Source organism: Streptomyces sp. NPDC050264, assembly GCF_040655895.1.
Classification (GTDB): Bacteria; Actinomycetota; Actinomycetes; order Streptomycetales; family Streptomycetaceae; genus Streptomyces.
Window position 1 is genome coordinate 1 of the sequence record NZ_JBFAKV010000007.1, and the last position, 56698, is coordinate 56698.

Sequence of the window (56698 nt, forward strand, 5' to 3'; positions counted from 1 at the left end):
GCGAGGCGCGCGTGGTCCTTCAGGGCCGCCTTCGCCAGCACGTCGGCGGCGGGTCACCGAGCGGACGCGACCGCGGCTTTCCGTGGTTCAGCTGTCCAGGCCGATGGAGAACGCCGCCTCCAGGTCGTGCTGGGAGTACGTGCGGAACGCCACATGCGTGTCCGTCCCCTCGACCCCCTGGATCTTGCTGATCCGGCCGGGGATGACGTCCGCCAGGTCGTCGTGCCGGGCCACCCTGACCATGGCGATCAAGTCGTACGTGCCGGTGACGGAGAAGACCTCGCTGACGCTCTCCAGGGCCGCGATCGACTCGGCGATCTCGGGGATCCGGTCCACGCTGGTCTTGATGAGCACGATCGCGGTGATCACGGCTGGCTGTCTCCCTCGGTGGCCGTGGCTGGGGCTGCTCTCACCTTAGCCCGGCCTCTGTACCTCACCCACGCGTAGAGGAAGCCGAGCGAGAAGCCGACCAGGTGGGCGAGGTACGCGACGCCGGGCCCCTGGCTGTCCTGCCCCGCCGCCACCCACTGCAGCGCCACCCAGAACGGCAGCACCACCCACGCGGGGAAGCGCAGCGGCAGGAAGAGGAGGAAGGGGAGCAGGCTCGTCACGCGTGCGTCGGGGAACAGGTACAGGAACGCGCCGAGCAGCGCCGAGATCGCCCCCGATGCGCCGACCAGCGTCTGCTCGGAGCCGGCGTGCGCGATGGCGTAGCCGAGGAGTGCCAGGTAGCCGCTGACCAGGTAGAAGAGCGCGTACTGCAGGGGGCCCATGCGTTCTTCGACCATCGCCCCGAAGACGTAGAGGAAGAGCATGTTGCCCAGCAGGTGCACCCAGCTGCCGTGCACGAACAGAGCTGTGGCCGGGGTGAGTGCGGCGCGGGGTGATCCGGTGAAGAGTTCGGCGGGGAGCACGCCCCACCGCTCGAAGTAGGCGGTCTGCGCGGAAAGAAGGTGGTCACCGGTGCCGTACGACGGGTTGAACCCGGAGCAGGGGGAAAGGACGAAGACCACGCAGCAGACGGCGATGATTCCGTACGTGACCGGTGCGGGATGCCCTCTGAGGAATGAGGTCACTTTGCCGATCGCGTCGCGTCCGTTGCCGATCATGGGAGAGAGCATGACGCAAGGCGGGGAGCGGGCGGTGGACGGCAGGCCGTAGGGTTACGGGCAATAAAGCACGCACCACGTATCACGGAAAGCGCACGTGCCGAGGGCCGTGCTCGAAGGAAGAGGCGACAGTCCGATGACGGTTCCCCTGCCGACCGCCGCCACCCGCTGGCGCTGCACGCTCTGCGGCAATCTCACGCGGTTCGACGTGACCCGCTCCTCGAAGGTCGTCGAGTACCTCCACCTCGACCTGGCCGGTGAGCCGAAGGTCGAGGAACGCGACGTGGTCAGTGAGACCATCGAGTCGGTGCGCTGCCGTTGGTGCAACGCGGTGGATCAGGTGGAACTCGTGGACAGGCCGGGCGCCGACTCCTGAGGGAGCGGCCCCCCAGTGACTTTGAGGTGACGGATGGTGGAGAGCACTGGCGGGGAGGCCGGGGACGGCGGCGCCGCCGAGGTGCTCGACCGGCCGTTGCCCGAAGGCGTACGGCGGCGGGTCGTGCAGATCGTCTCGGACGGCTTCGGCGGTCTGACGGTCGGTGAGCTGCCGCCCCAGTTGCGGCAGTATGCGCGGTTCACCCCGACTCGGCGGGTGAAGTTCGCGGGCAACGCCATGGCCGCCGCCGTGGAGAGCGAGACGTTGTTCCGGCAGCGGATCGCGGAGCGGTTCCGGGACGCGCAGCCCGAACTCTGCGGCGCGCTCGACGCCGGTTCGCCGCCGCCCGCAGCCGACCCGCTGGACGTCGCCGCGGCCGCGTACGTGCTGCGGCCCGTGGGCTGGGTGAAGCTGGTCGCCGCCGCCGGCGAGGAGGCCCAGCGGGCCGACGCCGAGCGGGTCGACGAGGAGACCCGGGCCGAACTGCAGTCGCTGCGCGACCGGCTGGCCGAGGCGCAGGCCCACACCAAGGCCGAGACGGAACGATTGCGCGCCGAGCTCGACGCCGCCAGGCGCGAGACCGACGCCGTGCACCGCAAGCTGCGGGCCGCACTCAGCGATGTGAAGCGCGGCGAGGCGGCCGTGCGCAAGGCGCAGAACGAGGCCGAGACGGTCCGGGCCGAGGGGCAGGCCCAGGTGTCCGCCGCGGAGAGCGAGGCGCGCCGGGTCAAGGCGCGGCTCGGCGAGGCCGAGGCGGCCCTCGAAGCGTCGCGCAGGGCGGCCCGCGAAGGACGCAGCGTCGAGGACATGCGCGTACGCCTGCTGCTCGACACCGTCCTGGACGCCGCCCAGGGGCTGCGCAGGGAGCTGGCGCTGCCGCCCGTGTCCGCGCGGCCCGCGGACTCCGTGGACGCCGTGGAGCCGGGCAGGATGACGCCCAAGGACATCGCGGCGCGCGCCCTGCACGAGCACGACCCCGCCATCCTCGACCAGTTGCTCGCGCTGCCCCAGGCTCATCTCGTGGTCGACGGCTACAACGTGACGAAGACCGGCTATCCGACGATGCCGCTGGAGAAGCAGCGGCTCCGGCTGCTCGGCTCCCTCTCGCAGCTCGCCGCGCAGACCGGGGCCGAGGTGACCTGTGTCTTCGACGGGGCCGAGCTGGCCGCGCCCGTGCTGCTCGCGCCGCCGCGCGGGGTGCGGGTGCTGTTCTCCAAGGCGGGCGTCACCGCCGACGAGCTGATCCGTCAACTGGTGCGCGCGGAGCCGTCGGGCCGGCCCGTGATCGTGGTGTCGACGGACCGCGAGGTGGCCGACGGCATCGCGAAGGCGGGCGCGCGTCCGGTCGCGTCCGTCATGCTCCTGAAGCGGCTTTCGCGCGGTTGATGCCATCTGATACCCACTGCGTTGCATACGCCACATGGGTAACGTCCGTTCCGTATGCCCGAATTGGCGAAACCTTCACGCAACGTAGTGTCGAACGGGCATCACTGCACGTGAGTTGAGTGCAAAGAATGCAGTCGGTGACTGAGATTTTTCTCGTCAGGATTTGAACTGATCACAAGAAGGTCACTAGGGTCAGGCCTCGAACCTCCGCTCGGGTGATCACTCTCATGAGGTGAGTGACGGTGGAGGGACACCGCCCACCGGGTGTTCGTGGGCGGCTGGAGGAAGAAGGAGCTCGCCTTCGTGGCGTCCCACCGTCGACCCAAGCAGCCGAGCCGCACCCGTGTGACCGTGCTCACCGCGACCGCCGCCGCTGCCGTGGCTCTCACTTCGCAGGCGGCCAACGCCGCGCCGAAGCCCGACAAGAGCGAGGTCAAGGCCAAGGTCGACAAGCTCTACGAAGAGGCGGAGAAGGCCACCGACCTCTACAACGGGGCCAAGGAGAAGCAGCAGAAGCTCGAGAAGGAGATCGGCGAGCTCCAGGACAAGGTCGCCCGCGGCCAGGAGGACCTGAACGAGCTGCGCACGGGCCTCGGTTCGCTCGCCAGCCAGCAGTACCGCTCCGGCGGTATCGACCCCTCCGTCCAGCTCTTCCTCTCCGCGGACCCGGACGACTACCTCGACAAGGCGTCCACGCTCGACTCGCTCAGCGCCCAGCAGCTCGAGTCGCTCAAGAAGGTCCAGGACAAGCAGCGCACGCTCGCCCAGGAGCGGGCCGAGGCCTCCGAGAAGCTCAAGGACCTCGCCGACACCCGCACCGAACTCGGCAAGAAGAAGAAGGAAGTCCAGAGCAAGCTCGGCTCCGCGCAGAAGCTGCTCAACTCCCTGACCGCCGCCGAGCGGCAGAAGATGGCCGACGCCGAGGCCCGCGCCAGCCGCGGCTCCGCCGGCCGCGTCGACCTCGGCAGCGAGGTGCCCGCCTCCCAGCGCGGCGGAGCCGCCCTGAGCGCCGCAGCCACCCAGATCGGCAAGGCCTACGTCTCCGGCGGCACGGGCCCCAACTCCTACGACTGCTCGGGCCTCACGCAGTGGGCGTACGCGCAGGCCGGTGTCTCCCTGACCCGGACGACGTACACGCAGCAGAACGACGGCGTCAAGATAGGCATGAGCCAGCTCAAGCCCGGTGACCTCGTCTTCTTCAACAGCCTCGCGCACGTGGGTCTCTACGCGGGCAACGGCCAGGTGCTGCACGCCCCGCACCCCGGCGCCGTCGTCCGCTACGAGTCGATGAGCACGATCGGGTCGTTCCAGTTCGGCGTCCGCATCTGATCCTCGTACCAAAGGCTCAACACGCTCCAGAAACGCGCCCTTTCGAGCGAATTCCGGAGCCCTCTGCTGACCCCACGCCCCGCCCATGACCTGCGTCATAGGCGGGGCGTCGCGTTGCGTGCCCCCCGAACGGTCGTTGGCCAGGCGGTAGTCGCGCGACTACTGTCGGCGCGCATTCCCCGATCATGGGGAGCGCCAGCGCAATCGCCAGCGGAAGGGAGAGCGGCTACTCGTGGGGTCTCATCGCCGCACTGTGCACTCCGGTCTCTCGGGTCTCGACCGGAGCACGCGCGTAACCGTCCTGACCGTGGCCGCCGCTTCGGCGGCAGCCACCCTCGGCGCCGCTCAGGCGGGCGCCGCGCCGCAGGACAGGCCGGCCGACACCAAGGCCGAGGTGGACCGCCTGTACGACCAGGCGGAGACCGCCACCGAGGCCTTCAACAAGGCCGACGAGCGGGCCGACAAGCTCCGCGCCGAACTCACCTCCTCCCAGGACCAGGTGGCCCGGGGGCAGGAGCGGATCAACAAGATGCGCCACGCCCTCGGCATGGTGGCCGGGGCCCAGTACCGCTCCGGCGGCATGGACCCCTCGCTCGCCCTGATGTTCTCCTCCGACCCGGACGCCTATCTCGACCGGGCCAGCACCCTCAACCGGATCAGCGCCCGCCAGGCCGGCGACCTGGCCGAACTGCAGGGCGCCCAGCGGGAGCTGGCCCAGCGGCGCGCCGAGGCGCAGCGCCGGCTCGCGGAGCTGGACAAGAGCCGCAAGGCCGTCGCCCGGCACAAGCGCAGTGTCGAGTCGAAGCTGGCCAAGGCGCGGCGGCTGCTCAACTCGATGCCGGACACCGACCGCGCCGCGTACGAGCGGGCCTCGCGCGGCGGTGAGCGCCCCGACCTGGCGGGCGCGGGCCCCGCGTCCTCGGCCCGGGCGGCCGCCGCGCTCGCCGCGGCCCAGTCGGCGCTCGGCAAGCCGTACGTCTGGGGCGCCAACGGGCCCACCGCGTTCGACTGTTCGGGCCTCATGCAGTGGTCGTACGGGCAGGCCGGGGTCGGCCTGCCGCGCACCTCGCAGGCCCAGCGGTACGCGGGGCAGCAGGTCCCGCTCTCCCAGGCGCGCCCCGGCGACCTGGTCGCGTACGGGTCCGACGCCCACCACATCGGCATCTACGCGGGCAACGGCCAGGTCATCCACGCGCCCTACCCCGGCGCCCCGGTGCGCTACGACCCGGTCGGCATGATGCCGGTCTCCTCGGTGACCCGGGTCTGAGGCCCACCTGCCCGCGCGGGACGCCGTACGATCTGGATGATGGCTGGTCGACGGGGTGCGGTGCGCAGGGCGGGGTGCTTCGTGGCGCTCGGCGCCCTGCTCGCCGGGGTGTCCGGGTGCGTGTCGGACACCGCGCCGACGGACTCCCGTTCGGCCGCCGTGCAGCGCGTCCTGGACCGCCGCGCGGCCGCCGTCCTGGACGGGGACTCCACCGCGTACCGGGCGACCGGTGGCGCCGACCCCTATCTGCTGCTCGATCTCGCCGCGGTCCCGCTCGACTCCTGGGCGTACAAGCTGACGAGCCTGGACGGTTCCGGGTCCCGGGTCAGTGCCGCGGCCGAGCTGCGCTACCGCGTCGACGGGTACGACAAGGCGCCCGTCGTCGCCGAGCGGACGCTGACGCTGCAGCGCACGGGTGAGCGCTGGCGCGTCGTCGAGGACGCGCCCGCTGAGAAGTCCGGGCAGCAGCTGTGGGAGCAGGGCAAGGTCACCGCGGTGAAGGGCGCGCACAGCCTCGTGCTCGGCGTCGGGCAGCAGCCGTCCGTGCTGCGGTCGTACGCCGCTCTCGCCGACGAGGCGGTGCCCGCGGTGACGGACGCCTGGGGAGACGGCTGGGCGCGCAAGGTCGTCGTCGTGGTCCCCAAGTCCCTCGAGGGGATGGGCAAATTGCTGGGGGCGCCCGCCTCCGGCTACCAGGGCATCGCGGCCGTCACGACGGGCGAGGCGGGCGGCTCGGGCACCGCGCCCGCGGACCGGGTGATCATCAACCCCGAGGCGTACGGCGTGCTCGGCGCCTTCGGCAAGCAGGTCGTCCTCACCCACGAGACCGCGCACGTCGCCACCCGCACCGTGACCTCGGCGGCGACCCCGCTGTGGCTGTCGGAGGGGTACGCGGACTGGACGGGCTACCGGAGCACGGACCGCGCCCCCGAGCAGGCCGCCCCCGAGCTGCAGCGTGCCGTGCAGGAGGGCACCGCCCCCACCACGCTGCCCGAGGACGCCGACTTCGGATTCACCGGCGACTCGAGCAAGCTGGCGCGGGCGTACGAGAGCGGCTGGCTGGCCTGCCGGATGATCGCCGACCGCTGGGGCGAGGCGGAACTCAACGCGTTCTACACCGCCGTCGGCGGCCACAAACAGCGGGCCGGAGCCGTGGAAGGCGCCCTGCGGAGCGTCCTCGGCATCGACGAGAACGACTTCGTGGCGCGCTGGCGGGAGTACGTCCGGTCCGAACTGGGCTGAGCCGCCGTCAGGAGGACCTGGTCGCGTCGCTGAGGCCCGCGGGGGCGGGCTGAGCGGGGACCGGGGTGTGCGTGGCGCGGCGCGGCTCGGTCACCGTCGCGCGCCACAGCCGGCCACAGGCGCTCAGGGTGGCGGCGACGAGCAGCCCGTTGCGGACCAGGAGGAGGGTGAGGCCGAGGGAGTCGCTGGCCACCACGTGCGAGAACCAGAGAGGGAACTCCAGGAACGTCACGAACGTCGCGGCGAGCACCAGCCACACCGGAAGCGTCATCCGGCTGTCGCGGAACAACAGACACACGGCCGCCAGACCGACCAGCCACAGCATGTACTGCGGACTGATCACCCGGCTCGTCGTCGTGAACAGCAGCACCGCCGTCAGCGCCGCGTCGGCGAGCGTGCCCGACTGCCAGGCGCGCGCCCGCAGCCGCCACAGCACCAGCCAGCCGAAGGCGAGCGCGGTCAGCCCCTGCGCGAGGACGCTGACCACATCCACGTACGGGCCGAGGAACTCGACCGAGCCGTAGTTCAGTTGGACCGTGCCCGACCAGCCGAACCGGCGCGCCACGTGGAAGACCAGAGCGCCCAGCGACTCGACCTCCGTGCCCCGGTCCCGCTGGAACGTCAGGAAGGCGAACGCGCCCGGCATCGCTACGGCGAAGGTGACCGCGAGCCCGCCCGCCGTCAGCGCCGCGGCACCCCACGACTCGCGGGTGTCGCGGCCGCGCCGGAAGCCGACCAGCAGCAGCGCCGGCCACACCTTGAGCATCGCGCCCAGCGCGGCCATGACACCCGCGGCCTTCGGATGCCGGGCCGCCGCGAGCAGCGCCGCCACCGCGACGGCCGTGACCATCACGTCGTAGCGCGCGTACACCGTCTGCCCGAGCAGCGGCAGCCCCGCCACCCACACCCACACTCCGCGCCGCGAATGACCCCGCCGGTCGGCGACGTACAGGAGCATCAGGAAGACGACCGCGTCCGCCAGGAACGCCATCAGGAAGAACGCCGACGTATAGGGGAGGAACGGGAGCAGCGCGGGGGAGAGGATCGCCACCGCGGCGGCCGGCGGGTACTGCCACGTGACGTCGTCCAGCGGGAACGTTCCGGTGCGCAGAACGTCGAACCAGCCCTGGTAGATCACGGAGACGTCGCTGGTGACGTCGGGGCCCGGCACGACGAGCACCTTGAAGACACACAGCAGCAACAACGTCCTGGTCAGGGCCCAGCCGACAAGGACCGCTGCGGGATTTCGCGTCTTCATTCGAACCATCATGCCGGGAGGAAGTGTGTGGTGGCCATGGACCGAGGCGGCGTGGCGCGTTCCGTGGGGTGGGTTCGGTACTGTCAGCGGCGATGCACAAGACAAACAAGACGCTGGTCGTGACCAACGACTTCCCGCCCCGGCCCGGCGGCATCCAGGCCTTCCTGCACAACATGGCGCTGCGCCTGGACCCTGAGCGGCTCGTCGTCTACGCGTCCACGTGGAAGCGCGGCCGGGAAGGCGCCGAGGCGACCGCCGCCTTTGACGCGGAACAGCCGTTCACCGTCGTACGCGACCGTACGACGATGCTCCTGCCGACCCCGGGCGTGACCCGGCGCGCGGTGGGCCTCTTGCAGGAGCACGGCTGTACGTCGGTCTGGTTCGGGGCGGCCGCACCGCTCGGCCTGATGGCGCCGGCGCTGCGCAGGGCGGGCGCGCGGCGAATCGTCGCGACGACCCACGGGCACGAGGCCGGCTGGGCCCAACTCCCCGCCTCCCGGAGCCTGTTGCGCCGGATCGGCGAGTCGACGGACACGATCACGTACTTGGGCGAGTACACGCGCTCACGGATCGCGGCGGCGCTGACGCCCGCGGCGGCCGGCCGGATGGTCCAACTCCCGCCCGGGGTCGACGAGAAGACGTTCCACCCGGGTTCCGGCGGCGACCTGGTGCGGGCCCGCCTCGGCCTCTCGCAGCGCCCCGTAGTCGTGTGCGTCTCGCGTCTCGTCCCGCGCAAGGGCCAGGACACGCTGATCCTCTCGATGCCGCGGATCCTGGCGGCCGTACCGGACGCGGTGCTGTTGATCGTGGGCGGCGGCCCGTACGAGAAGGACCTCCGCAAGCTGGCCGAGGAGACCGGGGTCGCGGACTCCGTGCGCTTCACGGGCGCCGTGCCGTGGGCGGAACTGCCCGCGCACTACGGGGCCGGTGACGTGTTCGCCATGCCGTGCCGGACGCGCCGCGGCGGCCTGGACGTCGAGGGCCTCGGCATCGTCTATCTGGAGGCTTCCGCCACGGGGCTGCCGGTGGTGGCCGGTGACTCCGGCGGCGCGCCGGACGCGGTCCTCGACGGGGAGACCGGCTGGGTCGTCCGTGGCGGCGTCCCCGAGGAGGCCGCGGATCGCATCGTGGCGCTTCTGGGCGACCCGGAGCTGCGTCGCCGGATGGGGGAGCGGGGGCGTTCTTGGGTGGAGGAGCGGTGGCGGTGGGATCTGCTGGCGGAGAGGTTGCGGGGGTTGTTGTAGCGCGTGGGCGTCGCCGGGTGCGGCTCTCGTCGTGGCTGGTCGCGCAGTTCCCCGCGCCCCTGAGGTGCGCACTTCGTGCGCCACCTCATAGGCGCGTGGAGCCCCCCTGGAGCTGCGGCGAAGCCGCATGCTCCAGGGGGAACTGCGCGAGAAGCCCCGCCGGGCCGCAGCCGCGCGACCAGGGGTTCACCCACGGCGAGTGGGCTCACCCGCGCACGCCCCGTCACCACAGGTCCAGCGGCGCGGAAGCGGCCTCAGCCCCGGTAGATCGCTTCGACCTCGTCCGCGTAATCCTTGGCCACGACATTCCGCTTCAGCTTCAGCGAGGGCGTCAGGTGGCCCGAGTCCTCCGTGAACTGGGCGCCCAGGATGCGGAACTTGCGGACCGACTCCGCCTTGGAGACCGCCGCGTTGCCGTCGTCCACGGCCGTCTGGATCGCGGCGAGCAGGTCCACGTCGTCGCGCAGGGACGCCACCGTGGAATCCGCCGGCTTGTCGTGGTCGGCGGCCCACTTGCCGAGGAACTCCTCGTCGATGGTGACGAGCGCCCCGACGAACGGCCTGCCGTCGCCGACGACCATGCACTCCGCGACGAGGGCATGCGCGCGGATGCGGTCCTCGATGACGGCGGGAGCGACGTTCTTGCCGCCCGCCGTGACGATGATCTCCTTCTTGCGGCCGGTGATGCGCAGGTAGCCGTCCTCGTCGAGCGTGCCGATGTCGCCGGTGTGGAACCAGCCGTCGGCGAGGGCCTCTTCGGTCGCGCCCTCGTTGTTCCAGTACCCGGTGAACAGGTGCTCGCCGTGGAGGAGGACCTCGCCGTCGTCGGCGATACGGACCACCGAGCCCGGCAGCGGCTGGCCGACCGTGCCGATCTTCTGCCGGTCCCACGGGTTGAAGGCGGTGGCGGCGCAGGACTCGGTCAGGCCGTACCCCTCCAGGACCGTGAAGCCGATGCCGCGGAAGAAGTGCCCGAGGCGCTCGCCCAGCGGGGCGCCGCCCGAGATCGCGTACTCCCCGCGGCCGCCGAGCACCGCGCGCAGTTTGCTGTAGACCAGCTTGTCGAACGTCTTGTACTTGAGCTTCAGCGCGAGCGACGGGCCCTTCGGGGTGTCGAGCGCGCGGCTGTACTCGATCGCCGTGTCGGCGGCCTTGTCGAAGATCTTGCCCTTGCCGTCGGCCTGCGCCTTGGCCCGCGCCGAGTTGTAGACCTTCTCGAAGACGCGCGGCACGCCCAGGATCAACGTCGGCCGGAACGCGGCGAGTTCATCGGTGAGGTGCTTGATGTCGGGCGCGTGGCCCAGCTTGATCGGGGCCATCAGCGAGGCCACCTCGACGAGCCGGCCGAAGACGTGCGCGACCGGGAGGAAGAGGAGCACCGAGCACTCGCCCGTGCGGAACAGGGGCTTCAGGCGCTCCACCACGTTGCCGCACTCCGCGAAGAAACTGCGGTGCGTCAGCACACAGCCCTTGGGGCGGCCGGTGGTGCCGGAGGTGTAGACGATCGTCGCCGGGTCGTCGGCCCTGGCCACGCCGCTGCGCTCGTCCACCGTCTCGTCGGGGACCTCGGCGCCGGTGCGGTTCAGCTCCTCGACGCCGCCCGCCTCGATCTGCCAGACGTGCCGCAGCGCCGGCAGCCGGTCGCGCACGGAGGCGACGGAGGCGGCGTGGACGTCCGACTCGACGAGGATCCCGACGGCCCCGGAGTCGCTGAGGATCCACTGGACCTGCTCGGCCGAGCTCGTCTCGTAGACCGGGACGGTGATCGCGCCGGCGCTCCAGATCGCGAAGTCGAGGAGTGTCCACTCGTACCGTGTGCGGGACATGAGGGCGACCCGGTCGCCCGGTCGCACGTCGGAGGCGATGAGGCCCTTGGCGGCGGCCCGTACCTCGGCGAGGAACTGGACGGACGTGACGTCCGTCCAGGTGCCGCCGACCTTGCGGCCGATGACGGCGACGTCCGGATGCTGCGCGGCGTTTCTGCGGACGATGTCGGTCAGGTTGCCGTCCGCAGGGACCTCGTACAAAGCCGGAAGGCTGAACTCGCGCAAGACTGCTGCTCCTCATAAGGCGCCGGCGCCACGACTCTGTGTGCTGCGTCGGTGCGGTCCAAGATCGGGCAGGTGCTCAGGACCTCGTCGATCGATCCGTTGATCGAAATGATGGAACCGAGCACGACTGGACTGCCCGGACGTTACCCACCAGTACTGCTTTTTCGGTAGGGGGTCCAGACCAGATGTTCGCTGCGTCACACGTCAGGGCGGTGCTTTGCGCACAGTAGTCCACCCGCTTCCCGTCTAGGAAGTAACCGCAGGTCCGGTGGCCTCTACCCACCTTCCGTCCATCGTCCTAGGGTGATCGCATGCGCGTACATGTAGTCAGCGATGTGCACGGAAACTCCACCGACCTCGCACGGGCCGGTGACGGTGCCGACGCCCTCGTCTGTCTCGGTGACCTGGTCCTCTTTCTCGACTACGCCGACCACTCGCGCGGCATTTTTCCCGATCTGTTCGGAGTGGAGAACGCCGACCGCCTCGTCGAACTGCGCACCGCCCGCCGTTTCGACGAGGCGCGGGCGCTGGGGACGAAGCTATGGGCGGGCATCGACCGACGGCCCGCCATCGAAAAGGCGGTGCGCAAGCAGTACGCGGAGCTGTTCGCGGCCTTCCCCTCTCCTACGTACGCCACCTACGGCAACGTCGACATGCCGCAGTTGTGGAGTGAGTACGCGGGCCCCGGCACCACCGTGCTCGACGGGGAGCGGGTCGAGATCGGCGGCCGGACCTTCGGCTTCGTCGGGGGCGGCCTGCGCACCCCGATGCGCACCCCGTACGAGATCGACGACGAGGAGTACGCCGCCAAGATCGAGGCCGTCGGCGAGGTCGACGTGTTGTGCACCCACATTCCGCCGGAGGTCCCGGAGCTGGTGTACGACACGGTGGCGCGGCGCTTCGAGCGCGGCAGCCGGGCGGTCCTGGAGGCCATCCGCCGCACCCGGCCCCGCTATTCGCTCTTCGGCCACGTCCACCAGCCGCTCGCCCGGCGCATGCGGATCGGCTCCACGGAGTGCGTGAATGTCGGCCACTTCGCCAGCGCGGGCCGGCCCTGGGCCCTGGAGTGGTGACGGCGGGGCCGCCCATGCGCGATAGCCTGCACGCGAGACACACGCATGCACGCCGGACCGCATCTGGAGGAGCCACCGCGATGGCGGAACACACCAGCTCGAGCATCACGATCGAGGCGGCACCGGCCGATGTCATGGGGGTGATCGCCGACTTCGCCCGCTATCCGGACTGGACGGGCGAGGTGAAGGAGTCCGAGGTCCTCGCGACGGACGACGCCGGCCGCGCCGAGCAGGTCCGCCTCGTCATGGACGCCGGCGCGATCAAGGACGACCAGACCCTCAAGTACACCTGGGCGGGGGCCAACGAGGTGTCCTGGACCCTCGTCAAGTCCCAGATGCTGCGCTCGCTCGACGGGTCGTACGTGCTGAGGCCGGCGGGCGCCGGGACCGAGGTCACGTACTCGCTGACCGTCGACGTGAAGATCCCGATGCTCGGAATGATCAAGCGCAAGGCCGAGAAGGTCATCATCGACCGGGCGCTGGCCGGCCTGAAGAAGCGCGTGGAGTCCGGTAAGTAATTCGTCCGGCGCCGAGGAGCGGGGTCCGGGGCGCGGCCCCGTGACCTCGGCACAGTAGCCTCGGGATCCATGCGCACCCTTCTCGTCACCGGCCCCGGTGGCGCCGGCCGGACCACCATCGCCGCCGCCACCGCTCTGCGGGCCGCGGCGGACGGCCTGCGCACGCGGCTGATCACCGGCGCCCCGGCGGGCGCGGTGGATGATCTTCCCGGGGTCGACGTCACCCGGCTCGCCCCGGCCGACGGGTTCCGGGACGATCTGCTCGCTCTGCAGGACCGGGCCGGTTCCGCGCTCGACCTGCTCGGCGCCGCCCGGCTCGACGCCGACGAGCTCACCCCGCTGCCCGGCAGCGACGAACTCGCCCTGCTGCGCGCCCTGCGGGACAGCCCCGAAGGCCCCCACGACCTGGTCGTCGTCGATCTGCCGCCCGCCCCGCACGCCGTCGCCGTCCTCGCCCTGCCCGAACAGCTGCGCCGCTACCTGCGCCGCCTGCTGCCCGCCGAACGCCAGGCGGCCCGCGCCCTGCGGCCCGTCCTCGGCCGACTCGCGGGCGTGCCGATGCCCGCCGAGTGGCTGTACGAGAGCGCGGCCCGCTGGGACGCCGAACTCGCCGCCACCCAGGCCGTGATCGACGCCGACACCACCCTCGTACGCCTCGTCGCCGAACCCACCCCGGCCGCCGCCGAGACCCTGCGCACCACCGGTACCGGGCTCGCCCTGCACGGCCTGCGCACCGAGGCGCTGATCGCCAACCGGATGTATCCCGACGGGTCCACCGACCCGTGGCTGGCCGACGCCGCGGCCCGGCAGCGCAAGGTCGTCGCCCAGTGGCAGGACACGTACGAGATACGCCACATCGGCCGTGACCCGCGCGGCACCGATCTCGCCGCCCTCGACGTGCCGCTGCCCGGTGCCCCCGCGCCCCGCACCCCCTGGCCCGTCGAGGACCACCTCGCCGACGACGGTGTGCTGGTCTGGCGGATCCCGCTGCCCGGCGCCGTGCGCGAGGAGCTCACGCTGATCCGGCGGGGCGACGAGATCGTCATCGGCGCGGGAACGTTCCGCCGCATCGTCCCGCTGCCCTCCGCGCCCCGCCGCTGCACCGTCGCCGGAGCCGGGCTCGCCGACGGCGAACTGCGCGTGCGGTTCGCGCCCGATCCGGATCTGTGGCCGCAGACCCGGTGAAGGGCCCGCACCCGTTCGGGTAACGTCGAAGAAGTCAGCGCTTCAGCATCTTTTCAGCTCTCCGCAGGAGTCAGCCGCCATGAGCGACGCCACAGAGCAGCCCGCACCCCAGGTCGACGCCGACGCCTGGGAGCAGGCCTGCGCCGAGGATCTCGCGGCGGAGAAGGCCCGCCGCCGGGCCGAGTACGGGCCACCGCCCGGCTCGGCCGCCGAGGAACTGCGCAAGCTCGTCGACGCCGTCGCCGACAAGCTGTCCGGGCTGTCCGGATCGCAGGCCCCGTTCCTGGGGGCCGTCGCGCAGGGCACCGCCGAGCAGGTCGCCAAGCAGGTCGTCCGCCAGGCCAGGTCCGTCGTCGAGCCGGTCATCGAGCGCAACTCCGACGTCTTCGACCACCTCGCCGCCGCGGGCTCCGAACTGCTCGCCGCCTACCGGTCCGCCGTCGAGACCCAGGAGCGCCGCTGGACCCAGCGCTCCCACGAGCCCAAGCCCCCCATGGCCCCCACGGACCCCAAGGCCCCCACGGACGAAGGCCCCGACGGGGAACACATCGACCTGGACTGAAGCCCGCTCGGGTACGGTGGGCGCTAGCGGGGCTCGACCGAACTGAGGGATTCATGGGACTCACCATCGGCGTCGATATCGGCGGCACGAAGATCGCGGCCGGCGTGGTGGACGAGGAGGGCAACATCCTCTCCACGTTCAAGGTGCCGACGCCTTCCACGTCTGACGGGATCGTGGACGCGATCGCCTCGGCCGTGGAAGGTGCCAGGGCCGGGCACGAGATCGTGGGCGTGGGCATCGGCGCCGCCGGCTACGTCAACCGGCAGCGGTCCACGGTGTACTTCGCGCCGAACATCGACTGGCGTCAGGAACCGCTGAAGGAGAAGGTCGAGCAGCGCGTCGGCCTGCCCGTGGTCGTGGAGAACGACGCGAACGCGGCAGCCTGGGGCGAGTACAAGTTCGGGGCCGGCAAGGGCCACCGCAACGTCATCTGCATCACGCTCGGCACCGGCCTCGGCGGCGGCATCATCATCGGCAACAAACTGCGCCGGGGTCACTTCGGCGTGGCCGCCGAGTTCGGCCACATCCGCATGGTGCCGGACGGCCTGCTGTGCGGCTGCGGCTCCCAGGGCTGCTGGGAGCAGTACGCCTCCGGGCGCGCCCTGGTCCGCTACGCCAAGCAGCGGGCGAACGCGACGCCGGAGAACGCCGAGTACCTGCTGTCACTCGGCGACGGCTCCCCGGAGGGCATCGAGGGCAAGCACATCTCGATGGCCGCCCGTCAGGGCGACCTCGTCGCGGTGGACTCCTACCGCGAGCTGGCCCGCTGGGCCGGCGCGGGCCTGGCCGACCTCGCCTCGCTCTTCGACCCCTCGGCGTTCATCGTCGGCGGCGGTCTGTCGGACGAGGGCGAGCTGGTCCTCGACCCGATCCGCAAGTCGTACAAGCGCTGGCTCGTCGGCGGGAACTGGCGGCCGGTGGCCGACGTCATCGCGGCCCAGCTCGGCAACAAGGCGGGCATGGTCGGCGCGGCCGACCTGGCACGTGAGCCCGACCCGGTGATGTGAGACCGGTGCGCAGAAGGTGCCCGTCGTTCCCCCCGGGAGCGGCGGGCACCGGCGTATCTTGATCGTCATGGACTCCGGCTCCCTCCCCAACTCCCTTACCGCGGAAGACGGTTCGGCCGTCATCCGCGTCCTGAGCTACAACATCCGCTCGATGCGCGACAGCCCGGTCGCCCTCGCCCGCGTCATGAAGGCCTGCGCCCCCGACCTGGTCCTGATCCAGGAGGCGCCGCGCTTCTTCCGCTGGCGCAAGAAGCTCGCCCGGCTCGCCCGCGCCGCCGACCTGGTCATCCTCTCCGGCGGCGGCAGCGCGGCGGGCCCGGCCCTGCTGTGCTCGCTGCGGGCCACGGTGGAGCGGACGGAGGACGTGCTGCTGCCGCTCACGCCCGGGCTGCACCGGCGCGGCCTCGCCACCGCCGTCGTACGGTTCGGGGGAGCGCGGCTCGGCGTCGTCAGCTGCCACTTGAGCCTGCAGAAGGACGAGCGGTACGCGCAGGGCGGGATGCTGCTCGACCGGATCGAGGAGTTGGGCGTCGAGCACGCCGTCGTCGGCGGCGACCTCAACGAGCGCCCCGACGGACGCACGTTCCGCCGACTGGCCACCACCCTGAACGACGCCTGGGCGGCCCGCCCCTGGGGCAGCGAATACACCTCGACCCCGGCCGATCCCCATCAGCGCATCGACGCGATCCTCGCCACCAAGGGCATCGAGATCCTCGGCTGCGGCGTCCCGCCGGACCTGCCCGCGGACGACCTGAGGGCGGCCACGGACCATCTGCCGGTCCTGGCCGCCCTCAGAATTCCTGCCATGTAGAGGTCAGACCACGGCGCCGCGCCCCGGGTCGTCGTCCTCGTCCTCGCCCGACTGCATCCGCGCCACCAGTGTGGCGAAGCCGCCCAGGAAGCCGCCGACGCAGACCGTCGTCAGCCACCACGTCATCGACCAGCCGAGCAGCACGGAGACGAGCAGCAGCACCGGGCCGCCGATCACGGCCAGCCACGCGAACCTGGCCGTCACGTCCGTCTCCGGCAGCGGCGGCGGCTCGGGCGGCACGAAGTGGCCCTCGTCGTCCTCGTCGAAGTCGCTCTCGGCCGGCTCCGGCACCGTGTGGTCACGGGGGCCCGGGGCGGCGGCGACGCCCGGGGCGAAGGAGACCGACGAGCCGAGCGGCCCCTTGGCGTCCTTCTTCGGCCGCTCGCCCGGCTCGTCGGGCTCGGCCGGCTTGTCGGGGTCCCGCGACGGCGTCGTATTGGTCTCCGGGTCCAGGAGCGCCAGATCCTCCACCGACTTGAACGGCTTCGCGCCCGGCGGGTCCGGCGGCTCCTCCCCGTACCCGGCGACGATCTGCGCCCACACGGCGTCCTCGTCGACCGGGAACGCCGCGCCCGGCTCCTCCGCCTCCCGCGGCGGCTGCCCGGCGCCGGCACCCGCGCCGGTCCCGGTCACCTCGGGCTCGCGGCCCTCGCCGCCGTCCGGGCTGTCGGGGCTCTCGGGCTCCCGCCGATCCTGCTCAGCCACCGCTGGCCGTCCCTTCCGCGCCCGCACCGGGGCTGGTCACACCCTCGCCGGGGGTCTTGCCGACACTGGGAGCGAGCCGGTCGATGAACGCATGGCTCTCCTCGAAGATCCGGCCCGCGTCATGGTCCAACGTCGCGACGTGGTAGCTCTGTTCCAGCAGGATCTCCGTGACGTCCGTGGAGGAGATCCGGCTCAGCACGCGGGCCGAGTCGGCGGGCGGCACCACATGGTCCTGGGTGCTGTGCAGCACCATCACCGGCTGGGTCACCTGCGGCAGTTCACGGTCCACGAGCCGGAAGAACGCGCGCAGTTGGTGCGCGGAGTGCAGCGGCACCCGGCCGTAGCCGATCTCCTCCGAGCCCTCCTTGGCGATGTCGCTGGCGATGCCCTTGACCGTAGGGACGAAGTGCCGCGCCACCGGAAGGGCGTGCGCGGCCAGGCCGTGCACCTTGTTCCCCGGGTTGACCAGGACGAGGCCCGCCACCTGGTCGCCGTGCCGGGCCGCGAGGCGCAGGGCGAGCGCGCCGCCCATCGACAGGCCGGCGACGAACACCTGCGAGCAGCGCTCCGTGAGGTCGCGCAGGGCGCGGTCCACCTCGGCGTACCAGTCCTGCCAGCCGGTGACCGCCATGTCCTCCCAACGGGTGCCGTGCCCGGGCAGCAGCGGGAGGGAGACGGTCAGTCCGCGCCCGGCCAGATACTCCGCCCAGGGCCGCATCGACTGCGGCGATCCGGTGAAGCCGTGACAGAGGAGGACGCCGACCTCGCCGCCTTCGTGGCGGTACGGCTCGGCTCCAGGAAGGACCGGCACCTTCGGTCTCCAGTTCGTGAAAGGGGCTACTGGACGGGGAAGCAGCGGGGAGCAGCGGGACGTGAACTTCACCGTACGCGACCGGACTGACACCGACCAGGGTCGTCGGGCCCCTGAGCGGCCCCGCGGGTTAAGGTCTGATCCGGACTAAGGAAGGCAGTGGGTTGATCTACGGCGCAATGAAGGTGGCCATCGGGGGGCCGCTGAAGCTCGGCTTCAGGCCGTGGGTGGAGGGCATGGAGAACATCCCCGCCGAAGGGGCCGCGATCCTGGCCAGCAACCACCTCTCCTTCTCCGACTCGTTCTTCCTGCCCGCTGTCCTCGACCGCAAGGTCACCTTCATCGCGAAGGCCGAGTACTTCACCACGCCCGGGGTGAAGGGCAAGTTGACGGCCGCCTTCTTCAAGGGCGTCGGCCAGCTGCCCGTGGACCGCTCCGGTTCACGTGGCGCGGGCGAGGCCGCCATCAAGAGCGGCATCGATGTCCTGGAGCGCGGCGAGCTGTTCGGCATCTACCCCGAGGGCACGCGGTCCCCGGACGGGCGGCTGTACCGCGGCAAGCCCGGCGGCCTGGCCCGCGTGGCACTGGCCACCGGCGCGCCCGTCATCCCGGTCGCCATGATCGACACGGAGAAGATCCAGCCGCCGGGCAAGGTGATGCCGAAGTTCATGCGCCCCGGCATCCGCATCGGCAAGCCGCTGGACTTCAGCCGCTACCAGGGCATGGAGAACGACCGGTTCGTGCTGCGGGCGGTGACCGACGAGGTCATGTACGAAATCATGAAGCTTTCCGGCCAGGAGTACGTCGACGTGTACGCGACGGCCGCCAAGCGGCAGATCGCTGACGCGGCAAAGGCCGAAAAGGCGGCGAAGGCCGCCAAGGCAGAGCTGGAGAAGGCCGAGAAGGCCGAGAGAGAAGCACAGTAGGAGCGGGGCGGCGCCTAGCCGTACCGCCCCGAGGCACCGGGGGAACGGGGGCGGGGGACATGGGGAGCACGGCCGGACGCGAGCGGGTCGTACGGATGTCGGTCGAGCAGCCGCTGTGGCGTGCCCTGAGGGGCTACCGCCTGCTCACCATGGTCTACGCGATCGGGCTCTTCGCCTCCGCGTACGAGGTGTACGAGCGTCCCTGGGTCGCCGTCGCCTACTTCGCCGTCATGGCCGTGTGGACCGTGGCGACCCTGCCGCAGGTGTCGGGCGCCCGGCGCTGCACGAAGCGGTTCCTCACCGCCGACCTGGCGATCGCGGTCGCCGGCATCCTGCTGTCGCCGGTCGCGGGCCACGAGCGCGCGGTCACCGGCGGTTCCACGCTGCCGTCGATATGGACGGCGGGCGCGGTCCTCGCCTGGGCGCTCAAGGGCGGCTGGCGCTGGGCGGCCTCCGCGTCCCTGCTCGTCGGCGCCGCCAACGTGATCCAGCGCGGCGGCCTGAGCCGCAGCACCCTGCACAACGTGCTGCTGGTCTGCATCGCCTCCATCGCCATCGGCTACGTCGTCGAGGTGGCCCGCGCCTCCGAGCGCACCCTCGCCCGCGCCCTGGAGATCGAGGCCGCCACCCGGGAGCGGGAACGCCTGGCCCGCGACATCCACGACAACGTCCTCCAGGTCCTCGCCATGGTGCAGCGGCGCGGCAACGCCCTGGGCGGTGAGGCCGCCGAGATCGGCCGGATGGCGGGCGAGCAGGAGGTCGCGCTGCGCACCCTGGTCGCCGGGGGCCTGATGCCGGCGTCCCGCGCCTCGGAGGACGCCGCACAGGGCGCCGTCGTCCGCGCCGTCGACGAACCGGACCGCGCCGGGTTCGCGGACGATGCCGGCGCGGACGACGCGGAACCCCGCGATCTGCGGCCCCTGCTCGCCGGGCACGCGAGCGCGCGGGTCACCTTCGCCGAGCCGGGCGCCCCCGTCCTGATGCCGCCCGCGGCCGCCCGCGAACTGGCCGCCGCCGTCAGCGCCGCCCTGGACAACGTCCGGCGCCACGCGGGGGAGGACGCGCACGCCTGGATTTTGGTCGAGGACGATCCGGACGCGGTGATCGTGACCGTACGGGACGACGGGCCCGGCATCCCGGAGGGCCGGCTCGCCCAGGCCGAGGGCGAGGGCAGGCTCGGCGTGGCCCTGTCCATCCGGGGCCGGCTGCGCGACATCGGCGGCACCGCCGAACTGGTCTCGGTACCCGGCCAGGGCGCCGAGGTCGAGCTGAACGTACCCAAGAAGAAGTGACCGCACGAAGAAGTGACTGCAAGAAATGCACGTCATGGGGGAAGGCAGGACCGGAGCGATGAGCGAACAGCAGACCGACGGCGGACGGGCCGCGATCAAGGTCATGGTGGTCGACGATCACCCGATGTGGCGCGACGCCGTCGCCCGCGACCTGGCCGCGGCCGGTTTCGAGGTCGTCGCCACGGCGGGCGACGGCGAGCAGGCGGTGCGCCGCGCCCGCGCCACGGGCCCCGAGGTCCTCGTCCTCGACCTGAACCTGCCGGCCAAGCCCGGTGTCCAGGTCTGCAAGGAACTCGTCGGCGCCGACCCGGCGTTGCGGGTCCTGGTCCTCTCGGCCAGCGGCGAGCACGCCGACGTGCTGGAGGCGGTCAAGTCCGGCGCCACCGGCTATCTGCTGAAGTCCGCGTCCACCGAGGAACTGGTCGACGCGGTGCGCCGCACGGCCGTCGGCGACCCGGTGTTCACGCCGGGCCTCGCCGGGCTCGTCCTCGGTGAGTACCGGCGCCTCGCCTCCGAGCCCGCCCCGGCGGCCGACACCGACGGGCCGAAGGCGCCCCAGCTCACCGACCGGGAGACCGAGGTGCTGCGACTTGTCGCCAAGGGACTGAGCTACAAGCAGATCGCCGAGCGTCTGGTCATCTCGCACCGCACGGTGCAGAACCATGTGCAGAACACCCTCGGAAAGCTCCAGCTCCACAACCGTGTGGAGCTCGTGCGGTACGCGATCGAGCGCGGCCTCGACGACGCCTGACGCCGCGAGGCGGAGGGGCGCGCGTCGGACAACTTGCGCCTCCCGCCCAGGAATTGACCATCCGTCCCCTCCAGAAGTGACCTGGATCACCATTAGCGTGGCTCGTGAACGGTTCACTTCAGTGGCGAAGGGACTTTTCCATGCGAGCCAGAAAGATCGGAGTACTGACCGGAGGCGGCGACTGCCCCGGGCTCAACGCCGTCATCCGGGGCGTCGTCCGCAAGGGCGTGCAGGAGTACGGCTATGACTTCGTCGGCTTCCGGGACGGCTGGCGCGGTCCTCTCGAGAACGACAGCGTGCGGCTCGACATCCCCGCGGTGCGCGGCATCCTGCCCCGCGGCGGCACCATCCTCGGCTCCTCGCGCACCAACCCCCTCAAGGTGGAGAACGGCATCCGCCGCGTCAAGGAGAACCTCGCCAAGGAGGAGGTCGAGGCCCTCATCGTGATCGGCGGCGAGGACACCCTGGGCGTCGCCGCCCGCCTCGCCGACGAGTACGGCGTCCAGGTCGTCGGCGTACCGAAGACCATCGACAACGACCTCTCCGGCACCGACTACACCTTCGGTTTCAACACGGCCGTCGGCATCGCCACCGAGGCGATCGACCGCCTGCACACCACCGCCGAGTCCCATATGCGCGTCCTGGTCGTCGAGGTCATGGGCCGGCACGCGGGCTGGATCGCCCTGCACTCGGGCCTGGCAGGCGGCGCCAACGTCATCCTCATCCCCGAGCAGCGCTTCGACATCGAGCAGGTCTGCGCCTGGGTCACCTCCCGCTTCACGTCGTCGTACGCGCCGATCGTCGTGGTCGCCGAGGGCGCGATGCCCCGCGACGGCGACCTGGTCCTCAAGGACGAGTCGCTGGACTCCTTCGGGCACGTCCGCCTCTCCGGCGTCGGCGAATGGCTCGCGAAACAGATCGAGAAGCGCACCGGCAAGGAGGCCCGCACCACGGTCCTCGGCCACGTCCAGCGCGGCGGCACCCCCTCGGCCTTCGACCGGTGGCTCGCCACCCGCTTCGGCCTGCACGCGATCGAGGCGGTCCGCGACGGGGACTTCGGCAAGATGGTCGCGCTGCGCGGCACGGACATCGTCCGCGTGCCCATCGCGGAGGCGACGGCCCGCCTGAAGACAGTCGATCCCGCCCTGTACGAGGAGGTGGGGGTCTTCTTCGGCTGAGGCCCCGGGGCGCCGCACCGGACCCCGCTCCCCGAACGCCGGAGGGGCTGGTTCGTCCGGGGTGCCGTCCCATCCGGCCCTACATACACTCGCGCCATGGAGATCCTCGCGTTCGGCGTGCAATCCGACGAGAAGCCCCTCATCGAGAAGGCCTTCGAGGGCCACCACGAGGTCCGCTGCCTGGACGTCTTCCTCAACGAGGACACCGCCCCCATCGCGGCCGGCTACGAGATCATCTCCACCAGCGTCAACGCGACCCTGAACAACCGTGTGCTGCAGAGCCTCGCGGCCGGCGGCACGCAGATGATCGCCCAGCGCTCCACCGGCTTCAACAACATCGACCTGGAGGTCGCCGAGCGCCTCGGGCTCACGGTCGCGCGGGTCTCGTACTACTCGCCGTACTCGGTCGCCGAGTTCGCCTGGACCCTCGCGATGGCCGTCAACCGGCGCATCGTCCGGGCCAGCAACCGCACGCGCGACTTCGACTTCCGCCTCGACGGACTGCTGGGCCGGGACATGCGCGGCCGGACCGTCGGCGTCCTCGGCACCGGCAAGATCGGCGAGGCCTTCACCCGCATCGCCCACGGTTTCGGCATGAACCTGCTCGGCTGGGACGTCGCCGAGAACCCCGACTGCGCAGCCCTCGGCATGAAGTACGTCGACAAGGACCAGCTCTTCGCCGAGGCCGACCTGATCAGCCTGCACGTCCCGCTGATGCCGGCCACCGAGCACATCGTCGACGCCGCCGCCCTGCGCGCGATGAAGGACGACGTGATCCTCATCAACTCCAGCCGCGGCGGCCTCGTCGACACCAAGGCCCTCGTCGCCGAACTGCGCGAGGGCCGCTTCACGGGCGTCGGCCTCGACGTGTACGAGGCCGAGGCGGGCCTGTTCTTCCTCGACAAGTCCCTGGAGATCGTCGACGACGACACCCTGGCCCGCCTCGTCACGTTCCCGAACGTCCTGGTCACCTCGCACCAGGCGTACTACACCGTGGACGCCGTCGGACAGATCATCGACACCACGGTGCGCAACGTCCTGGACTACCGGGCCGGCCGCCGCTCCGAGAACGTGCTGGTCCCGGCGGAAGCGCCGGCACCCTCGGCCAGCTGAGCGAGCAGTTCCCGTACGATCCCGGCGCCGCGCAGCGACAGCACCGACTCCGGATGGAACTGCACCCCGGCGAAACCGGGACCGCGCACGGCGTGCACCTCCCCGTTCGCCGCGTCCCGGCTGACCTCGACGTCGTGCGCGGCCAGTTCCACCGCGGCGTCGTCGTCGCAGCGGGCCACGAAACTGTTGTAGAACCCGACGGTCTCGGGCCGCCCGAACAGCTCGATGCCGGCCTGCGCCCCCTGGTACGGCACGTCCTTGCGGACGATGTCCAGGCCCAGCTCGGCCGCGATCAGCTCGTGCCCGAGGCAGACACCGAGCACGCCGTACGTGTGCCTGCCGATCACCTCGGCCGCCAGCGACCGCAGGAACCGCATCTTCGGATCGGCGAGGTCGGACGGGTCGCCGGGGCCCGGCCCGAGCACGAGGGGCCCCTCGTGCGCGAGAACGGCCTCCCGCAGCCCGTCCTCGTCGTAGCGCCGCACCGACACGTCGAGCCCCGACGAGCGCAGCACGTGCGCCAGCATCGCGGTGAAGGTGTCCTCGCCGTCGACGACCAGCGCGTGCCCGCTCAGCCCGCCGCTGTGCCGGTCGTGGTCCTGCATCCGCAGCCAGAACGGCGCGAGGGCCGCGCGGCGCCCGTCCAGGGCCGCCCGCACGCGCGGGTCGTCGGCCAGCGCGGGCCGCGTGCCCTCCTCGCGCGGGCGGCCGGGGCGTACCCCCAGCGCGGCCAGCACCCCGGCGGCCTTCGCGTGCGTCTCGGCGACCTCGCCCGCCGGGTCCGAGCCGCGGACCAGGGTCGCGCCGACCGGCACCCGCAGGCGCCCGGCCGCGTCGATGTCGGCGGTCCGGATGAGGATGGGGGAGTCCAGGGTCTGCGCGCCGCCCGAGTCCCGGCCGATGAGCGCGAGGGCGCCGGCGTAGTACCCGCGGCCACCCACTTCGTGGCGCTCGATGACCCGGCAGGCGTTCTGCACGGGCGAGCCGGTGACGGTCGCCGCGAACATCGTCTCCTTCAGCACCTCGCGCACATCGAGGCTCGACTTCCCCCTCAACTCGTATTCGGTGTGCGCGAGATGAGCCATTTCCTTCAGCCGCGGCCCGACGACGACACCGCCCATGTCACCGACGGTGCACATCATCTTCAGCTCCTCGTCGACGACCATCGACAGCTCCTCGATCTCCTTTCCGTCGGCGAGGAAGTCCAGCAGGTCGTCGGGGGTGGGCCCGGCGGCGGGATAGCGGTACGTCCCACTGATGGGGTTCATGACGACGGTGCCGCCCGACATCCGCACATGCACCTCGGGGCTCGCGCCGACCAGCGTCCGCCCGCCCGTCTCCCGCCGCCGCCCTTCCGAGGAAGTCCCTTCGGTCCCTTTTTGGTTCCCCGTGTGCACGACGAACGTCCAGTACGCGCCCCGCTCACCGTCGAGCAGCCGCCGGAACAGCGCGAGCGCGTCTCTGCGGGAGAACCCCGGGATCTCGCCCTCGTACGTCCTGCGGATCACGAAGTTCGCGCCCTCGCCCTGCCCGATCTCCTCGCGCAGGACGCGGCCGACGATGTCGGCGTACGCCTCGTCGTCGACGTCGAAGCCACCGCCCCGGACGTCGACGTCATGCCGCGGGAGCTGCTCCAGCGCCTCGGCGAGCGGAATCTCGTACGACTCCTCGGGCGTGAGGACCGCGAGGGGGGTGCCGTCGTCGCGGACGTCGAAGCCGCGCTCCCTGATCTGCCGGAAGGGGACGAGAGCCAGGCCCTCCGGGATGTCCGCGAGCCGTTCGTACGTGCCGACCGGGCCGATCAGGACCTCGACGGTGTCGTGGTCGTGGCCGGGTGCACGGCGGCGCAACAGGGCGAAGGGGCGGTCGTCGGCGAGCAGTGCCGAGAGCTGCATGGTCGGTTCCTCTTCCCGGGATCCCGTGGATCCCGAAGATCAGTCGGAGAGGAACGGCCCGGTCCCGAAAACACTGAAGGCCGCCCCTCGGGCGGCCTTCGCGAAGTCTGGATACGCGCAGTCAGTGGGCCGCCGGATGTGCGGTCCACCACCAGGTGCGGGTCAGAAACTGCGCGAGCATGGGCGCAACCGTACCCGAAGCCCCGGCTCATGCGTGGCGTGCGCCTCTCATCCGTTCCGATCCGTCTCAAAAGATGAGCGGGGGGATGGACGCCCGATCCGAACCCGTAATGTTGGCGAGGTGACCGTGAACGCTAAGACCAGCGCCAGCGCTGGCAACACCTGGCGAGACCTGCCCGCGGCGCAGCAGCCCGAGTACCCCGATGCCGAGGCTCTGCGCGATGTGATCGCGGACCTCGAGTCGTATCCGCCGCTCGTCTTCGCGGGCGAGTGCGACCAGCTGCGCGCCCGACTGGCGGCCGTCGCCAAGGGAGAGGCGTTCCTCCTCCAGGGCGGCGACTGTGCCGAGGCCTTCGACGCCGTCTCCGCAGATCACATCCGGAACAAGCTGAAGACCCTGCTCCAGATGGGCGCCGTGCTCACGTACGCCGCCTCGGTGCCGGTCGTGAAGATCGGCCGGATCGCCGGCCAGTACTCCAAGCCGCGCTCCAAGCCGACCGAGACCCGCGACGGCCTGACGCTGCCGACCTACCGCGGCGACTCCGTCAACGGCTTCGAGTTCACCGAGGCCGCCCGCATCCCGGACCCCGAGCGCCTGAAGCGGATGTACAACGCGTCCGCCTCGACGCTCAACCTGGTGCGCGCCTTCACCACCGGTGGCTACGCCGACCTGCGCCAGGTGCACGCCTGGAACCAGGACTTCGTGAAGTCGTCCCCGTCCGGCCAGCGCTACGAGCAGCTCGCCCGCGAGATCGACAACGCGCTGAACTTCATGCGCGCCTGCGGCACCGACCCGGCCGAGTTCCAGACGGTCGAGTTCTACGCCTCCCACGAGGCGCTGCTGCTCGACTACGAGTCGGCGCTGACCCGGATCGACTCGCGTACGGGCAACCTGTACGACGTCTCGGGCCACATGGTCTGGATCGGCGAGCGCACCCGTCAGCTCGACGGCGCCCACATCGAGTTCGCCTCGAAGATCCGCAACCCGATCGGCATCAAGCTCGGCCCGACGACGACGGCCGAGGAAGCGCTGCAGTACATCGAGCGCCTCGACCCGGACCGCGAGCCGGGCCGGCTGACCTTCATCGTCCGCATGGGCGCCGACAAGGTCCGGGACAAGCTGCCCGAGCTGGTCGAGAAGGTCACCGCCTCCGGCGCGACCGTCGCCTGGATCACCGACCCGATGCACGGCAACACGTACGAGGCGGCCTCGGGCCACAAGACCCGCCGCTTCGACGACGTGCTCGACGAGGTCAAGGGCTTCTTCGAGGTCCACAAGGAGCTCGGCACGCACCCGGGCGGCATCCACGTCGAGCTCACCGGTGACGATGTCACCGAGTGCGTGGGCGGCGGCGACGAGATCTTCGTCGACGACCTGCACCAGCGCTACGAGACGGCCTGCGACCCGCGCCTGAACCGCAGCCAGTCCCTGGACCTGGCGTTCCTGGTGGCGGAGATGTACCGCGACCAGTGACGATCGTCCGCATCGCGGTCGTTCGCATCGCGTGAGTGCCGTGGGGCGCGGATCACAGGGATCCGCGCCCCACGGCACTTTTGTGCTTCAGGCCCGGCGGGTAAGGTTAGGTTAGCCTCACCGATTAATCGGGACGGCAACACCTATGAGTCCCGACCGGGAGGTGAACCCGCGTGTACGTCTGCAACTGCTTCGGTGTGACCGAAGAGCAGGTGAAGCGGCACGCGGAGGGCGGCGCCGGCACTCCCCGCCAGATCGCGTCGGCCTGCAAGGCCGGCACGGACTGCGGCTCATGCGTACGCCGCATCCAGGCGCTGCTCGGGCGGGGATCCTGCCCTCGGCGTGAACCGGGCGAGCGCGTCGAGCAGGTCGCGCGGATCGAGCACGATGAGCAGGGCGATGCCGTGGCCTTCCCGGAAGCCGCCTAGCTGTCCGGCTGTTCGATCTGCTGGGACAGGTAGAGCGCTTCACCGAGCTTCTCGATCAGCTCAAGCTGGGTGTCGAGATAGTCGATGTGGTGCTCCTCGTCCTCCAGGATCTCCTCGAAGATCCGGGCCGACGTCACATCGCCCTTGCCCCGCATGACGTCGATGCCGCGCCTGAGGCGGTCGATCGCCTCGACCTCCACCTGCCGGTCGGCCTGGAACATCTCGGTGACCGTCTGGCCGACCCGTACATGGAAAAGCCGCTGGTAGTTCGGCAGAGCATCGAGAAAGAGGATCCGTTCCGTCAGCTTGTCCGCGTGCTTCATCTCGTCGATGGACTCGGCACGGGTGTACTTCGCGAGCTTGGTCCAGCCATTGTTGTCCTGGATCCGGTAGTGGAGCCAGTACTGATTGATGGCCGTCAGCTCGCCCGTGAGCTGCTCGTTGAGGAATTCGATGACCTCGGGGTCGCCCTGCATCGCAGAGGCTCCTTCCGCGTGGTGGACTCGGCAGGTTTCGCGCATCCTCGCACCGGCGCCGAAACGCGTCCAGTAAGTGCACGCTTAGTACGAGTTGCCCGAATCGTTGAATGGTGGCGGCCCGCCGACACGCGCATGGTCATGGCCAGTGCCCGGGGTCTGTCAGGATGGAGGCATGGGTCATCCGGTGGGTAGCGCGTCTGGGGGAGCAGTGCAGCCGGAGCTACCGCCCGGGCAGCGTCTGCAGCGCGGCTGGCCGGTCACGCACTACGGCCCCGTACCCAAGTTCCGGCCCGAGCGCTGGGAGTTCAGGGTCTTCGGCGCCACCGCCGACGGTGAGAAGCACTGCTGGAACCACGAGGAGTTCTCGGCGCTGCCGTACGCGAGCGTGGTGGGCGATCTGCACTGCGTCACGAAGTTCAGCATGCTCGCCGCCGAGTGGGGCGGCGTGCTCGCCTCCACGATCCTGGAACTGGCGCCGCCGGACCCCGCCGTCACGCACGTGATGGTCTGGGCCGAGTACGGGTTCAGCTCCAATCTGCGGCTGTCCGACTTCACCGCCGACCGCACCGTCTTCGCCACCCACAAGGGCGGCGAACTGCTCACCGCCGAGCACGGGTTCCCGCTGCGCCTCGTCGTGCCCCATCTGTACGCCTGGAAAGGGCCGAAGTGGGTGCGCGGGGTCGAGTACATGACCGCGGACCGGCGGGGGTTCTGGGAGGAGCGCGGGTACCACAATGTGGGTGACCCGTGGCGTGAGCAGCGGTACTCGTATCAGGAAGTGCCCGGGGAAGGGCCCGAGCTCTAGCTCTTCGGCATCGAGGTCCCGGCCCTGCCGGCGTCAGTGGTAGGCGTGCACCACCGCGTGGCCCTTGCCCCGGCCGATCATCCAGCGGTTGACCGGGGTCGTGACGACGAAGGCGATCGCCAGTGACGCGGCCAGTGAGCCCCAGAACAACGCGTCCGAGAGCTGTGCGTCCATCGCGCTCGGCCACAGGACGATGACGCCGTTGTCGATCAGCTCCATCACCGCGATGGACAGTGTGTCCGCGGCGAGCGCGACCCGGAACGCCGTCTTGAAGCCGACGCCGGCCTTCAGGACGCTGCGCAGGGTCAGCGAGTAACCGAAGACGAACGCGAGCACGATCGCCAGGATCGTCGTCGGCAGGTTGCCCCAGGCGAGCGCGGTGCCGATCACCATGCCGAGGATCTCGCCGATGGCGCAGCCCGTGAGGCAGTGCAGTGTTGCCTGGGCGGCTGTGGACCAGGTGACCTTGCCGGGGGTGTGGGTGTGGGTGCCGATACCGGTGGTGGTGTCGTGTGTGGGGTGCTCGTGTTCCATGGTTCCCCCGGTGGGTGGTGACGGGTCCTGTCGTTGCGGGAACCGTATACCCCCATGGGGTATTCCAGAAGGGTTTCAGATCGCGGCCCGGAGCTCTTTGAGGCGGGCGATGTCCGCCGCGTTGCCTTCCTTGCCGCCCGGCGTCTCGATGATCAGCGGGACGTTCTCGGTCGCCGGGTGGCTCATCAGCTCCTGGAAGGGTTCGGCCCCGATGTGGCCCGAGCCGATGTTCTCGTGGCGGTCCTTGTGGGCGCCCACGACGTCCTTGGAGTCGTTGGCGTGGATCAGCTTGAGGCGGCCCTCGCCGATCGTGTCCACGAGGAGGTCGAGGGTCTGCTTCACGCCGCCCGGGCCCGCGAGGTCGTGACCGGCCGCGTAGATGTGGCAGGTGTCCAGGCAGACGCCCAGCTTGGGATGGCGGTCGAGGGCGTCGAAGTACGGGCCGAAGTCCCAGGTGCGCGAGCACAGGGACGCGCCCTGGCCCGCGGTCGACTCCAGGAGGAGGAACGGGTCGTCGTCGTGGGTCAGTTCGTCGAGCAGGGGGAGCAGGTGCTCACGGACCTGGGCGAGGGCCACGGCCCGGTCGCGGCCGCCGGTCGCGGAGCCGGTGTGCACGACGACGCCCAGGGCACCGATGGCGCGGGCGCGGCGCAGGGAGTGCCGCAGCGACTCGACGCTCTTCTCTGCGGTGGCCTCGGTGTGCGAACCGAAGTTGATCAGGTACGGGGCATGGACGTAGGCCGGAATGTTCTCTGCGGCGCAATGGGCGCGGAACCGGTCGTCCTGCTGGGGGTTGCCGGGGGGTGTGGCCCAGCCTCGGGGGTTGGCCACGAAGACCTGTACCGTCTCGGCCTTGACGTCCTCGGCGTAGGAGAGCCCTATGGAGGCGAGGCCGCCGGCGACGGGGATGTGGCCGCCGATGGGGTTGCGGGTGCGGATGTTGCTGTTCACCCGGTCCAGGGTGTCATGGGTCCGGGGGTGTGCCATGAAGGGAGGGTGGCCGTCCGGGCGTGCGTCGGCGGCCATGCGTTTCGCTTCGGTAGGTGTCGGGGTGGGCCCAGTGCCGCTCGGGGTAGGTCCGTGCTCGCCATCTTGATGGCCTCGCCCATTGCTTCGGCCGGCGCTGCCGCGTGCCGCTGTGCTGGGCGCGCACATACCGCGACCGGCCCCTCCCGTCTCGTACGTGTCTGAACGCCGGCCCACCCCGGCGGTTGAGGAGTGGGGCTAGCGGATCGTGATTTTGATGGTGGAGCCCTTGGGGGCTTCGTCGCCGCCCTCGACGGACTGGCTCTTCACCGTGTCGCCGAAGAGGCCCAGGATGCCGCGGTCGTCGTCGACTTCGAACCCGGCTCCCTCCAGCTTGGCGTGGGCGTCGTCGACGCTCATGCCCGTGACGTCCGGGACCTCGACCATCGGGGGGCCCTTGGAGATCGTCAGCCGTACCGTGTCGCCCTCGGCGAGTTGGCCCTCGCCGGGGGACTGGCGGGCCACGTCGCCCTTGTCCTCGTCGGAGTTGACCCGCTCCGTATTGATCTCCGCCTTCAGGCCCGCCTCCTCGAGTTCGGACACGGCGTCGTCCTCGGACTCGCCCGTGACGTCGGGGACGTCTACCGGCGCGCCCTTGGAGACGACCAGAGCGATCGCGGAACCGGAGTTGCGGGTCTCGCCCGCCTCCGGGTCCGTGCTGATCACGGAGCCCTTGGAAACGTCTTCGCTGAACGCCTTGGTGATCATGCCCGGCTGCAGGCCGCGGTTCTTCAGGTCGCTCTTCGCCGTCGCGAGGGGCGTGCCCTCGAGGTCGGGGACCTTGACCGTCTTCGGGCCCTTGGACACCGTCAGGTTCACCGTGCCGTCGTCACGGATGCGGGCGTTCGCCTCCGGGTCCGTGTCCATGACGGTGCCGCGCTTGTACGTGTCGCTGTACTTGTACGTGGTCCTGCCGCCCGGCCGGAGGCCCGCCTCGTCGAGACGCTGCTTCGCCTGCGCCTCTGTCTTGGCCAGCAGGCGCGGGACCTCGGTGAACTGGCCCGAGTTGATGTACCAGACGCCCGCGCCGACACCGAGGACCAGGAGGATCGCCGCGATGATCGCGAACGTTCCGCCCCGCGGACGGCCGCCCCTGCGGCGCGCGGGGGCGGGAGCCGGTGGTGCCGGTGGCGGTGTCCGCAGGATGCTCGTGCGGTTGAGCCGGTCCTCTTCCGCCGGCAGCGGGAGCTGCACCGCGCGCGGGATCACGCTCGTACGGTCGTCCGCACCCGCGTGTTCCATGTCCCGGGCCTGCGGCGGTGCCGCGTCCAACTGGGCCTCGGTCAGCGCGGATCGGGCTTCCCGTACGTGGGCGAGGAGCGCCACGGCGTCGTGCGGGCGGACCTGCACGGCGCGGGCGGTGGCCGACGCGACCAGCTCGTCGAGGGCGAAGGGGAGTCCGGGTACGGCCGCGGAGGGTGGCGGGACGTCCTCGTTGAGGTGCTTGTAGAGGACCTGGGCCGGGGTGTCGCCGGAGTGCGGTTTGCCGCCCGTCAGCATCTCGTAGAGGACCACTCCGCACGCGTAGACGTCCACGGCGGGTGTCGTCGTGCCGTCCTCGATCTGCTCAGGCGCCAGGTACGAGACCGTGCCGAGGACCGTGCCCGTGGTGTTCGTGACCGTGTCCACCGCGCGGACCAGGCCGAAGTCCGCGACCTTCACCCGGCCGTCGTCCCCTATCAGGACGTTCTCCGGCTTCATGTCGCGGTGCACGAAGCCCGCGCGGTGCGCCGCTCCGAGCGCGGCGAGCACCGGCTCCAGGATGTCCAGGGCCGCCCGGGGCCTCAGCGCACCGCGGTCGCGCAGGACGTCACGGAGCGTGCAGCCCGCGATGTACTCCATCGCCAGGTAGACGTACGCGCCCTCGGCCCCCTGGTCGAAGACGCCCACGACGTTCGGGTGCGAGAGACGGGCCACCGACTTCGCCTCGCGGATGAAACGCTCGACGAACGTCGCGTCCGCCGCCAGCGAAGGGTGCATCACCTTGAGCGCGAGGACGCGGTCGAGGCGAGTGTCCACGGCCCGGTAGACCGTGGCCATCCCGCCGACCGCGATGCGGGCGTCGATGCGGTACCGGCCGTCGAGCACATGCCCGAGCAACGGGTCCTGAAGGGTCGTGTCCACGCAAGGGAGTCTACGAGGAGTGACGGACAGGGCCCGCGCCCGCTGCGGGACCGGGCCCGTACTGCAGCAGAGCTGTGACCCTGTCAGAAGGCCGGGCGCTCGGGGTCGAGGTGGGCCCGGCCCTGTGTGGGCGAGGAGGCCTCGGCGAAGTGGCGCTTGGGTATGCGGCCCGCGCGGTACGCGAGCCGGCCCGCCTCCACCGCGTGCCGCATGCCCTCGGCCATGAGTACCGGCTCCTGGGCCCGGGTCACCGCCGAGGCGAGCATCACACCCGCGCAGCCCAGCTCCATGGCGAGGGCCACGTCGGAGGCGGTCCCCGCGCCCGCGTCCAGGATCACCGGCACGCGCGCGTGCTCGACGATCAGCTGGAAGTTGTGCGGGTTGCGGATGCCGAGCCCGGAGCCGATGGGGGAGCCGAGCGGCATGATCGCCGCGCAGCCCACGTCCTCCAGTCTGCGGGCCAGGACCGGGTCGTCGTTGGTGTAGGGCAGCACGGTGAAGCCGTCGTCGACCAGGGTCTCGGCGGCGTCCAGGGTCTCGATCGGGTCGGGCAGGAGTGTGCGCTCGTCGGCGATCACTTCGAGCTTGACGAGGTTCGTGCCGAGCGCCTCGCGCGCGAGGCGGGCCGTGAGGACCGCTTCTCCCGCCGTGAAGCAGCCCGCTGTGTTGGGCAGCACCTGGATGTTGAGTTTTTCCAGGACGGACAGGACCGAGCCGTGCACCGTCGCGTTCACGCGGCGCATCGCCACGGTGGTGAGTTCGGTGCCGGAGGCGGTCAGGGCGCGTTCCAGGATGTCGAGGCTCGGGGCACCTCCCGTGCCCATGATGAGGCGCGAGGAGTAGGTGGTGCCCGCGAGGACGAAAGCGTCGTCGGCCATGGCGGGTCAGCCTCCTTGTACGGCGGTGAGGACTTCGACGCGGTCGCCTTCGGAGAGCGCCGTCGCGGACCACTGGGTACGCGGGACGACGGTCTCGTTGAGGGCGGCGGCGACGCCGGAGTGGGCCGTGGTGAGTGTGGTGACGAGCGCTTCGAGGGTGGTCTCGGTGGTCACCGCGCGCGGCTCACCGTTGACGGATACGTTCATGCGGGCTGCTCCAAGGAGGCGCTGTTGCTGCGTTCGGAGAACCGCCCGGGAGTGAACGGCCGGGCCTCTTCCGGGAGTTCGCCGGTGGTCAGGACCTGCGCCATGGCGTCGCCGGTGACCGGCGTGAGCAGGACGCCGTTGCGGTAGTGGCCGGTGGCCAGGAGGAGGCCCGGCAGGGTCGTCGGGCCGAGGAGCGGGGCGTTGTCGGGCGAGCCGGGGCGCAGGCCCGCGCAGGTCTCCGTCAGGGGCAGTTCCGTGATGCCGGGGACGAGTTCGTGCGCGTCCCTCAGGAGTTCGTAGACCCCGCCCGCCGTGACCGTGGTGTCCCAGCCGAGCTCCTCGCTGGTGGCGCCCACGACGAGTTCGCCGTTGACGCGCGGCACCAGGTAGAGGTGGCTGCCGCGGACGACCGCGCGGACCGTGCGGCTCAGGAACGGCGCGTACTGCCGGGGCACCGTCAGCCGCAGGACCTGGCCCTTGACCGGGCGGACGGGCGGCACCACCTCGTCCGGGACCCCGGCGAGGCGACCACTGAGGCTGCCCGCCGCGAGCACGACCTGGTCGGCCGCGAGTTCGGTGCCGTCGGCGAGGACCACGCCGCGCGCCCGGTCCCGTACGACAGAGAGCCGCTCGGCCCGGGCCCGATGGAAGTCCACGCCCGCCCGCTCGCAGGCCGTCACAAGAGCACCCGCGAGCCTTCTCGGGTCGATCTGGTGGTCGCCGTCGACCCGCAGGCCCCCGCGCACGCCCGGCGCGAGCATCGGCTCCAGACGGCGGCAGTCGCGGCCCGACAGCCACTCGGACTCCAGGCCCGACTTCGTCTGCAGCGCGTGCAGTTCACGCAAGTGCGCCCGGTCGTCCGCGTCCAGCGCGACCGCCAGCGTGCCGCACGCGCGGTAGCCGAGGTCCTGCCCCGAGGCCTCGGACAGCTCGGCCGCGAACCGCGGATAGCGGCGCGCGGACTCGACGTTCAGACCGAGCAAGGTCTCTTCGCCGTAATGGAGTTCGGTGACCGCGGCCAGCATGCCGGCCGCCACCCGGGCGGCCCCGCCACCCGGCTCGGGATCCACCACCGCGACGGACAGACCGCGCTGCGCGGCCCTCCACGCGGTGACCAGACCGATGATTCCGCCCCCGACGACCAGGACATCGGTGGCTTTGAGCGGAGTACGCGACATGGGCGTCCAGCCCCTCCCTTCGCCGGCATGACCCGGATCAGGTTCGTACGGTCGGAGGCCGCTGCAGCCTCCCTCTCAGCCCGCTGCGTACGGGCTCCCGCGAGTGCTTTACGTCGGCCACCCTAACGCGTGCGCGCGACCCTCAGTAGGGGAGCCCGCGCCCATGGCCCGTGGCCCGGCGGCGTTTGATCTCTAAACCGGTGACACGTGTGCAGGACGTCACGGCGCGGGAGTGGTCCGCGCCGCTGACTGGCGCAAGATCAGGTGCCTAAGGTGATCCTGTGAGCGAGCAGCGGAGCGGTAACGGGACACCCACAGGGCAGCGGCACGTCGTCATCGTCGGCGCGGGAATGGCCGGCGTGCAGACCGCCGTGGCTTTGCGCGAACAGGGATTCTCCGGCGCCGTCACGCTGCTCGGCGCGGAACCGCACCAGCCCTACGACCGGCCGCCGCTGTCCAAGGCCGTGCTGCTCGGCAAGGCCGACGGCTCCGCGTTCGACGTGGACTTCGAGGCGCTCGGCGTCACCCTGCAGGTGGGTCGCGAGGTCACGGGGGTGCGCCCCGGGGACCACGCGCTGGACACGGCCGAGGGAGCCGTCCCCTACGACGTGCTGGTCGTCGCCACCGGCGCCGAACCGATCCGGCTGCCTGGCGCGGACGCCGTTCCTGGCGTCCACGTGCTGCGCACCCTCGACGACGCCGAGCGGCTGCGGACCGTCCTCTCCGGGCAGCGCGACGTGGTGGTCGTGGGCGCCGGGTGGATCGGCGCCGAGTTCGCCACCGCCGCCCGCGAGGCCGGCTGCCGCGTCACCGTCGTGGAGGCGGCCGAGCGGCCGCTCGTCGGGGCGCTGCCCGCCGAGGTCGCGGCGCCCATGACTGCCTGGTACGCGGACGCGGGGGTCCAACTGCGCACGCGCGCACGTGTGGAGCGCGTCGAACCGGGGGCCGTGGTCCTCGACGACGGGACGCGGCTGCCCGCCGAAGCGGTCGTCGTCGGTATCGGGGCCCGCCCGGCCACCCGCTGGCTGGACGGCTCCGGCATCGACCTGGGCGACCACGGCGAAGTGGTCGCGGACGCGAGCCTGCGGACCTCCGTGCCCGACGTGTACGCCGTGGGTGACTGCTCGTCCTTCCCCTCGCGTCGCTACGCAGAGCGCCTGATGGTCCACCACTGGGACAACGCGCTGCAGGGGCCGCGCACGGTCGCGGCGAACATCATCGGTGAGACACCGGCGGTGTACGACCCGGTGCCCTACTTCTGGTCCGAGCAGTTCGGCCGCTTCGTGCAGTACGCGGGCCATCACGGTGCCGCCGACGCGACGGTGTGGCGCGGCGATCCGGCCGGCGCGGCATGGTCGGTGTGCTGGCTGCGCGAGGGCGCCCTGGTGGCGGTACTGGCCGTCGGCAAGCCCCGCGACCTGGCGCAGGGTCGCAAACTCATCGAGGCGGGCACCCCGCTGGATCCGGACCGGCTGGCCGACCCCGCCCGCCCCCTGAAGTCCGCCCTGGCCTCCTGATCCGCCGCCCGGACTGCGGAAACACCTGGTCAGCCCGCCCCGGCTTCCGACTGTCAGTCCGGGATGGCACGCTTGTCCCGTGACCGAGATTGACGCAAAGATCGATGCTCTCGTCCCCGACTGGCTCACCCTTCCCGACATCGCCGAGCAATTCGGCATCGAGGTGACGCGTGTGCGACAGCTGGTGAAGGAGGGCCAGGTGATCGCCGTACGCCGTGGTGAGAACAGGGCGCTGCACGTGCCTGCCGCCTTCATCGACGGCGACAAGATCGTCAAGGGCCTCACCGGCACCCTGACGCTCCTGAGGGACGACGGCTTCAGCGACGTGGAGATGCTGGAGTGGCTCTTCACCCCCGACCCGAGCCTGCCGGGCACGCCCGCCCAGGCCCTCAGCGAGAATCGCGGCACGGAGGTGAAGCGTCGCGCCCAGGCGCTCGCCGTCTGACCTGACAACCGTCCGGCGTGCGCACCACGGCCCTCGTGGTGCGCACGCCATCGCCATCGACAACGGGGGATTTCCCATGGCCGACCCGAAGCGCGAGCAACTCGCCGATGCCCGGCTCTACCTGTGCACCGACGCCCGCAAGCGCCAGGGAGACCTGCCGGAGTTCCTCGACGCCGTGCTCTCCGGCGGCGTGGACATCGTGCAGCTGCGCGACAAGGGCATGGAGGCCGGTGAGGAGCTGGAGCACCTCGCCGTGTTCGCCGAGGCGGCCCGCCGCCACGGCAAGCTCTTCGCGGTGAACGACCGGGCGGACGTCGCGCACGCCGCCGGCTCGGACGTGCTGCACCTGGGCCAGGGCGACCTGCCCGTCCCCGCGGCCCGCGCCCTCCTCGGCGAGGACGTCCTCATCGGCCGCTCCACGCACGCCGACGCGGAGGCCTCGGCCGCCGCCGTCCAGGAGGGCGTGGACTACTTCTGCACCGGCCCCTGCTGGCCGACCCCGACCAAGCCCGGCCGCCACGCACCCGGCCTCGACCTGGTACGCCACACCGCGGGCCTCGGCACCGACCGCCCCTGGTTCGCCATCGGCGGCATCGACCTGGGGAACCTGGACGAGGTACTGGCGGCCGGCGCCCGCCGTGTCGTCGTCGTCCGCGCCATCACGGAGGCCGACAATCCGGCCGCGGCGGCGGCCGAGTTCGCCAAGCGCCTGCGCTCGATATGACCCCCCGAAGGCCCCCGGGAAGCGGTGCTCCGTCCGGTTGTCCGCAAGGTGGACGGAGATTAGGGGCTACCGGATTCCGTCAGTAACCTGCCCGTATGGCCCTTGGCACCGCTTCCACCAGGACTGATCGAGCCCGCACCGTGCGCGACATGCTCGCCGCCGGAAAGACGACGTACTCGTTCGAGTTCTCCGCGCCGAAAACGGAGAAGGGCGAGCGCAACCTGTGGAACGCGCTGCGCAGGGTCGAGGCCGTCGCGCCCGACTTCGTCTCCGTGACGTACGGCGCGGGCGGGTCCACGCGCGCGGGCACGGTCAAGGAGACCCAGCAGATCGTCGCTGACACGACGCTGACGCCGGTCGCCCACATCACCGCCGTCGAGCACTCGGTCGCCGAACTGCGCAACATCATCGGCCAGTACGCCGACGCCGGGATCCGGAACATGCTCGCGGTCCGCGGAGACCCGCCGGGCGACCCCATGGCCGACTGGATCTCGCACCCCGAGGGGCTGACGTACGCGGCCGAACTCGTCGAGCTGATCAAGGAGTCGGGGGACTTCTGTGTCGGCGTCGCCGCGTTCCCCGCGATGCATCCGCGCTCCGCCGAGTGGGACACCGACGTGCGGCACTTCGTCGACAAGTGCCGGGCGGGCGCCGACTACGCGATCACGCAGATGTTCTTCTACCCGGAGGAGTACCTGCGGCTGCGCGACCGGGTCGCCGCGGCGGGCTGCGAGACGCCCATCATCCCGGAATGCATGCCGGTGACGAGCGTGCGCATGCTCGAACGCCTGCCGAAGCTGAGCAACGCCGACTTCCCTCCGGCGCTGAAAGAGCGGATCCTCACAGCGAAAGACGATCCAGCCGCTGTACGCTCCATTGGCATCGAGTTCGCGACGGAGTTCTGCGCGAAGCTGCTTGACGAAGGTGTCCCGGGTCTGCACTTCATTACGCTCAACAACTCCACTGCGACGCTGGAAATCTACGAAAACCTGGGCCTGCACGAACAGCGGGCCTGATGGGCCGTACCCGCAAGGGGATACGGCCGTACGAGAGGGGCGTACATGGGCTGGGCGGTCCTCTACATCGCGTTCGGACTGGTGGCACTCTGGCTGCTGGGTGAGGTGCTGCTGCAGTACAAGGCGCGCCTGCGCTGGCGCCTGCTCGCGTTCGTGGGTTTCCTCGGGGTGGTCCTCGGCGTCCTGATGCCCTCGGTGCTCGTCATCGCGGCCGGCGCCATCGCCTTCGCGATCGGCCAGACGTACGTCACGCTGTCGTTCCGCCGCGGCTTCGCCTCGGGCTGGGCTCTCAAGAACGGCCCGGGCGGCGCGGCGGAGAGCGGCAGCAAGCGCCGCAAGAGGGGGACGCCCCGCCAGGACCCGACGATCGAGGTCTCCGACCTGGAGTACGAGCAGGGGGCGCAGGAGCAGGAGTACGCGCCGGTGCCGGAGTCCCCGGCCGAGGCCACCGCGGTGTACGCCACCACCGAGCCGATGCCCGACGACACCGGCCAGTACGGCGTCTACAGCGACGCCGCGTACGCCCAGGCGACCCAGGCCCAGGACAACCAGGGCTACGGCTACGACAACGGGTCCTACGGCTACGACCAGCAGAACTACGGCTACGACACCGGCCAGCAGCCGTACGCGGCGCCCTACTCGGACCCCTACATCGGGACCCAGACGTACCCGGCGCAGCCGCAGTACGGCGACCCGTACGCCGCCGACCAGCAGCAGTACGGCGACCCGTACGCGGCGGCGAACTACGGCACGGACACGCCCCCGGGCGGTGTCTGGGTGCCGCAGCAGCGCGGCGGTGACGAGCAGCAGCAGGGCTACGGCGGTGAACTGCCGCCCGAGCAGCCCTATCCGACGTATCCGCAGCACGACCCGAACACCGGGTACGACACGGGCTACAACGAGCAGCAGTACCGGTACTGAGGTGTCCCGCGGCTCACTGCGAGCCGCGGAACTCCGGGCCCTCCACGATCAGACCCGCCACCAGCGCCCCCGACATGCCCGCGTGCGGCAGCCCGCCGCCGGGATGCGACCAGCCGCCCACCGCGAAGAGGCCCGGCAGCTCCGTGCCGTTCGCCGGATGCAGCAGCCTGCCCCCCGCGGCGGCCAGTGCGGGCGCGGGCACGGCCCCGCCCGCCGCACCGGTCGCCTCGGCGATGTCCTGAGGCGTACGGATCTCGTGCCACAGGAGACGGTCGCGGAGGTCCGGCACGGCACGCTCGGTCGCCGCGAGGACCGCTTCCACGTCGGCTTCGTCCACGCGCGCGTGGGGCGGCACCGTCACGGTGACGGTCACCGCCTCGTGCCCGGCGTCCGGAACGTGGGCCGGGTCGCCGGTCCGCAGCACCGCCACCGTCGGTCTACCGGGCCGTGGACCGTCGTCGAACAGCCACGCCAACTCGGCGTCCCGGTCCGCCCCGTGCACCACGGTCCGGTGCGGCGTGCCCTCGGGGCGGGCCCCGCGCAGCGCCAGGTGGACCGTGAGCCGGCTGGGTACCGCCGACTCGGACGGTGCGGGCACCTCACCCCGCACCGTCTGCCCCGGCAGCAGCCCGTCGAGCACACCCGGAGCGACGCCCGCCACCACGAAGGCGGCGTCGTGGAAGGTGCCGTCGGCCAGCTCGACGCCCGCGGCGCGGCCGTCCTTCACCACGATCCGGCTCACGGCCGCGTCGAACACGAACTCCACACCGCGCCGCAGGCAGCGCGCGTACACCGCGTCCGCGAGCGCCCGCAGGCCACCGCTGACCGCCCACGTCCCGAAGGTCTGCTCCATGTACGGCAGCACGGCAGCGCTCGCCGGTGCCGTACGAGGATCGAGACCGTACGCCAGCGCGTACTGCTCGAGCAGGGCCACCAGACGCGGGTCCCCGCCCAGCTCGAACGTGCCGACCCCGGCGAGCGTCGTCGCCGTGCGGTCCCTGCCCAGCAGGCGCCGCCGGACCACGGCCGGGTACGGCTCGCGGTCGGCGAGCACCCGCCAGTTCGGCCACAGCGGCTCCTCCAGCAGTGGGCGCCGCGAGCGGTCCCAGGCCTCCCGCGCCCGGTTCATGAACGCCGACCAGCGCTCGCCCGCACCCGCGCCGACGGCCGCGTCCAGCGCCTCGGCGACCCCCGCGCGCCGTGCGTTCGGCAGGTCCGTCGTCGTGCCGTCCGCGAAGACGTGCCGTACGGCGGGCTCGACCTGGGTGAGGCCGACGAGGTCCTCCAGGGGCTCCTTGCCCGTCTTCACGAACAGGTCGCGGTAGACCGCGGGCAGGGGGAGCAGCCCCGGCCCCGTGTCGAACGTGAAGCCGTCGCGCTCGAACCGGCCGACCGCGCCGCCGTACGTCGACGCGCGCTCGAAGACCACCGGCCGGTGGCCCGCGACGGCCAGCCGGGCGGCGGCCGCCATGGCGCCGAGACCCGCGCCGATCACCGCAATTCGTGCCATGCCTGGGACTTTAGCGGCCGTCACTGACACCGCCGCCCGCAGGTCACGGGGGCGGCGGAACCTCCCGGGCGAGACGCTTCTCCTCGCGCCGCTGGGCGCGCCTGCGCAGGAAGCGGCGGATGCGCCGGACGAGGAGGAACAGCATCAGCAGGCCGAGGACCAGCAGCACCGCCGCGATGATCGCGGCCGCCTGCGGATGGAACATCGCGAACGTCACGACGCCGCCGACCCCGAGGTCCTCGGCGGTGCTGATCACGAAATTCGACACCGGCTCGGGCGACGTGTTGACCGCCATCCGGGTGCCGGCCTTGACGGTGTGGCTGGCCAGAGCCGTGGAACCGCCGATCGCGCCCGCCGCCAGATCGGACAGCGACCCGCTCTGTCCGGCGAGCAGCGCCCCGACGACCGCGCCCGACACCGGCCGGATCACGGTGTGCACGGTGTCCCAGGCCGAGTCCACGTAGGGGATCTTGTCGGCGACGGCCTCGCACAGGAAGAGCACGCCGGCCACGATCAGGACGTCCGGGCGCTGCAGCGACTCGGGGACCTCGTCGGTCAGCCCGGTCGCGCCGAAGATGCCGAGCAGCAGGACCACCGCGTACGCGTTGATGCCGCTCGCCCAGCCACTGGTGAAGACCAGGGGGAGTACGGACACATGCAAGATCGTAACCAGTCGAGGACTCTCCGTGCCTGGGGTTGAACACGCACGCCTGAGTATCCGTACCTATGGAGTGAGATGAGTAGGTACACGGATGGGCCGCGACCTGCGCAGACGGAAGAGTGGTGGTCACGGAGAGGGGCGCTGCTCCGGTACCGCCGACACGGGGCGGCGGAACGCTGCGGCGCCTTTGGCCGCTCCTCTCGCCCGCAAGGGTGAGAGCGAGGCACGGGGGACCCGGGAGACCGAACGGGGTCCAACGGGGGAAACGGGGGATGCGCCGGTCCGGTGAGGCCTGAGTACGACCACAGGCCTTGCCGGACCGGCGCTCACGTATGCGGCGCGTTCTCCGCCTCAGCCGCGGGTCACGCCTTACGGGTCAGCGCCGGGGCGCCGGCCACGCGTCCCTGGAGCAGCAGTGACAGCGCGGCGTGCACATCGTCCAGCGAGCGCTCCGGCTGGAACGCCTGCCAGTCGAGCGCGGCCACGAGGACCATGCCCACCAGGGCGGCCGCCGTGAGCGGGACGTCGATCTCGTCGCTCAGCTCTCCGTTCGCCACCGCGTCGCGCAGCACGCCCTCGACGACCGCCACCGCCTCCTGGCGGACCACGGCGAGGGTGGACTGCCAGGCACGGTTGGTGCGCCACAGTTCGGCCACGTAGAGCTGGGTGAAGGCCGGGTACTCGTCGATGAAGACGAGACCGGCGTGGATCATCGCGTCCAGGGCGTCGACCTTGCTGCCGCCCTTTTCGTCCGCCTTCTGTGCCGCGTCCCGCAAGGAGGTGGTCAAAAGCCCGACCCCGTGCCGCAGCAGCTCCTCGAAGAGGACCGACTTACTGGCGAAGTTGTAGTAGACGGTGCCCTTCGCGACTCCGGCGCGCTCGGCGATCTCGTCGACCGTCGTCGCGGAGAAACCCTGCTCCGCGATGAGCGTGACAGCGGCCTCGTAGAGCTTCTGTCGGGTGGCCTGGCGCCGTGTGCTGCTTTCCATGCCCCCGATTCTCACAGGAGGGCTCGGGGGCGCGCTCACAGGCTCAGCTCCGGGTGCAGCCGGTCGAGTGTCCACACCTGCTTGCGCCTGGCCGTCCAGGCGGTGAGCGCGAGGGCGCCCGCCGTGAAGGCCGACAGCACCACGCACGCCTGCCACACAGGACCGAGCCCGCCGCCGGATATCAGCCGCCGCAGGGCCTCGACCACGTAGCTCATGGGCAGGTACGGGTGGATCGCGCTGAAGAAGCCGGGGCTCGTCTGCACGGGATAGGTGCCGCCCGCCGATGTCAGCTGCAGCATGAGGAAGGCGAGGACGAGGATGCGGCCCGCCGCCCCGAAGCAGGCGTTCAGCCACTGCACGATGGCCGCGAAGCACGCCGTGACCAGGCACAGGAAGCCGACCGTCCCGGCCGCGTGCAGCATCTGCAGCCCGAGCGCCCAGTGCAGTACGGACATCAGGGCGGCCACCTGAAGGAGACCGAGGGCGGCGACGGGGAGCCACCCCGCGAAGGCCACGCGCCATGAAGAGGCGCCTGCGGCGAGCGCCCGCCGGTTGAGCGGCTGGATCAGCATGTAGGCGACCATCGCGCCCACCCACAGGGAGAGCGGAATGAAATACGGGGCGAACCCCGTCCCGTAGTTGGGCGCCTTGTGCAGCGCCTGGGAGGCGAGCTTCACCGGGTCGGCCATCACTTCGGTGCGCTGATCGCGGTCCTTCTTGTCGTAATCGGGGATCTTCTGTACGCCGTCGTGCAGTCCGCCCGCCAGCTTCTCCGAGCCGTCGGCCAGCTTGAACATGCCGCCGTTGAGGTCGTTCGCCCCGGTCTTCAACTTGCCCACACCGGTGTCGAGATCGGTGGAACCGGTCTTCGCCGTGCCGAGTCCTGTATGCAGCTTCTCCGCGCCCGTGGCGACCTGGCCCGCGCCCTTGTTGAGCTTGTTGATCTGGGCGACCGCGTTCTCGACATCCTTGTCGAGCGTCGGGGCGCGCTGGGCGAGCGCCTCCGACTGCTTCTGGAGTGTCGCCAAGTGGCTGTCCATGAGGCCCAGGTCGCCGTGCTCGTCCTGGATGAGCGTATTCAGGTCGTCCGAGACGGTGGCGACATCCGCGGCCGCCGACTTGGCCTTCTTCAGATCCGGGCAGGCCGGGTCGTCGAGCACCGCCTTCTCGCAGCGCCGCTCGTAGACCGCGGCCAGGATGTCGGATCCCGCGTGGGCGCCCTTGCGGGCGGCGGGCGCGAGCTTCACCAGGTCGTCGAGGTTCTGCCGGACGCCCTTCGCGGAGTCGGCGACGAGCCGTGCCGTGTCGCCGATCTGCTTCTTGTTGTCCTTGAGGAAGGGGCGTACCTGGTCCGCGGCCCCGTTGACCTTGTCCGCGAGAGTCTGGGTGCCGTCGGAGACCTGTCGGGACCCCGTCTCCAGATCGGCGGCTCCCGTGTCCAGCTTCTTCAGGCCGCTCGCCAGGTCTCCGCTGCCCTTCTTGGCGTCCTTCAAGCCGTCGGCCAGGTCCTTCGAGCCCTTCTTGGCCTTGCCGATGCCGCCCTCCAGGTCATCCGCGCCCTTCGCGGCCTTCTTGGTCGCGTCATGGATGTCCGAGAAGGAGATGAAGATCTTGTCGAGGAAGGACCGCGACGCGTTCGTGGACGCGGCGGAGCGCACCTCGGAGAAGACCGTCCGGGAGATCTGTCCGACGATGTAGTTGTTCGCGTCGTTCGTGCGCACCTGAAGGGCGCCGGTCTCCGGGGTGTCCCCGGAGCTGGACGCGACCCGCTTGCTGAAGTTCTCGGGCATCGTCAGCGACAGGTAGTACGTGCCGTCCTCCACTCCCTGTTCGGCCTGAGCCGTGCTGACCTCGTGCCACTGGAAGGTGTCGCTGTCGTACAGCCCCTTGGTGATGTCGTCGCCCGCGTTGATCTTCTTGCCGGCGGCGGATGCGCCCTTGTCATCGTTGACGAGCGCGACGGGAATCTTGTCGAGCCGCCCGTACGGATCCCAGAAGGACCACAGGTACAGGGCTCCGTAGAGCAGCGGCAGCAGCAGAAGTGCGACGAGCGCGGCGCGCGGCAGTTTTCCCCTGCCGAAGCGCTTGAGCTCAAGCGCGGCCAGCTTCGGCGAGCGCATCGGCCGTCTCCTTGTCGGTGTCGGTCGGGGCGGAGGTGCCCGGGTGGACGGTCGATACGACAACGGCGTCGAGGCCGGCCGGCGCCTGGCTGCACACGGCGACGACCGTGGTGCCCGCCGCGGCGATGGCCTTCAACTGGTCCCAGATCTGGGCCCGTTCGGTGTCCGCGAGCTTCATGTCGGTGTCGTCGATGCCGACCAGGAGGGGCCGGCCGATGAGCGCGAGTGCGAGGGAGAGACGCAGCGCCTCGATCCGCTCCAGGTCGCGTACGGCCGTGCGGGTGCCCTTCGGCAGGGCCTCGCGGTCCAGGCCCGCGGCGGCCAGCGCGGTCTCGATCCGCAGCTTGGCCTCGCTCGCGCGCTCGGAGCGGGGGCGCAGCAGTCCGCGCAGCGAACCGTCGAACCGCCGCCGCAGCAGCTCCCGTTCCCGCAGGTGCTCGGCGACGGTGAGCGCCGGATCGAGATCGGTCACGCCCGGCACCTGGGCGAGCGCGCTCACGCGCCGCACGGCGGCCATCTGCCGCGGCAGCCGGAACCCGCCGACGGCCGCCGTCCCCTCGGCGGAGCGCATGCGTCCCGTCAGCGCGAGCAGCAGACAGGTGCGTCCGCTGCCGGAGGGCCCCTCGACCGCGACGATCGATCCGGGCGCCGCGTCGACATCGACATCGCGGAACACCCAGCCGCGCGGGCCCTTCACCCCGAACCCCGCGGCGGTGACCGCGGCTCCGTCCTTCGGACCGTCCATGGACCGGTTTCCCCTCGGCGACTCTTCTGGTGGCGGCTGATCGTGACTCTTTTAGACTGACCAGTCAGTGCAAAAACTAACCCGAACCCTCGATCGAAGCAAAAGGCCAGGTCAGAGCCGATTGTCAGTGGCGTCCCGCACCATGGGCACATACGGCCACTGCGCCGTCACACAGACGACAGGAGGTTCGTCATGGCCAGGTACCCCGCAGCCGCCGCACGCAGCCGCGCCACCACCGGCCCTGCCCCCTCACTGACCGGACCGGCGAGCGACATCCACCCCGTGCAGCGCCGCGCGGGCGCCCCGCCCGCCGCCCTCGATCTGCTCGCCCAGGCCCGCGCCGGACTCGAGGAGGCGTCCGTCCTCGAGACGCCGAACGAGCGGTACGCGACCGCCCACCTCGCCGCCCTGCGCACCGCCGCGGCCGTGCTGGCCGCCCGCGGCCGGCCCGAGTCGACGCCCAAGCGCCGCGCCAGAATCCGCAGCGCCTGGGAAGTGCTCCCCGAGATAGCGCCCGAACTGGCCGAGTGGGGCGCCCTCTTCGCCGCCGGAGCCACCCGCCGGGCGCGCGCGGAGGCAGGCATCCGCGGCGCGGCCGCCGCCCGCGACGCCGACGACCTGCTGCGCGACGTGGCGATGTTCCTGCGCCTCGTCGAGCGCATGCTCGTCCTGCAGCCGGTACTGCCCCGGCCACGCCAGGAGGACGACGACCGCGTACCGGAGCGGGAGGCGCCCGACGTGGGATGAGCAGCGCTTGCGGCGCCGTACACGGATGGCATGGCCGCTCGTCCGCGCCCATTAGGGTGGAGGCGCCCGAACCTGTTCACGCCGAGGAGTCAGCTGCCGTGTCGGACCCGATGCGCCCCCCCGTCTCCCACCCCCGAACGACGTCGCCGCACTCCGACCCCTCGCGTTCCCGAGCCTCCCTGCGTACCGCCGTGGTCTGGGAGGTCCTCAAGGACGCGCTCGACCGCCGGGCCAAGCTCATGGGGAGCCAGGCGCTGGACGTCCTCGACACCGGAGGCGGCAGCGGCAACTTCGCGGTGCCGGCCGCCCGCCTCGGCCACCGCGTCACCGTCGTCGACCCCAGCCCGAACGCGCTGTTCGCACTTGAGCGCCGGGCCGCCGAGGCCGGCGTGGCCGACCGGGTGCGCGGCGTCCAGGGCGACGTCTCGGGCCTGTTCGACGTCGTCGAGCGCGACGCGTACGACGCGGTCCTGTGCCACGGCGTCCTGGAGTACGTCGAGGAACCGGCGGAGGGCGTGCGCAACGCGGTGGGCGCGCTGCGCTCCGGCGGCGTGCTCAGCCTGCTCGCCGCGGGTCTCGGCGGCGCCGTCCTCGCGCGGGCCCTGGCCGGCCACTTCAAGGAGGCCCGGCAGGCGCTCGACGACCCGGCGGGCCGCTGGGGCGAGGGCGACCCCGTACCCAGGCGCTTCACCGCCGAGCAGCTCTCCCGGCTGGTCGGCGACGCGGGCGTGGACGTCGGCGCGGTACACGGGGTGCGGGTCTTCGCCGACCTCGTTCCGGGCGTCCTCGTGGACACCGAACCGGGTGCTTTCCAGGAGCTCCTGAAGCTGGAGGCGGCCGCCGCCGAACTGCCCGCCTTCCACGCCGTGGCGACGCAGTTGCACGTGCTCGGCGCGAAGCGGGCGGCGGACGAGACCTGACCCACGGCGACCATCTGCCGCTGATCAGCGACGCAGCGGCAGATGGAGTACGCCACAGGCCCCCCGATCGGGCGCCTGTCGCCGTATGATCGGGGGAGACCGTCCGGCATGACGGGTCGGCCGCTGGGGAATGACGCCTAGTGAGCCGGAGCGGCGTGGCGCGGTCCGGAATGGTGAAGTTGGCGTAGAGGGGCGGGTTTCACGGGGGCGATTCCCTGCCTATCCTGAAGGGGACCCCCGGTCGCCCCGGCGACTGCACGATGAGGAGGACTCCGTGCCGCTCTCGGAGCACGAGCAGCGAATGCTCGAGCAGATGGAGCGAGCGTTGTACGCCGAAGATCCCAAGTTCGCGACAGCGCTTGAGGGAAGCGGGCTGCGTACATATACCCGACGTCGGGTCTACCAGGCAGTCGCGGGCTTCCTGGTGGGTATCGCGCTCCTCATGGCAGGTATGGTCGCGCAGCAGATCTGGATCAGTGTGGTGGGGTTCCTCGTCATGCTGGGGTGTGCGGTGCTCGCCGTCACAGGTTGGCGCAAGGCGCCCAAGCCGGGCGAACAGCCGGCGGGAGCGGTGCCAGGCGCACCGGCCGCCCGACGGCAGAGCAAACCGAAGCGCTCGATGATGGACCGGATCGAGCAGCGCTGGCAGCGTCGCCGCGACGAGCAGGGTGGCGGCCGCTGAGCGGCTTCGCCGCGGCAGCCAGGAGTACTCACGTGCGTGAAGGGTGACCGCCTTGGGCGGTCACCCTTTCTGCGTAAGGGCCCCTGACCGGATGAAGGCTCCGGCCACCGTGAGGGTGGCCGGAGCCTTCGGGGCTCAGCCCTCCTGGTTCGATGGGCGGGAGCGGGAGTGCCTCTCCAGCGCCGACGCCCAACGGGCCCGCAGCCGCGCGGTGAACGACTCCCAGCGGTGCGAGAGGGCCCATGCCACCCGAACGGCCGAGCGCGGCGCGAGCGTCGCGCGCAGCCGCGTCATACGGCCCGCCTTCGCGTGCAGCCCGCCGTACAGCCGCCGCACGTCCTCGCCGAGGCCCGGCACGGGCACCGGCCGGGGCGCGTACAGCACCTGCTCCACCGCCGCCGCCACCCGGTGAAGGGCCTCCGCGGCCGGCGCGTCGAGCTGCCCGACCCGCACGATCCGGGCCGCCGCCTTCCGCGGGGTCTCGGCGTCGTCCGGCCCGATGCCGAGGTCCCACGCGGTGTCCGTCACCTCACGCCAGGCCTCCAGCGTGCGCGCGGCGGCATCGGCTTCCGTGCGGCCGGCGCAACCGAGCCGCCGCGCCCTGACGCGCTTGCGCCACAGCATCGGCAGCAGCGGCACCACAAGGATCAGCAGCGCGGCCAGGGTCACCAGCAGGATCATGCCGAGCGGCGGGCCGTCGTCCGTCGAGCCGCCCGCGGCCGCCGGGGCCGTGTTGCCGCAGCTGCCGTCCTTGCGCTGCGCCAACGAGCAGCTCTCCGACGACGAGGGCTGGGCGGCCGAAGGAGCCGAGGAGGCGGACGCGCTCGGCGCGGCCGGGTTGCTCGGATTGCCCGCCGGGGTGTTGTCCTGCGTGTACTCCGGGACCGTGCCGCGGTTCGGCGTCGGCTCGAAGCGGGTCCACCCCACGCCCTCGAAGTACAGCTCCGGCCAGGCGTGCGCGTCGCGCAGGCCCACCGAGTACCTGCCGTCACCCGCGGGCGCGCCGGGCGTGAAGCCGACCGCGACACGCGCCGGGATGCCCAGCGTGCGGGCCATCGCCGCCATCGAGAAGGAGAAGTGGACGCAGAAGCCCTCCTTCTGCTTCAGGAAGCGGGCGATGGCGGCGGAACCGCTGCCGGCCTGCACCTCGGTGTTGTACGTGAAGCCGCCGTTGACCGCGAAGTAGTCCTGCAGCTTGACCGCACGCTCATAGTTGTTCGCCGCGCCCGCCGTGACCCGCAGGGCGGTCGAGCGCACCACGTCCGGCAGCGAGTCCGGCACCTTCGTGAACTCGCGCGAAAGGTCCTTCGGCGGTGCCCCCGCGTTGGCCAGCTGCTCGGCCGTCGGCTGCACGATCAGGCTGGTGACCTTGTACGACTTCCCGCGCGTCGTCTGCCCGTGGTCGCCCACCAGGGTCCGGCCGACCTGCTCGAACCGCCAGCGCCCGTCGATCGACACCTTCGTCGCGGGATACGGCATCGGCAGCCAGTCCTGCGCGTACCAGTCGGCCGCCGAGATACGGGTCGTGATCTCCGTCCTGCCGATGTCCGCGCCGAGCCCCGGCGGACCCGGCAGTGTGGACGGCACATCGGTGATGCTGCGGACCGAGGGGCGCCAGGTCGTGCCGTCGAACTCGTCGAGCGCGACGATCCGCAGATACATGTCGGACGTCCGCTCGGCGTTCGTCCGGTACGACATCACCGTCCGGTCCTCCGGCTGGTTCAGGCTGTTCTGCAGCGAGACCAGCGGGTTCACGGCGGAGATGGTGCCGCCGCCCCCCGAACCGTTGCCCACACCGGAACCGGTGGAGCCGAGGAGACCGCCGTCGAGGGCGGGCAGCGCGAGCGGTACGACCAGGGCGATGCCCAGTGCGAGGACGCCGATGCGGCGGCCGGTGCGGACCGGGGCGAGCGCGCCGCCCCCGCCGCCGCGGCTGTCCGCGCCGGGCGTCCCGGCGGGCGGGCGCCCGGTGCCGCCGAACACCCGGCCCCACTGCGAGAGCCGGTCCCGGCTCTCGGCGAGCAGCAGCAGAAGGTAGCCGCCGGCCGCGCACAGGAACCACAGCCAGTCGGTCCCGCCGTCGGAGAGCCCCGCGGCGACCGAGTACAGCGCGAGCAGCGGAAGTCCGGCCGGGGCCGCGCTGCGGAACGTGACCGCGAGCGTGTCCACCAGGAGCCCGATCACCAGCGTGCCGCCGACCAGCATCAGCCGGATGCCGTCGGAGAGCGGCGCCGGGATCATGTACCGGCCGACGTCGTCACCGCCGGCCTGGAGCAGCGTCCCGAAGTGCCGGAAGGCGTCCGGGCCGGGAACGATCGCACCGAGCGCCTGGTCGTGTGCGAAGACGAGGGTGAGCAGCAGCAGGGAGACCAGGGCCTGGGCGGCGACGGTCAGCGGTCGCGCGAGCGGGACCCTGCGGGTCGCCGCGCCCACAGCGGCCTGGATCACCAGCAGGATCGCGGCCTGCATGATCCAGGTCGACCTCTCGACGAGGGGGAGCAGCGCACACGAGGCCAGGAACGTGGCCAGGGTCGCGCAGACCGACAGACGGGCACCGCCGCTCATGACCAACCCCCTGGGGTGCTCGGGGCCGATGTCCCCGCCCGCTCCCGGTCCGCCTGCTGCCACATCTCCACGACGGACGCGCCGGGCGGCACGACCACCGCGGTCCAGCCCGCCTCCTGCAGCATGCGCAGCCGCTCGGCGCACTGCTGCGAGACGGCTGCCCCCGGGCCCTGGATCCACCAGGCGCTGTCCAGGAGGAAGGCGACCGCGCCGCCACTGCGCTGACGCATCTTGGCGGCCACCGCGGCCTGTTCCTCGTCCAGGTCGCCGAAGAAGGCGACCAGTAGTCCTTCGTTGCCCCCGCGCAGGACGTCGTAGGCCGGTGAGAGCGCGTACGCGTCGGAGTGGTCGACGACGGCGAGCGTGTCCATCATCAGGCCCGCCGCGTCCGCCGATTCCTGACTGGCGCCCGCGAACCCGTCCGTGCCCTCGCCCGGCACCGCGCTGCCGGTGTCCGTCAACAGCCGCACGGAGAAGCCCCGTTCGAGCATGTGCACCAGGGCGGAGGCCGCGCCGGACACCGCCCATTCGAAGGCGGAGTCGGGGCCCGCGCCCTGGAAGGCCGCACCGCGCGTGTCGAGCAGCACCGTGCAGCGGGCCCGCTGCGGCTGCTCCTCGCGGCGCACCATCAGCTCGCCGTAGCGTGCCGTCGAGCGCCAGTGGACGCGGCGCAGGTCGTCGCCGTACCGGTACTCGCGGGGGATCACGTCGTCGTCGCCGGCCAGCGCCAGCGATCGCTGCCGCCCGTCCCCGTAGCCCTTTGCCTCACCGGAGAGCCGCACCGGCGGCAGCGGCTCCACGCGCGGGATCACCGTCAGGGTGTCGTGCGTGGAGAAGGACCGGGTCAGCTCGCACATGCCGAAGGGGTCCGTGAGCCGCAGTTGCAGCGGCCCCAGCGGATAGCGGCCGCGCAGGTCCGAGCGGACCCGGTAGGACACCTCGCGGCGGCCGCCCGCCTCGACGCGGTCGAGGACGAAGCGGGGCCGCGGACCGAGCACGTACGGCACCCGGTCCTGGAGCATCAACAGGCCGGTGGGCAGCCGCGAGATGTTGTCCATCCGCAGATGTACGCGCGCCTCGGAACCGGCGGGCACGCGCGCGGGGGCGAGGCGGCGGCTGCCCGCGACCCTGTAGCGGGTGCGGTACAGGACGCCCGCGCAGACCAGCGGCAGGGCCGCGAGCAGCAGACCGACCCGGAGCAGATCGCTCTGTCCCAGGACGTACGCGCAGATCGCCGCGGCGATACCGGCGGCCAGGAACGAGCGGCCACGCGTGGTCAGCCCGGCGAGTGCGGTGCGCAGGCCGCTCTTGTCGCCCTTGTCGTTCGTCGCGCCGTCGCCGTCCGTGAAGCCGCCCCCGGGGTCCGCCGCGTAGTGCCCCCCTGCCGCCATCACAGCCTCCGGGCGCCGGGCGGCTGCTGGCCGTACATGGGAGGAGTCGAGTGGTAGCCCTGCGCGGTGCGGGTGTCGGCCGCCGGGACCGGGATGTGCTGCAGGATGTCGAGGACGACCTGCTCGGCCGTCCGCCGGTTCAACTGAGCCTGTGCGGTGGGCAGCAGACGGTGCGCCAGCACCGCGACGGCCAGGGCCTGCACATCGTCCGGCAGCGCGTACTCCCGGCCGCTGAGCGCCGCCGAGGCCTTGGCCGCCCGCAGCAGGTGCAGCGTCGCCCGGGGTGACGCGCCGAGTCTGAGATCCGGGTGGGTGCGCGTGGCGGCCACCAGGTCGACCGCGTAGCGCCGTACGGCGTCGGCGACATGGACCGTGCGCACGGCGTCGACCAGCTTCACGATGTCGTGGGCGTGCGCCACCGGCTGCAGATCGTCCAGGGGCGAGGCGCCACCGTGGATGTCCAGCATCTGCAGCTCGGCCTCCGGGCTCGGGTAGCCGATGGAGACACGGGCCATGAAGCGGTCGCGCTGGGCCTCGGGGAGGGGGTAGGTGCCCTCCATCTCGACCGGGTTCTGCGTGGCCACGACCATGAAGGGGCTCGGCAGTTCGTACGTCGTGCCGTCGATGGTGACCTGGCGCTCCTCCATGGACTCCAGGAGCGCGGACTGGGTCTTGGGCGACGCGCGGTTGATCTCGTCGCCGATCACGATCTGCGCGAAGATCGCACCCGGCTTGAACTCGAAGTCCCGGCGCTGCTGGTCCCAGATGGACACACCGGTGATGTCCGAGGGCAGCAGGTCGGGCGTGAACTGAATGCGGCGCACCGAGCAGTCGATGGACCGCGCCAGCGCCTTGGCGAGCATCGTCTTGCCGACGCCCGGCACATCCTCGATGAGCAGGTGCCCCTCGGCGAGCAGCACCGTCAGCGAAAGCCGTACGACCTCTGGCTTGCCCTCGATCACACCCTCCACCGACCTGCGGACACGCTCCGCAGTGGTGGTCAGATCAGTGAGGCTCGCTCGATCGTCATAGGTCGTCACCCGGCCCTCCTCGGCCCGTACTTTCCCGGGCCGACGCTCTGTGACGCGGACCGGCCCACCCCGAAACACGGACACCACGCGCGAAAAGTTCCGTCGCTCGCGCGAGGTGCCACACCCGCATTCTTGTTGGCGTTACCTGTTCGTGTCACTCGCCTGTGGATAACTGGCCGCGATATGTCGGGGCTTACGACCTTTTGAGGGCATGCCCGTAGCCGCGTTCTCGGTTCAATGGGGGGTCAGTGGGGCTGAATCTCCCGCAACAGGCCCGACTTCACATCGAAGACGAAGCCGCGCACGTCGTCGGTGTGCGGGATGAACGGCGAGGTCCGCACCTTCTGGATGGACTGGCGCACGTCCTGGTCGACGTCCCGGAACCCCTCGACGGCCCAGGTCGGGCGCTGTCCGACCTCCAGCTCCAGCTCGTGCCGGAACTCCTCGCTGAGTCCTTCCAGGCCGCAGCCGCTGTGGTGGATGAGGACCACACTGCGGGTGCCGAGCGCGCGCTGACTGATCGTGAGCGAGCGGATCACGTCGTCGGTGACGACGCCACCCGCGTTGCGAATGGTGTGGCAGTCGCCGAGCTCCAGGCCGAGCGCGGCGTGCAGGTCGAGGCGCGCGTCCATGCACGCGACGACGGCGACGCGCAACACGGGGCGCGCGTCCATGCCGGGGTCGCTGAAGGCGGCGGCGTACCGCTCGTTCGCCTCGACCAGGCGGTCGGTCACGGTGCCGTCGTCGGATATGGCGTCTTCGGACGGCCGGGATGCGGAAGTCGTCATGGTGACGACGGTAATGTGCGCGGACCTCTCCGGCCTGCTGTGAGAGGGGACAAAGAACGTGATCGAGCCTTGTTGTGAGCTAACCCACAGGGGTGTGCGGACCGCGGCCGAACGGGTGAAACGACGGGATATGCGGCCCTGGGCCGACGCGCTCCGCGACGCGCAGGCCGGTTGATTGACCGAAGGGCGCCGTGGACTAAAGTGACGCCGAACCCCATTAACGAAGCAACACGGAGATCCCGGCGCTGCCGGACGCTCCCCGCGTGCGCGGCGCGTACGTACGGCTCGGCCTCCTCCCGCTCCGGTCGGCCGGCGTCACTTCCCCGGCGCCGACGGACCACCATCCCCTTCATGAGCGGGCGGGGACCCGGCAGTGCGTACGGCCGCCCGCCGGACCTGAGAGGGCCCTTTGAGTCAGCGACATGTTCCGGTGATGCTCCAGCGCTGCCTGGACCTGTTGGCCCCGGCACTCGCCCAGCCGGGAGCCGTCGTCGTCGACTGCACGCTCGGTCTCGGCGGCCACAGTGAGGCCCTGCTCGCCACGTTCCCCTCGTGCCACCTCGTCGCCCTCGACCGCGACAAGGAAGCGCTGCGCCTGTCCGGCGAGCGTCTCGCCCGCTTCGGCGACCGGGCCACCCTCGTGCACGCCGTCTACGACGAACTGCCCGAGGTTCTCGACCGGTTGGAGATCCCCCGCGTCCAGGGCGTCCTGTTCGACCTCGGTGTCTCCTCCATGCAGCTCGACGAGGCCGACCGCGGCTTCGCCTACGCGCAGGACGCGCCGCTCGACATGCGCATGGACCAGACGACGGGGATGAGCGCCGCCGAGGTCCTCAACACGTACGCGCCCGGCGAACTGGTGCGGATCCTGCGCCAGTACGGCGAGGAGAAGCAGGCCAAGCGCATCGTCTCGGCCGTCGTACGGGAGCGCGAGAAGGAACCGTTCAGCAACAGCGCCCGGCTCGTCGAACTGATCCGCGACTCCCTCCCGCAGGCCGCCAAGCGCACCGGCGGCAACCCGGCCAAGCGCACCTTCCAGGCCCTGCGCATCGAGGTCAACGGCGAGCTGAGCGTTCTGGAGCGGGCCGTCCCGGCCGCCGTGCGGGCGCTCGCGGCCGGCGGCCGGATCGCCGTCCTGTCGTACCACTCGCTCGAGGACCGGCTGGTCAAGCAGGTGTTCGCGGCCGGCGCCGCCACCACGGCGCCGCCCGGCCTGCCCGTCGTCCCCGAGCGCTACCAGCCCCGGCTCAAGTTGCTCACCCGCGGTGCCGAACTCCCCACGGAGGAAGAGGTCGCCGAGAACCGCCGGGCGGCCCCGGCACGGCTGCGGGGTGCGCAGCGCATCCGCGAGGAGATCACCGAGTGAGGCACGCGCGCGTGGAGAGGTGGTCATGACCGCCAGGAGCGGCTCGAAAGACACGAGGGACTCCAAGGGGCCCAAGGGGTCCAAGAAGTCCACCAGGGGCTCCGCGCGCGAACCACGCGGGAGAGCCGCCCGGCTGGCGCGGCTCCTCCCGGTCGCCCCGTCCGGCGGCGCCCAGGCCGCCCGCGCCCCGTTCGTCCTCCTCGTCGTGCTGCTGCTCGGCGGCGGGCTCATCACGCTGCTGATGCTCAACTCGTCGCTCAACGAAGGATCGTTCAAGCTCAGCAGGCTCAAGAAGCAGACCACCGAGCTGACCGACGACGAGCAGCAGCTCCAGCGCGACGTCGACTCCTACTCGGCGCCCGACGCCCTCCAGCGCCGCGCCCGTGAACTCGGCATGGTCGCGGGCGGCGACCCCGCGTTCCTCAGCCCGAACGGCACCGTCCGCGGGATGCCGAGCCCGGCCGCACTGCCCGCGCCGACGGGTCAGCAGGCGCCCCCGCCGCCCGAGATGATCGGTGCGTCCCCGAGCACCCCGGCCGCCTCGCCCACCGCGGCGCCGTCGACGACACCCACCGCATCGCCCACCGCCTCGCCGCCCGAACAGCCGGCTTCGGCCGCCTCGGCGACGCCCACGGACCCCGCTCCTTCGAACTCCGGCAGGTGACGCCATGACCGACAGGGAGCCCCCGCGCCGCCGCGTGCCAGGACCCGCGCGCCCCGCCAGAACGGGCCGGCCCGCGCAGCGGCGCCCGGGACCAGGCGCGCGCCCCGCTGTACGGCGCCCGCGCCCCGCGCCCGCCAAGTCCGGCACTCCACTGCGCCTGGGCAGTCCGCGGCCCCGGCTGCGGATGGTGAGCCTGGGCCTCACGCTCGTCCTCATGGTCTTCGTCGTCCGTCTCCTCCAGGTGCAGGGCGTCGACGCGAGCGCGTACGCGGCCAAGGCCGAGCTGAATCGCTACGTCAGCCACACCATCGCCGCCGAGCGCGGCGGCATCACCGACCGCAGCGGGGTCGCGCTGGCGGCGAGCGTGGACGCGTACGACATCACCGCGGACCCGACGATGTTCACCGAGAAGATCACCAAGGTGAAGGACGCGCCCGAGCAGGCGGCGGCGCTCCTGTCACCGATCGTCGGGATCGACGCGGACGCCCTCGCCAAGAAGCTGGAGACCAAGAAGACGCGGTACGTGCGGCTCGCCGCGCGGCAGACACCGCAGGTCTGGAAGCAGATCAAGGACCTCAGGTCGACGCTGAACGACAAGGCGAACGCCGAGGGCCGCGAGGCGAGCGTCCTGTCCGGCGTCCTCGCCGACCCCAGCAGCAAGCGCGTGTACCCCAATGGAGACCTCGCCGCCGGGATACTGGGCTGGGTCAACGCCGACGGCAAGGGCGGCGGCGGCGTCGAGCAGCAGCTCAACAAGGAGCTGTCCGGCAAGGCGGGCAAGATCCGCTACGCCCAGTCCGGCGGCCAGCAGGTACCGACCGCCGGCAGCACCGAGCAGCCCGCGGTGGCCGGTTCCGACGTGGAGCTGACCATCGACCGTGACATCCAGTGGGCCGCGCAGGACGCGATCACCGAGCAGGTGAAGAAGTCCGGGGCCGACCGCGGCTACGTGATAGTGCAGGACACGCAGACCGGCGAGGTCCTGGCCATGGCGAACGCGCCCGGCTTCGACCCGAACGACCTGTCGCAGGCCAACGCCACGGCCCTGGGCAACGCCTCGCTGCAGGACGCGTACGAGCCCGGCTCCACCGCCAAGGTCATGTCGATGGCGGCGATCCTGGAGGAGAACGCGGCCACGCCGCTGACCCACGTCACCGTGCCCAACCGGCTGCACCGCGGCGACCGGCTCTTCCAGGACGACATCGACCACCCGACCTGGCACCTCACGCTCAACGGCGTGCTCGCCAAGTCCAGCAACATCGGCACGATCCTGGCGACCGGCCAGCTCGGCTCCACGCAACCGAAGGCCAACCAGACCCTCTACTCGTACCTGCGCAAGTTCGGCATCGGGCGGCAGAGCGGTCTCGGCTTCCCCGGCGAGACCTCCGGCATCCTCGCGGCGGCGGACAAGTGGTCGACGTCGCAGCAGTACACGATCCCGTTCGGACAGGGCTTCTCCATCAACGCCATGCAGGCGGCCTCCGTGTACTCGAC

The 56698-nt window shown here is 71.3% G+C and carries 55 protein-coding genes and 1 riboswitch (1 of these 56 cut by a window edge); of the genes, 31 read left to right on the top strand and 24 right to left on the bottom strand.

All coding sequences use genetic code 11. The features are described 5' to 3' along the window. Positions 1-87: 87 nt before the first annotated feature. Positions 88-369 carry an Lrp/AsnC ligand binding domain-containing protein gene (locus AB0J02_RS13935; protein ID WP_363193873.1) on the bottom strand — a complete coding sequence of 94 codons (282 nt, stop codon included), beginning with the start codon at positions 367-369 and terminating at the stop codon, positions 88-90. Continuing rightward, positions 366-1109, bottom strand: coding sequence for a rhomboid family intramembrane serine protease (locus AB0J02_RS13940; RefSeq protein WP_363193874.1), 744 nt, complete (start codon positions 1107-1109; stop codon positions 366-368). Before AB0J02_RS13940 ends, AB0J02_RS13935 begins: the two co-directional genes overlap by 4 nt. A 136-nt stretch (positions 1110-1245) precedes the next feature. Between AB0J02_RS13940 and AB0J02_RS13945 the strand changes: the two genes are divergently transcribed. The 5 genes from AB0J02_RS13945 (at position 1246) to AB0J02_RS13965 (ending at position 6709) form a co-directional block, all read left to right on the top strand. After that, entirely contained in the window at positions 1246-1485 is a 240-nt protein-coding gene (locus AB0J02_RS13945) for a hypothetical protein (RefSeq protein WP_363193875.1), read from the top strand. Between the two features lie 33 nt (positions 1486-1518). After that, a complete protein-coding gene (locus AB0J02_RS13950; RefSeq protein ID WP_363193876.1) occupies positions 1519-2871 on the top strand; it encodes an NYN domain-containing protein in 1353 nt (450 codons plus the stop codon). Between the two features lie 303 nt (positions 2872-3174). Continuing rightward, positions 3175-4200 carry an NlpC/P60 family protein gene (locus AB0J02_RS13955; RefSeq protein ID WP_363193877.1) on the top strand — a complete coding sequence of 342 codons (1026 nt, stop codon included), beginning with the start codon at positions 3175-3177 and terminating at the stop codon, positions 4198-4200. Positions 4201-4432: 232 nt separating this feature from the next. Further along, the gene (locus AB0J02_RS13960) at positions 4433-5467 is read left to right on the top strand and encodes an NlpC/P60 family protein (RefSeq protein ID WP_363193878.1); all 1035 of its coding nucleotides are present in this window, start codon (positions 4433-4435) and stop codon (positions 5465-5467) included. A 39-nt stretch (positions 5468-5506) separates the two neighbouring features. Then, positions 5507-6709 (top strand): hypothetical protein, encoded by a 1203-nt coding sequence (locus AB0J02_RS13965; protein WP_363193879.1) that lies wholly within the window; start codon positions 5507-5509, stop codon positions 6707-6709. 7 nt (positions 6710-6716) lie between these two features. Here AB0J02_RS13965 and AB0J02_RS13970 read toward each other — a convergent pair whose 3' ends face one another. Next, positions 6717-7967 carry a glycosyltransferase family 87 protein gene (locus tag AB0J02_RS13970; protein WP_363193880.1) on the bottom strand — a complete coding sequence of 417 codons (1251 nt, stop codon included), beginning with the start codon at positions 7965-7967 and terminating at the stop codon, positions 6717-6719. Between the two features lie 92 nt (positions 7968-8059). On the opposite strand from AB0J02_RS13970, the gene AB0J02_RS13975 reads away from it, so the two are divergent. Beyond that, positions 8060-9211: a glycosyltransferase family 4 protein gene (locus AB0J02_RS13975; RefSeq protein WP_363193881.1), complete on the top strand. Its 1152-nt coding sequence runs from the start codon at positions 8060-8062 to the stop codon at positions 9209-9211. A 254-nt stretch (positions 9212-9465) separates the two neighbouring features. Here AB0J02_RS13975 and AB0J02_RS13980 read toward each other — a convergent pair whose 3' ends face one another. Then, the gene (locus AB0J02_RS13980; RefSeq protein ID WP_363193882.1) at positions 9466-11262 is read right to left on the bottom strand and encodes an AMP-dependent synthetase/ligase; all 1797 of its coding nucleotides are present in this window, start codon (positions 11260-11262) and stop codon (positions 9466-9468) included. Between the two features lie 311 nt (positions 11263-11573). On the opposite strand from AB0J02_RS13980, the gene AB0J02_RS13985 reads away from it, so the two are divergent. The 6 genes from AB0J02_RS13985 (at position 11574) to AB0J02_RS14010 (ending at position 16418) form a co-directional block, all read left to right on the top strand. Further along, positions 11574-12335 (top strand): metallophosphoesterase, encoded by a 762-nt coding sequence (locus tag AB0J02_RS13985; protein WP_363193883.1) that lies wholly within the window; start codon positions 11574-11576, stop codon positions 12333-12335. A gap of 80 nt (positions 12336-12415) precedes the next feature. Continuing rightward, positions 12416-12853 carry an SRPBCC family protein gene (locus AB0J02_RS13990; RefSeq protein WP_363193884.1) on the top strand — a complete coding sequence of 146 codons (438 nt, stop codon included), beginning with the start codon at positions 12416-12418 and terminating at the stop codon, positions 12851-12853. 69 nt (positions 12854-12922) lie between these two features. Continuing rightward, the gene (locus AB0J02_RS13995; RefSeq protein ID WP_363193885.1) at positions 12923-14038 is read left to right on the top strand and encodes an ArsA-related P-loop ATPase; all 1116 of its coding nucleotides are present in this window, start codon (positions 12923-12925) and stop codon (positions 14036-14038) included. 79 nt (positions 14039-14117) lie between these two features. Then, the gene (locus tag AB0J02_RS14000; protein WP_363193886.1) at positions 14118-14600 is read left to right on the top strand and encodes a DUF5304 domain-containing protein; all 483 of its coding nucleotides are present in this window, start codon (positions 14118-14120) and stop codon (positions 14598-14600) included. Positions 14601-14653: 53 nt separating this feature from the next. Continuing rightward, a complete protein-coding gene (locus tag AB0J02_RS14005) occupies positions 14654-15607 on the top strand; it encodes an ROK family glucokinase (protein ID WP_363193887.1) in 954 nt (317 codons plus the stop codon). Between the two features lie 67 nt (positions 15608-15674). Next, on the top strand, positions 15675-16418 hold the full coding sequence (locus AB0J02_RS14010) for an endonuclease/exonuclease/phosphatase family protein (protein WP_363193888.1): 744 nt from the start codon (positions 15675-15677) through the stop codon (positions 16416-16418). Between the two features lie 3 nt (positions 16419-16421). On the opposite strand, the gene AB0J02_RS14015 is transcribed toward AB0J02_RS14010, so the two are convergent. Together AB0J02_RS14015 and AB0J02_RS14020 are read right to left on the bottom strand one after the other, a co-directional pair. Beyond that, a complete protein-coding gene (locus AB0J02_RS14015) occupies positions 16422-16961 on the bottom strand; it encodes a hypothetical protein (RefSeq protein WP_363194238.1) in 540 nt (179 codons plus the stop codon). A gap of 154 nt (positions 16962-17115) precedes the next feature. Beyond that, positions 17116-17934: an alpha/beta fold hydrolase gene (locus AB0J02_RS14020; RefSeq protein ID WP_363193889.1), complete on the bottom strand. Its 819-nt coding sequence runs from the start codon at positions 17932-17934 to the stop codon at positions 17116-17118. 164 nt (positions 17935-18098) lie between these two features. Here AB0J02_RS14020 and AB0J02_RS14025 point away from each other — a divergent pair, with 164 nt between their 5' ends. From AB0J02_RS14025 to AB0J02_RS14045, 5 genes are all read left to right on the top strand, one after another. Continuing rightward, positions 18099-18860 carry a lysophospholipid acyltransferase family protein gene (locus AB0J02_RS14025; RefSeq protein WP_363193890.1) on the top strand — a complete coding sequence of 254 codons (762 nt, stop codon included), beginning with the start codon at positions 18099-18101 and terminating at the stop codon, positions 18858-18860. Between the two features lie 59 nt (positions 18861-18919). Further along, positions 18920-20152, top strand: a complete 1233-nt coding sequence (locus tag AB0J02_RS14030; RefSeq protein ID WP_363193891.1) for a DUF5931 domain-containing protein — start codon at positions 18920-18922, stop codon at positions 20150-20152. 58 nt (positions 20153-20210) lie between these two features. Continuing rightward, a complete protein-coding gene (locus AB0J02_RS14035; protein WP_363193892.1) occupies positions 20211-20903 on the top strand; it encodes a response regulator transcription factor in 693 nt (230 codons plus the stop codon). A 140-nt stretch (positions 20904-21043) separates the two neighbouring features. Further along, complete coding sequence (locus AB0J02_RS14040) at positions 21044-22081, top strand: 6-phosphofructokinase (RefSeq protein ID WP_363193893.1); 1038 nt, start codon at positions 21044-21046, stop codon at positions 22079-22081. Between the two features lie 96 nt (positions 22082-22177). Next, entirely contained in the window at positions 22178-23194 is a 1017-nt protein-coding gene (locus tag AB0J02_RS14045; protein WP_363193894.1) for a 2-hydroxyacid dehydrogenase, read from the top strand. Here AB0J02_RS14045 and AB0J02_RS14050 read toward each other — a convergent pair. Further along, on the bottom strand, positions 23125-25089 hold the full coding sequence (locus AB0J02_RS14050) for an anthranilate synthase family protein (RefSeq protein ID WP_363193895.1): 1965 nt from the start codon (positions 25087-25089) through the stop codon (positions 23125-23127). The genes AB0J02_RS14045 and AB0J02_RS14050 overlap by 70 nt on opposite strands. 121 nt (positions 25090-25210) lie before the next feature. Continuing rightward, the gene (locus AB0J02_RS14055; protein WP_363194239.1) at positions 25211-25270 is read right to left on the bottom strand and encodes a trp operon leader peptide; all 60 of its coding nucleotides are present in this window, start codon (positions 25268-25270) and stop codon (positions 25211-25213) included. A gap of 120 nt (positions 25271-25390) precedes the next feature. Here AB0J02_RS14055 and AB0J02_RS14060 point away from each other — a divergent pair, with 120 nt between their 5' ends. Continuing rightward, complete coding sequence (locus AB0J02_RS14060) at positions 25391-26743, top strand: class II 3-deoxy-7-phosphoheptulonate synthase (RefSeq protein WP_363193896.1); 1353 nt, start codon at positions 25391-25393, stop codon at positions 26741-26743. Between the two features lie 173 nt (positions 26744-26916). Then, on the top strand, positions 26917-27171 hold the full coding sequence (locus AB0J02_RS14065; RefSeq protein WP_363193897.1) for a (2Fe-2S)-binding protein: 255 nt from the start codon (positions 26917-26919) through the stop codon (positions 27169-27171). Here AB0J02_RS14065 and bfr read toward each other — a convergent pair. After that, positions 27168-27647, bottom strand: a complete 480-nt coding sequence (gene bfr, locus AB0J02_RS14070; RefSeq protein WP_363193898.1) for a bacterioferritin — start codon at positions 27645-27647, stop codon at positions 27168-27170. The genes AB0J02_RS14065 and bfr overlap by 4 nt on opposite strands. Positions 27648-27822: 175 nt before the next feature. On the opposite strand from bfr, the gene AB0J02_RS14075 reads away from it, so the two are divergent. After that, a complete protein-coding gene (locus AB0J02_RS14075) occupies positions 27823-28455 on the top strand; it encodes a sulfite oxidase-like oxidoreductase (RefSeq protein ID WP_363193899.1) in 633 nt (210 codons plus the stop codon). A 33-nt stretch (positions 28456-28488) separates the two neighbouring features. On the opposite strand, the gene AB0J02_RS14080 is transcribed toward AB0J02_RS14075, so the two are convergent. The 6 genes from AB0J02_RS14080 to thiO all read right to left on the bottom strand — a co-directional run bounded on the left by AB0J02_RS14080 (position 28489) and on the right by thiO (position 34402). Beyond that, positions 28489-28989 carry a DUF4396 domain-containing protein gene (locus AB0J02_RS14080; protein WP_363193900.1) on the bottom strand — a complete coding sequence of 167 codons (501 nt, stop codon included), beginning with the start codon at positions 28987-28989 and terminating at the stop codon, positions 28489-28491. Positions 28990-29064: 75 nt separating this feature from the next. Beyond that, positions 29065-29976, bottom strand: a complete 912-nt coding sequence (locus AB0J02_RS14085; protein ID WP_363193901.1) for a deoxyribonuclease IV — start codon at positions 29974-29976, stop codon at positions 29065-29067. A 237-nt stretch (positions 29977-30213) separates the two neighbouring features. Further along, positions 30214-32139, bottom strand: a complete 1926-nt coding sequence (pknB, locus tag AB0J02_RS14090) for a Stk1 family PASTA domain-containing Ser/Thr kinase (RefSeq protein WP_363193902.1) — start codon at positions 32137-32139, stop codon at positions 30214-30216. An 83-nt stretch (positions 32140-32222) separates the two neighbouring features. Further along, positions 32223-33017, bottom strand: a complete 795-nt coding sequence (locus tag AB0J02_RS14095) for a thiazole synthase (RefSeq protein WP_363193903.1) — start codon at positions 33015-33017, stop codon at positions 32223-32225. 6 nt (positions 33018-33023) lie between these two features. Beyond that, on the bottom strand, positions 33024-33224 hold the full coding sequence (thiS, locus tag AB0J02_RS14100; protein ID WP_363193904.1) for a sulfur carrier protein ThiS: 201 nt from the start codon (positions 33222-33224) through the stop codon (positions 33024-33026). Then, complete coding sequence (thiO, locus tag AB0J02_RS14105; protein WP_363193905.1) at positions 33221-34402, bottom strand: glycine oxidase ThiO; 1182 nt, start codon at positions 34400-34402, stop codon at positions 33221-33223. The genes thiS and thiO overlap by 4 nt, the downstream gene beginning before the upstream one ends. Continuing rightward, positions 34400-34513: riboswitch (TPP riboswitch) on the bottom strand. (Overlaps the previous gene by 3 nt.) 239 nt (positions 34514-34752) lie before the next feature. Here thiO and AB0J02_RS14110 point away from each other — a divergent pair. The 5 genes from AB0J02_RS14110 to AB0J02_RS14130 all read left to right on the top strand — a co-directional run bounded on the left by AB0J02_RS14110 (position 34753) and on the right by AB0J02_RS14130 (position 39025). Beyond that, entirely contained in the window at positions 34753-35919 is a 1167-nt protein-coding gene (locus tag AB0J02_RS14110; RefSeq protein ID WP_363194240.1) for an FAD-dependent oxidoreductase, read from the top strand. Positions 35920-35998: 79 nt separating this feature from the next. Then, on the top strand, positions 35999-36364 hold the full coding sequence (locus AB0J02_RS14115) for an Rv2175c family DNA-binding protein (RefSeq protein ID WP_363193906.1): 366 nt from the start codon (positions 35999-36001) through the stop codon (positions 36362-36364). Positions 36365-36440: 76 nt separating this feature from the next. Beyond that, a complete protein-coding gene (thiE, locus tag AB0J02_RS14120; RefSeq protein WP_363193907.1) occupies positions 36441-37088 on the top strand; it encodes a thiamine phosphate synthase in 648 nt (215 codons plus the stop codon). A gap of 95 nt (positions 37089-37183) precedes the next feature. Continuing rightward, positions 37184-38104 carry a methylenetetrahydrofolate reductase [NAD(P)H] gene (gene metF / locus AB0J02_RS14125; protein WP_363193908.1) on the top strand — a complete coding sequence of 307 codons (921 nt, stop codon included), beginning with the start codon at positions 37184-37186 and terminating at the stop codon, positions 38102-38104. A gap of 45 nt (positions 38105-38149) precedes the next feature. Next, on the top strand, positions 38150-39025 hold the full coding sequence (locus AB0J02_RS14130) for a hypothetical protein (protein WP_363193909.1): 876 nt from the start codon (positions 38150-38152) through the stop codon (positions 39023-39025). Positions 39026-39038: 13 nt separating this feature from the next. Here the strand turns inward: AB0J02_RS14130 and AB0J02_RS14135 are convergent, their stop codons facing one another. The 5 genes from AB0J02_RS14135 to AB0J02_RS14155 all read right to left on the bottom strand — a co-directional run bounded on the left by AB0J02_RS14135 (position 39039) and on the right by AB0J02_RS14155 (position 45050). Continuing rightward, a complete protein-coding gene (locus tag AB0J02_RS14135) occupies positions 39039-40535 on the bottom strand; it encodes an NAD(P)/FAD-dependent oxidoreductase (RefSeq protein ID WP_363193910.1) in 1497 nt (498 codons plus the stop codon). A 43-nt stretch (positions 40536-40578) separates the two neighbouring features. Next, on the bottom strand, positions 40579-41190 hold the full coding sequence (locus AB0J02_RS14140) for a DUF4126 domain-containing protein (RefSeq protein WP_363193911.1): 612 nt from the start codon (positions 41188-41190) through the stop codon (positions 40579-40581). Positions 41191-41558: 368 nt separating this feature from the next. Further along, entirely contained in the window at positions 41559-42185 is a 627-nt protein-coding gene (locus AB0J02_RS14145; protein WP_363193912.1) for a TetR/AcrR family transcriptional regulator, read from the bottom strand. Between the two features lie 35 nt (positions 42186-42220). Then, a complete protein-coding gene (locus AB0J02_RS14150; RefSeq protein ID WP_363193913.1) occupies positions 42221-44305 on the bottom strand; it encodes a YhgE/Pip domain-containing protein in 2085 nt (694 codons plus the stop codon). Next, positions 44277-45050, bottom strand: a complete 774-nt coding sequence (locus tag AB0J02_RS14155; RefSeq protein WP_363193914.1) for an ATP-binding cassette domain-containing protein — start codon at positions 45048-45050, stop codon at positions 44277-44279. Before AB0J02_RS14155 ends, AB0J02_RS14150 begins: the two co-directional genes overlap by 29 nt. A 192-nt stretch (positions 45051-45242) precedes the next feature. Between AB0J02_RS14155 and AB0J02_RS14160 the strand changes: the two genes are divergently transcribed. From AB0J02_RS14160 to AB0J02_RS14170, 3 genes are all read left to right on the top strand, one after another. Further along, positions 45243-45797, top strand: coding sequence for an SAV_6107 family HEPN domain-containing protein (locus tag AB0J02_RS14160; RefSeq protein ID WP_363193915.1), 555 nt, complete (start codon positions 45243-45245; stop codon positions 45795-45797). A 98-nt stretch (positions 45798-45895) separates the two neighbouring features. Next, positions 45896-46717 carry a methyltransferase gene (locus AB0J02_RS14165; RefSeq protein WP_363193916.1) on the top strand — a complete coding sequence of 274 codons (822 nt, stop codon included), beginning with the start codon at positions 45896-45898 and terminating at the stop codon, positions 46715-46717. A gap of 274 nt (positions 46718-46991) precedes the next feature. Then, a complete protein-coding gene (locus AB0J02_RS14170; protein ID WP_363193917.1) occupies positions 46992-47399 on the top strand; it encodes a DUF3040 domain-containing protein in 408 nt (135 codons plus the stop codon). A gap of 135 nt (positions 47400-47534) precedes the next feature. Here the strand turns inward: AB0J02_RS14170 and AB0J02_RS14175 are convergent, their stop codons facing one another. The 4 genes from AB0J02_RS14175 to AB0J02_RS14190 all read right to left on the bottom strand — a co-directional run bounded on the left by AB0J02_RS14175 (position 47535) and on the right by AB0J02_RS14190 (position 53174). Continuing rightward, entirely contained in the window at positions 47535-49964 is a 2430-nt protein-coding gene (locus AB0J02_RS14175; protein WP_363193918.1) for a DUF3488 and transglutaminase-like domain-containing protein, read from the bottom strand. Further along, positions 49961-51355, bottom strand: coding sequence for a DUF58 domain-containing protein (locus AB0J02_RS14180; RefSeq protein ID WP_363193919.1), 1395 nt, complete (start codon positions 51353-51355; stop codon positions 49961-49963). Before AB0J02_RS14180 ends, AB0J02_RS14175 begins: the two co-directional genes overlap by 4 nt. Next, positions 51355-52395 (bottom strand): MoxR family ATPase, encoded by a 1041-nt coding sequence (locus AB0J02_RS14185; protein ID WP_363193920.1) that lies wholly within the window; start codon positions 52393-52395, stop codon positions 51355-51357. Before AB0J02_RS14185 ends, AB0J02_RS14180 begins: the two co-directional genes overlap by 1 nt. A gap of 236 nt (positions 52396-52631) precedes the next feature. Further along, positions 52632-53174, bottom strand: coding sequence for a carbonic anhydrase (locus AB0J02_RS14190; RefSeq protein WP_363193921.1), 543 nt, complete (start codon positions 53172-53174; stop codon positions 52632-52634). 409 nt (positions 53175-53583) lie between these two features. Between AB0J02_RS14190 and rsmH the strand changes: the two genes are divergently transcribed. The 3 genes in view from rsmH to AB0J02_RS14205 are tightly spaced (at most 25 nt apart) and all read left to right on the top strand, a layout consistent with a single transcriptional unit that may run on beyond the window. After that, positions 53584-54540, top strand: coding sequence for a 16S rRNA (cytosine(1402)-N(4))-methyltransferase RsmH (gene rsmH / locus AB0J02_RS14195; protein ID WP_363193922.1), 957 nt, complete (start codon positions 53584-53586; stop codon positions 54538-54540). Positions 54541-54565: 25 nt separating this feature from the next. Further along, positions 54566-55204 (top strand): septum formation initiator family protein, encoded by a 639-nt coding sequence (locus AB0J02_RS14200; RefSeq protein ID WP_363193923.1) that lies wholly within the window; start codon positions 54566-54568, stop codon positions 55202-55204. Between the two features lie 4 nt (positions 55205-55208). Further along, positions 55209-56698, top strand: the 5' portion of a protein-coding gene (locus tag AB0J02_RS14205) for a penicillin-binding transpeptidase domain-containing protein (RefSeq protein WP_363193924.1). Its footprint extends 472 nt past the window's final position; 1490 of the gene's 1962 nt are visible here — the first part of the coding sequence; its start codon is at positions 55209-55211; the stop codon falls past the right edge of the window.

Coding starts and splice junctions, on each gene's coding strand:
- AB0J02_RS14110 (WP_363194240.1), top strand. CDS start 34,753: ATGGCCGGCGTGCAGACCGCCGTGGCTTTGCGCGAACAGGGATTCTCC.
- thiS (WP_363193904.1), bottom strand. CDS start 33,224: ATGAACGTATCCGTCAACGGTGAGCCGCGCGCGGTGACCACCGAGACC.
- AB0J02_RS14085 (WP_363193901.1), bottom strand. CDS start 29,976: ATGGCACACCCCCGGACCCATGACACCCTGGACCGGGTGAACAGCAAC.
- AB0J02_RS14005 (WP_363193887.1), top strand. CDS start 14,654: ATGGGACTCACCATCGGCGTCGATATCGGCGGCACGAAGATCGCGGCC.
- AB0J02_RS13985 (WP_363193883.1), top strand. CDS start 11,574: ATGCGCGTACATGTAGTCAGCGATGTGCACGGAAACTCCACCGACCTC.
- AB0J02_RS14155 (WP_363193914.1), bottom strand. CDS start 45,050: ATGGACGGTCCGAAGGACGGAGCCGCGGTCACCGCCGCGGGGTTCGGG.
- AB0J02_RS13975 (WP_363193881.1), top strand. CDS start 8,060: ATGCACAAGACAAACAAGACGCTGGTCGTGACCAACGACTTCCCGCCC.
- AB0J02_RS13950 (WP_363193876.1), top strand. CDS start 1,519: ATGGTGGAGAGCACTGGCGGGGAGGCCGGGGACGGCGGCGCCGCCGAG.
- AB0J02_RS14040 (WP_363193893.1), top strand. CDS start 21,044: ATGCGAGCCAGAAAGATCGGAGTACTGACCGGAGGCGGCGACTGCCCC.
- AB0J02_RS14095 (WP_363193903.1), bottom strand. CDS start 33,017: ATGGCCGACGACGCTTTCGTCCTCGCGGGCACCACCTACTCCTCGCGC.
- AB0J02_RS13940 (WP_363193874.1), bottom strand. CDS start 1,109: ATGATCGGCAACGGACGCGACGCGATCGGCAAAGTGACCTCATTCCTC.
- AB0J02_RS14135 (WP_363193910.1), bottom strand. CDS start 40,535: ATGGCACGAATTGCGGTGATCGGCGCGGGTCTCGGCGCCATGGCGGCC.
- AB0J02_RS14030 (WP_363193891.1), top strand. CDS start 18,920: ATGGGGAGCACGGCCGGACGCGAGCGGGTCGTACGGATGTCGGTCGAG.
- metF (WP_363193908.1), top strand. CDS start 37,184: ATGGCCCTTGGCACCGCTTCCACCAGGACTGATCGAGCCCGCACCGTG.
- AB0J02_RS14175 (WP_363193918.1), bottom strand. CDS start 49,964: ATGAGCGGCGGTGCCCGTCTGTCGGTCTGCGCGACCCTGGCCACGTTC.
- AB0J02_RS13995 (WP_363193885.1), top strand. CDS start 12,923: ATGCGCACCCTTCTCGTCACCGGCCCCGGTGGCGCCGGCCGGACCACC.
- AB0J02_RS13945 (WP_363193875.1), top strand. CDS start 1,246: ATGACGGTTCCCCTGCCGACCGCCGCCACCCGCTGGCGCTGCACGCTC.
- AB0J02_RS14000 (WP_363193886.1), top strand. CDS start 14,118: ATGAGCGACGCCACAGAGCAGCCCGCACCCCAGGTCGACGCCGACGCC.
- bfr (WP_363193898.1), bottom strand. CDS start 27,647: ATGCAGGGCGACCCCGAGGTCATCGAATTCCTCAACGAGCAGCTCACG.
- AB0J02_RS14180 (WP_363193919.1), bottom strand. CDS start 51,355: ATGGCGGCAGGGGGGCACTACGCGGCGGACCCCGGGGGCGGCTTCACG.
- thiO (WP_363193905.1), bottom strand. CDS start 34,402: ATGTCGCGTACTCCGCTCAAAGCCACCGATGTCCTGGTCGTCGGGGGC.
- AB0J02_RS14010 (WP_363193888.1), top strand. CDS start 15,675: ATGGACTCCGGCTCCCTCCCCAACTCCCTTACCGCGGAAGACGGTTCG.
- AB0J02_RS14145 (WP_363193912.1), bottom strand. CDS start 42,185: ATGGAAAGCAGCACACGGCGCCAGGCCACCCGACAGAAGCTCTACGAG.
- thiE (WP_363193907.1), top strand. CDS start 36,441: ATGGCCGACCCGAAGCGCGAGCAACTCGCCGATGCCCGGCTCTACCTG.
- AB0J02_RS14035 (WP_363193892.1), top strand. CDS start 20,211: ATGAGCGAACAGCAGACCGACGGCGGACGGGCCGCGATCAAGGTCATG.
- AB0J02_RS14080 (WP_363193900.1), bottom strand. CDS start 28,989: ATGGAACACGAGCACCCCACACACGACACCACCACCGGTATCGGCACC.
- AB0J02_RS13990 (WP_363193884.1), top strand. CDS start 12,416: ATGGCGGAACACACCAGCTCGAGCATCACGATCGAGGCGGCACCGGCC.
- AB0J02_RS14200 (WP_363193923.1), top strand. CDS start 54,566: ATGACCGCCAGGAGCGGCTCGAAAGACACGAGGGACTCCAAGGGGCCC.
- AB0J02_RS13965 (WP_363193879.1), top strand. CDS start 5,507: ATGGCTGGTCGACGGGGTGCGGTGCGCAGGGCGGGGTGCTTCGTGGCG.
- AB0J02_RS14150 (WP_363193913.1), bottom strand. CDS start 44,305: ATGCGCTCGCCGAAGCTGGCCGCGCTTGAGCTCAAGCGCTTCGGCAGG.
- AB0J02_RS14130 (WP_363193909.1), top strand. CDS start 38,150: ATGGGCTGGGCGGTCCTCTACATCGCGTTCGGACTGGTGGCACTCTGG.
- AB0J02_RS14190 (WP_363193921.1), bottom strand. CDS start 53,174: ATGACGACTTCCGCATCCCGGCCGTCCGAAGACGCCATATCCGACGAC.
- AB0J02_RS14160 (WP_363193915.1), top strand. CDS start 45,243: ATGGCCAGGTACCCCGCAGCCGCCGCACGCAGCCGCGCCACCACCGGC.
- AB0J02_RS13970 (WP_363193880.1), bottom strand. CDS start 7,967: ATGAAGACGCGAAATCCCGCAGCGGTCCTTGTCGGCTGGGCCCTGACC.
- AB0J02_RS14050 (WP_363193895.1), bottom strand. CDS start 25,089: ATGCAGCTCTCGGCACTGCTCGCCGACGACCGCCCCTTCGCCCTGTTG.
- AB0J02_RS14075 (WP_363193899.1), top strand. CDS start 27,823: ATGGGTCATCCGGTGGGTAGCGCGTCTGGGGGAGCAGTGCAGCCGGAG.
- AB0J02_RS14045 (WP_363193894.1), top strand. CDS start 22,178: ATGGAGATCCTCGCGTTCGGCGTGCAATCCGACGAGAAGCCCCTCATC.